We start from the raw sequence: 41430 nt of genomic DNA, 5'->3' as shown, positions 1-41430 counted from the left end.
TGTTACATTGGCATTGTTAATGACTTGATCATAACCCATGCTTGCTAATTCTGGACTGTTAGCTTCTGCTGTAAGTTCTAAAACAGATTCTACTGCGTTTTCGTTTGCATGCTCTGCCCATGCAAGCTCTTCTTCGTAGCGGGTTTCAAAAGCTGATTGTAATTGTTCGACTGATTTTTTTTCTGCTAAAAAGTACGCTTCTTTGCCTGATGTTTTCATCAAAGCCTGTGTTGTAATGATGCCAGCTATTAGGATAACGGCAACAGCCACAATTATAGGTATCATTTTGGTCGATCTTTTTTTGGTCTCATTTCGTTGAGTAGTACCTTCCATTCATTGTCCCTCCTTGAGAAAATAAAGCTTTTCCTTTACTATTAAACTTATATCTATATCTGCAAATTGCTGTTAGTAGTGTGCAAATTTTATAGATTATTTATGGAACGTACAAAATGCAGACTATAACACAAATAATAAATTACCATGGTGAGTGACATTAATCTATAGCTTCGACATTAATAGACAAAAAGATGGTAGGAAAGCGCTAAGCAATTTCAAGCGCCATTTTTCTGTCATATGGAAAATTAAATAGAAAGACCTAATAACAGAAAGGCGGGGGAGAAGTGGCAAAAGCAGAGAATTACCAACATGGTTACAAAAAGTATTTATCGAAAGCGAAGGAATATTTTCAAAACAAAGAGAAGTCTGGAGAACTTTTAAGTGAAGCAACAATAAAAGCGGACAGCAAACAAGGCAGACTGGAACAAACATGGGACAAGCTCCAGCTTCTGTTTGAAGTATTTCAGGCATGGATTAAAGGTGAATATAAAGAAATTCCGAAAGGCTCGATCATTACAATTATTGCTACAATTATCTATTTTGTCGCTCCAATCGATATGGTACCGGATTTCATTCTTGGTTTAGGGTTTTTTGATGATGCGGCAGTAATTGGTTTTGCGATCAAACAGATTTCCAAGGATCTGGAAAAATTTAAAGAATGGAAGATGACCAGGTCAAATGATGTGGATAAAATAGAGTGAAGAAGATTAGAAAACCACCCATCTGCCAAGCGGATTGGGTGGTTTTTGACAGGAAGATTATACAGATTGAATAAAATCCCTGATGAATGGTAAAGCAGCTCCCTTGGGAACACCTTGTTTAGGGGAGCGACTGATTTGAATGAAGGGATGCTTACTTGGAAAGGCGGATCTGTCGGCAACTTTTTTATGCAATATATCTAAGTCAGCATCAGTCAGGTAAGAAGACAGATGCCCACCTAAGATAAACTTACGGTTAATAACAAGTTTAATATTATTAATCGAATACGCTAAGTGATCCAAAAACAGGTTCCATCTCTGTTCATTTTCGTTTTTCCCCTCATGTAATCCATTAAAAAACGCTTCTATTGTTTCATTTTCGTTTAGCAACGCACTGACTGAACAGTATGTTTCCATACAGCCATTCTTTCCGCAATAACAAGCTGGACCATTCGAATGAAGCGTCATATGCTCCATTGTTCCGCTATGTCCTTCTTCGCCCATCTCGATTTGATTGTTAATAATGATCGCACCACCAAGGTGGGTCCCTATTGATAAATAGACGGCATCACCAATCTCTTCTCTCATCCACAGTTCTGTCGTTGCAGCACATTTAGCATCATGCATAAATTTACAAGGATAACGAAGGTATTGGGAAATAGCCTCGATTTTCAATCCGGTACAATCCAGTATTTTGCCGTAAGTAATGGTCTTTCCATCAGATGAGGTAAGTGCTTGTACTGCCAGCCCGATCCCAAGCACTTGCTCTGGCATAATGTGTGCTTCTTTAACAAAAGCTTCCACTTCTATACTCAATGATTGAAAGTACTTGTCTTTTGTCGAAAATGCAAGGGGAATTTCCTTTTTACAGATGACATCACCTAATAAATTGATCGCCAGCAGATTAACTATATTCTTCTGAATTGCTATTCCTAAACTAACACGCGCATTTTCATTTATGGCATATGCAGTTGCGCGTCTTCCGACAGAGGACTGAAACTGGCCGCTTTTCTTAATTAGTTGTTCCTTTTCTAAACGGACAAGATTTTGAGTGATTGTTGGTAAACTCAATTGGAGCTTGCTGGCAATATCCTGTTTGGAAGCTTTTCCATTCTGATAAATTAATTGAAAAATAGCAGAATAGTTACTTTTCTTTATATCTTTTAATGTAATGTTACTATCCATAATAAATACCTCATTATATGAAAAAGTTTTATAAAATATTTTTACTTAATATAACATATAAACCGCTATCATTACAATGTTCTTGGAGGAAGAGGCGACGCTAAGGAAAAAATTAAATGTTGACGTTTGCAACAAAACGTTTTATTATATAAATACATTTTATAAAAACATTTTACAAAACTAATTAATAAAAGTGAGGGATAGAGATGGGGATCATGGAAAGAATGCGATTGGATGGAAAAAAGATATTAGTAACCGGCGGGGCAAGAGGGATTGGAAAAAGTGTAGCTACAGCTTTTGCAGAAGCTGGTGCAGATCTTGCGATTGTTGATCTTGATATAGAAGAAGCGAAAAAAACAGCAGCAGAAATTGCGACGGAAAATGGAACAAAGGCAATCGCAATCAAAGCAGATGTTACCAACCCGCAAGATGTGGACGCGATGATCGAAACATTCCTTAATGAATATGACCGTCTAGATGTTGCCCTGTGTAATGCAGGTATCTGTATTAATGCACCTGCAGAAGAAATGACATATGAGCAATGGAAAAAAGTATTGGATATTAACTTGTCCGGGGTTTTTCTAACTGCTCAGGCTGCAGGGAAAGTGATGCTGAAACAAGGCGGTGGATCAATCATTAATACCGCTTCAATGTCAGCGCATATTGTGAATTATCCACAACCTCAGTGTTCTTATAATGCATCTAAAGCAGGTGTGATCCAATTAACGAAATCATTAGCTGTGGAATGGGCGACAAGAAATGTTCGTGTTAATTCGATCAGCCCAGGCTATATGGGGACAGAGTTAACATTAAATTCACCTGATTTAAAGCCATTGATTGAACAGTGGAGTGATATGACACCTGTCAAAAGAATTGGGAAGCCTGAAGAATTACAGTCAATTTGTGTTTATCTGGCAGGAGATACAAGCAGTTTTACAACTGGAGCTGATTTTGTCATTGATGGTGGATTTACAAGTATATAAAAACAAGCTTTAGAATAAATGCGGGACTTCATTATTCGGGAAGTCCTGCATAATCATCAAGTTGAAAGAGGATGTGAGATGATGGGGAAATGGAGAACGAGAATAGGTTATGGAGTAGGGGACTTAGGATGTAATCTTGTATTTAGTACAATGTCATCTTATTTACTGTTTTTCTATACAGATGTTTTTGGCATTACAGCAGCGGTTGCGGGGACTTTAATGCTCGTAACAAAGGTAGTCGATGCATTCACAGATACAGGGATGGGATTGCTTGTTGACCGGACGAAGACACGCTGGGGACAGGGCAGGCCATATTTTATTATTGGCGCTATTCCGTTCTTTCTATTTACTATATTGACATTCATTGTTCCTGATTTTGATATGACAGGCAAAGTTATTTGGGCATATGTTACTTATTGTTTATTATGTACAGCGTATACTGTTGTGAATATCCCTTTAAATACGATTGTTCCAAGGTTAACTTCAGATAATCACGAACGAAATGTACTTGTATCATCGCGGATGATTTGTGCATTAATTGGAACCGCTTTAGTAATGTCTATTACAATGCCGATGGTAAATTTCTTTGGGCAAGGTGATACACAAAAAGGTTTCTTAATTACGATGGGGATATATGGGTTTGTTGCGATGTTAATCTTTGTGTTTACTTTTATGAACACGAAAGAGGTAATTCCACCATCAGTAAGTCCAGGAAAGTCTTCACTGAAGCAAGATCTAAAAGGATTAACAGATCAGACCATTATTTTCTTTGTTATCAACTTTCTGTACTTTGCACTGTTTGTCACCCGAAACACAACCGTAATCTATTATTTCACGTACAATCTTGAACGTACAGATTGGCTCACCTTTGTTGGATTGTTTGGTATTCTTTCCGGTTTGCCTATATTATTCATTTTACCTTGGCTGCAAAAAAATATGTCCAAAAAGAATGTGTTAATGTTAAGTGCGGCAATTTACATTGTTGGAGATTTAATGATCTACTTCGGCAAAACTTCACCAGCATTATTAATTGCGGGACTTGCCATTACTGGTCTTGGAATCTATGGGATTTTCGGGAGTACTTTTGCTATTCAGCCAGATGTTATCGATTATTCTGAGTATAAGAAGAAGAAAAGTATTGCAGGTATGATTGCAGCATTCCAAGGCTTTGCTGTAAAGGGAAGTATGGGACTTGCCAGCGCATTTATCGGAATGTTATTGAATATTGGCGGATATGTTCCTAACGTGGAACAGACGGCAACTGCTCTCGGATATATTGAGTTTAGCTTTATCTGGCTGCCGATTATCATCTGCTTACTCCTGATGGTAACGATGTCATTTTATAAACTCGACAAAAAGCGCAAGGAAATGGATATTGAACTTGCTAACAGGCGTTCAGGTGAACAAGCAAGTGTTGTGAATATGTGATATTATATTGCAATTTAGTAAAATGATAAATAAGGATTTATTGGAAAAGTGAAAGGCTCCCATGATAGGGAGCCTTTTTTGATTATAGGAGAGCAATACGAACGTAATTCCCTTTCCGATGCTTATTTTTTCACCCAATATTGGCTGCCATCTGCTTTTCGATCAAGCAAACCATATTCAATTAAATATCTTCGAATCAGAACATAATCATGATAGAAAGCCTCAAGTTCATTGTTCAATTCTTTTTCTGTATATAAATATTCAGCTGTAAGCTTGTTTGCAATGCTGCGAAGGACGATGAGCCGCTGTTTCTCTTTTGGCGGGAATTTTGTTAACTTTTCATCTTGGATAAATTTATCCAGGATTTGCTCTTGCTCTTCTATTGTAATGTTGTACCTGTCATCAATCATTGTTGCTGTCTTATGGACGGGAACAAAGGCAGGTGCATATTCATCCTTTTCTTTTAATAATTCCATTATCGCTAAGAAGGTTTTGGCCTGGCGTTCTTTTTCTTTTAAAGTAAACCGGTGGTGCCGTATAGTGGATGTGCTTCCAATGTTTAACTCATCCTGAATTTCTTTATCACTTTTCCCTTTATAAAACAATTGCAGCAAATTTTTTTGATGTTCTGTCAAGCCAGTGAGTTTTCGATCCATCTTAATTAAATAATCGAAAACGGACTGATGCGTTTGTTCAATATGAATACGCAAAAACCTCTCCGCTTCATAATACTTTCCCTCAAAGGGATAAACCATTCCTTTTTCTGTTTGTTCACCGCATAATAAGCATGTGAAATGTTGCTCGCTCTTCATATAACCCTGCTTTAATTCTTCTGTTGAAGCATTCCAGAATTCATTTGATAAATCCATTTACAACCACCTCTTTAATTTAAACTAAACATAAATATGTTTGTTTTTATATAAACATATTATAATTATGTTTATAAAAAGTCAAGTGTGTACTAATTAGATCTTTGTTTATGCTTGGCATACATGAAATTTGTTAAATTGAACCATAATAGGATAAACCAAAAATGAGTGGGGTTGTGAAATGAGCAGAAAGCAGCGTCTCCCGTTTAAACGAAATACGGAAAGTAATATACAGGATGAGCGAAAATATCCAGCAATAACAAACAGGGTTGCAGAAAACAAAGCCACCTTACAAGAGGTGTTTCATAATAGTACCGATATTAAGTTCAGAGAATTTCAAATTCCGCTTCAAAATGTAACAGGTGCCTTTCTATGTTATATGGAAGGGATGGTAAGCGAAGACAGCATTAATTTGAACATAATGGAACCATTATTAGAAGCATCACAACATCTTGATAATTCAAGTGATGAAGTGATGACTTTTATTAAAAATAGAATTGTTCAAATATCAGATCTTAGTGAAGTGACGACAACCGAAGAAATGGTAAATGGGATAATGGTCGGGAAAACGGCTGTTATAGTAGAAGGTTCAAACAAAATTCTACTTATTAACACAATAAGATATGATGCAAGAGCTGTAGAAGAACCTGATACAGAATCAACTGTGAGAGGGCCGAGAGAAGGATTTACCGAAGTGCTAAAAACAAATACTTCATTAATAAGGCGCAGAGTGAAAAACCCTAACCTTGTTTTTGAAGATATGGAAATCGGTAAATTGACAAAAACGATTGTCAGAATCGGCTATATTGAAGGAATTGCGAAAGAAGAAGTTGTTAAGGAAGTGAAAAAAAGATTAAAATCTATCGAAACAGATTCCATTCTGGGATCTGGTTATATTGAACAATTTATCGAAGACGGTAAGAACTCTCCTTTTCCTACAGTCGGAAATAGTGAAAAATCAGATAAAGTAGCAGCTAAAATCCTGGAAGGAAGGGTAGCAATTATATGTGATGGTACACCTTTTGTATTAACTGTACCCTTTTTATTTATCGAGGCATTTCAAGTACCGGAGGATTATTATAGTAAATATTTTATTACTTCATTTATTCGGTTAATTCGAGTTTTAGCCCTTTTTCTAACTGTTTTAACTCCAGCTTTGTTCGTTGCAGCAGCAACATTCCATCAAGAGATGGTACCAACTTTGCTGCTGACAACAATGGCGGCAGCGGAAGAGAAGGTACCTTTTCCTGTATTAATAGAAGCGTTGTTGATGATCGTTGTATTTCAATTGCTGAGAGAAGCCGGGGTGCGAATGCCTCGGCCAATTGGTTCGGCGATCAGTATTGTTGGTGCGCTTGTTATTGGAGAAGCAACAGTTCAGGCTGGTTTAGTAGGGGCACCGATGGTTATCGTAGTTGCAATTACTGCGATAACAGGGTTTATCATTCCGGTTCTTAATAATCCCATTATATTAGTGAGATACTTTTTGTTATTTTTAGCAGGGTCATTAGGCCTTTATGGATTATTGATGGGGATACTTGTTGTTATTGCTCATGTATGTTCATTACGCTCTTTTGGTGTACCTTATTTAACACCAATCGCTCCTGTTGTGCTAAGTGAGTGGAGAGATTTCCCTCTACGGCTGCCAATCAAATTTATGAAGAAAAAACCTCATTCCACTGTAGAAACAAATAAAGGGGATGTGTCTAAGTGAACAAAACCATATGCTCTGTTCCTGCTAAAATTATGAGAAACGTCGTTCTACTTTTGACTCTACTTTTCCTGACAGGGTGCTGGGACCGTCAAGAGCTCACGGAAATGGGGATTGTTACTGGCATCGCGCTGGATATGAATAAAGAGACAGGAGAATATATTTTGACATCCCAGTTTCTTCGGCCAGCATCTCAAAGTACGGTTGCACCTACACCCAATGAACCGTTTATCCTTATTTCTGCAACAGGGAAAACCATTCCGGAATTAATGCAGAAAACCAATCGTAATGTGGATCGGAATGGCTTTTATCCTCACAACAAAGTGATCATTATGAGTGAGGAGGTTGCGAAGAGTGGAGTACTGCACCTGTTTGAAAACTTTCAGAGAGAACAGAATATTCGCAGTTACGCATGGTTAGCGGTGGCGAAGGGGACATCTGCGAGAAGCTTATTAGAGAAACATAAAACTAGCATTTCCTCTATACCTGCGAGTTTTTTAAATAACCTTTTTATGGATGCAAATGCTGATGCTGTATCAAGTAATTTACTGAATTTTTATAAAAAAGCACTTAAAAAAGGTGAAAGTCCTGTTATTGCTGTATTAAGTATTGATGAAGGTGTAGAAATGACGCCGCAAACAACGAAGCTGTCAGGTGGTGCAGTGTTTGATGGAGATCGGTTAGCAGGCTTCCTTAATGAAAGGGAAACGATGGCCTACAATTGGGTGAAAACGAAGATTAGAAACGAAACATTGGGCAGTTATGACTTTTTAAGTGAAGATGGATCCATTGTGGCTTTAGCACTCATTGATAAGAATGCCAAGATTAATCCGAATGTCAGCAAAGGCTCATTAGACTCTTTTTCGATAGAAGTAAACCTGCTGACTGAATTATCAGAACATCAACCGATGAAAGAATTCAATGAAAATGCTGATATCATCCATTATTTGGATAATATCGAAAAGCAGGCAGAAAAAAAGATGAAAGCAGATATCCGGCATCTGACAGAAACAGCTCAAAAGGAATTGGAATCAGATATTTTAGGGTTTGGGGACAGGCTTTACAAAAGGTACCCAAGTGTATGGAACAAAGTAAAAGATAACTGGAGGGCACATTTCAAGGATCTTGAAATTGAGGTAGAAGTAAATGTGAAGATAAAGAACTCAGGATTAATTAAGGGCACCTTATTACCAGAAAGTATGTAGTTATTTGAATAGACCTTTTATAAGATAAAATAACGTCAGAAAACATAGTATGAATATGTATAACACTCCACCTATCATGAGTAAGGTTAAAAGAGGATCAATTTTTAAAACATCCAGAATCATTCTACTTTTCCTTTCTTTTTGCCCAATTTTTTACCGCAATTAAAATAACTAAAAAGACAGGGATGAGGGAATATATCAAAATATTGTATATTCCCTCATCAATTCCTTTCCACCTTTGATCATTAAGACTTTCAAATCGCATTAATGATAAGACAGGCAAAAGTAAGCCAGCTACAACGATAATCCAGTTGGGCTTTTGTTTATTGAGCAGCCAGGTAATAGCTAAGCAAAATCCATAAAAATGAATAGCCGTTTTGAAAAATCCCCCAATAAACATAATAAAGACACCAATACTATCAAGATTGGTAAAAATCATCCCGATATGAATCGATAACAATGTCTCCAATAACGGGATTTCTGTATGGGAGGCAAGCTTTGGTCCCAAAACTGCCAGGATAACAAGTAATGAGGTGAGAAGCAACAGTGTTGAAAAGCTTACCGCAATATAAGTTGTTCTGCGAATTGAATTCGGGTCTTTAACAAAATGCCAAAATGTAAGAAATACGATCATTTCACCGAATGGGAAACTGAGCACATTTGGGACTTCTTTTAGAACGGGAGTAATTCCATTACCTAAAATTGGCTGTAAATTATTCCACTCAAATTCTCCAGTTAATAAATTGAGAAAATATATGGCTATAAGAACAAGAATAAAAAAAGGGAAGACAATCTCAATCGATCGAGTCAACACTTCTATCCCAAGGATTAGAATATAAATAATAACAATAATAAATACATAAAGAATAAACGATAGTGGTGTATGAGGCAGTGCGGTCATATTAATTAATGCACCGAATTCATAGAAATTGTGCATTGTCTGATTTAAAAAGTACAGGCCAAATAATAATAGTAAAGGTTTAGCCAAAGCTTTTCCTAGTGTGTCATCTAGAATAAATGCGAAATTTTTGTGTGGGTAATATTTAGGAATCTGTGTATATGCCCAAATTAATAGTAGACTGCAAAGATAGGCGCATAAAACAACAACCCAGGCATTTTGTTTTGCCCCGATGCCCAAAGCGAAAAGAGTTGTGCTGCCTACTTCAAATATAACAATTAATGCAAACAACTGAATATTGGTAATATGGTTCATAATTGTTTACAAACCCCTCGTATGGAAAAAGATAAGATTACAGTTCATTGTTTCCAAAATAACTAGGAATTATAAGGTATTGATAAAAAAGATTAACACAGAGGGGTTAGTGACAAAAATAGGGTAGAGAGGATTATGCAATTATAGAGTTTTTGGCAAAAGTGAAAAAACGACCTGAAATAATTCAGGCCGCTGGTTGATATTACTGAATATATTTGTTTGTTTTTAAATACTGGATAATAGTTGAAACAGCTTCCTCAACTGAATTTTCTTCTGTGTCGATCGTCAATTCCGGGTTTACTGGTTCTTCATATGGTGCATCGATACCTGTAAATCCTTTGATTTCTCCTGATCGTGCCTTTTGATAAAGTCCTTTTGGGTCTCTTTTTTCACAGCCATCCAGACTGCATTTAACAAAGATTTCAACAAAATCTCCTTCTGGCAATAATGCACGCACATTATCGCGATCCTCCTGATATGGAGAAATAAAAGCAGTTAATGTGATTAACCCGGCATCACTCATTAGTTTGGCTACTTCACCGATTCTGCGGATATTCTCTGTTCGGTCTTCCGGACTAAAGCCCAGATTATTATTTAAGCCATGTCTAATGTTGTCGCCATCTAAACGATAGGTGCGAATACCTTGTTCAAAGAGTGCTTTTTCAAGTGCTACTGTTACTGTTGATTTACCAGATCCTGATAATCCAGTAAACCATAAAACGGGACTTTGATGTTTATTCAACTGCAAACGGTCTTGTTTTGATACGGCAGATTCATGCCATACGATATTCGTTGCGTTTGTCATGCTTCTGATCCCCTCTTTAATCCTTTAATTAAGATTTCCGCTACTTCAGGGCGGGAGAATTGACGTGGTAATGGCTCTCCATTACGCAACTTCTCTCGCACTTTCGTTCCACTGAGATGAACATGTTCCGATCTATCATGCGGGCATGTTTTTTGTGTTGCCATGTTTTCGCATTTTGTGCAGTAAAAAGCATGCTCGAACTTGAATATTTGAATACCTAATTCATCTTCGAATTGGGAGATGAATTCCTGTGCTTCATATGTGCCATAGAAATCACCAACACCAGCATGATCACGGCCGACAATAAAGTGTGTACAACCGTAATTTTTTCGCACAATCGCATGCAGTACTGCTTCGCGAGGTCCTGCATAACGCATTGCCGCAGGATAAATAACTAAACGAGTACGGTTCTCTGGATAATAATGTTTCAAGATTGCCTGATAACTTTCCATCCGAATATCTGCAGGGATATCGTCTGATTTTGTTTCCCCAACTAATGGATTCAGCAATAATCCATCAACAGATTCCAGTGCGATTTTTTGGATGTACTCATGTGCACGGTGAACAGGATTTCTTGTTTGGAACCCGACAACTGTTTTCCAGCCAAGATCTGCGAATAGTTTACGCGTCTCACTAGGATCTAAATAGAAATCTTCAAAACCTTCGTGCTCAGGACGGTTCACTAACTGGATTGGCCCAGCTAAATAAATGTCACCTTTTTCATAGAGCTTTTTTACACCAGGGTGAGAATCATCTGTCGTTCCATAAACTGACTGTGCTTCTTTTTGCTTGTCATAATGGTATTTCTCCTGTAAGTCAAGAATTCCATAAAGAATGCCATCTTCGCCATATAATGCAACAGAATTACCGATTTCCAGTTTATCCGCTTCTTCTCCTGTTACAGCAAGAGTGATCGGAATGCTCCAAACTGTGCCATCAGCAAGATGTACATTGTCTACAACACTTAAATAATCTTTTTCACCAAGGAATCCGGTTAGTGGGCTGAAGCCACCAATCGCGATTAATTCCAGGTCAGAAACTCCCCATTTATTAATGGTAAGAGCTGGATAGTTTTCTGCTGCCTTGATCGCATTGTCACGTTCGGAACCAGTTAGTTCCCGGTTTATTAACTCACCACCGTGAGCTTTTATTGTTTCCCGTTGCTTTTCGATAACTGTTGACATTATAAAACTCCTTTCGTTTCTCTGTGGAAATTCTGTCCATCATAAACTGCATCGACATACCCTTTTCTAACAACGAAGTCACCAAAATATTCTTCTTCTTCTTTTTCTTCAGCATAGGTATGGAAAATGTCTTTCAATGTTGCAAGTATTTCTTGTTCTCCAATGTTTTCGCGATACAACTGATTTAGTCTGTCACCAATAAAGCTGCCACCTAAGTAAAGGTTATACTTGCCAGGCGCTTTACCGATAAAGGCTATTTCAGCAAGACCAGGACGGGCGCATCCATTAGGGCATCCTGTCATCCGGATCACGATCTCTTGTTCCTGCAGTCCTTCTGCTGCTAACAGACCTTCAATTTTATCAATTAATGTTGGTAAATAACGTTCTGATTCTGCCATGGCAAGACCGCATGTTGGCAATGCCACACAGGCGATCGAATTTCTTCTTAAGCCAGAATAATGTTTGCCGTCTGTTAATCCATAAGCATCAATGACTTCCTGAATTCTTTTTTTCTTTTGTGCTGTTACATTTGCGATCACGAGATTCTGGTTTGGCGTAAGGCGGAAGTCCCCTGTATGAATATTGGCAATTTCCCGTAAAGCTGTCATCAGTTTATATTCATCAGTATCTTTGACACGGCCATTCTCCACAAATAAGGTAAAGTGCCATCTGTTATTTCCTTTAATCCAGCCATATCTGTCACCATTATGATCAAAGTGATAGTCTTTTGCTTCTTCTAATGCAAATCCAAGGCGGTTTGCTATCTCTTCTTTGAACCAGTCTAAACCGTAACGATCAATCGTGTATTTAAATCTGGCATTTTTTCTTTCAGAGCGGTTTCCGTAATCGCGTTGGATCGTAACTACTTTTTCGGCAACTTGAATGACATCTTCTTTTTTGCAGTATCCAGCTATTTTCCCGAGTTGCGGGTACGTATTGGTGTTTCCGTGTGTGGAGCCCATACCGCCGCCAACGACAACGTTGAAACCTTTTACCTCATTATCATCAATTATAGCGATAAAACCTAAGTCCTGTGAAAATACATCAATATCATTCGATGGAGGTGCTGCAATTCCAATTTTAAATTTTCTCGGCAAGTATGTTTTGCCGTAAATTGGTTCTTCCTCTTCTTTGGAATCGATAATTTTTTCTCTGTCTAACCATATTTCATGATAAGCGCCCGTTTTTGGTGACAAGTGATCACTGATTTTTTGCGCCCAGTCTTGAATTTCCTGATGAACTTCAGATTGGTAAGGGTTTGGATTACACATGACATTACGGTTCACATCACCACACGCCGCTATGGTTGTCATCAATTCGTCATTAATTGTTTTTATCGTGTCTTTTAGATTCCATTTCAAAATCCCGTGCAGTTGGAATGCTTGCCTTGTTGTCAATTTAATCGTATTGTCACCATATCTTTGGGACAGGTCATCAACTGCTAACCATTGCTTAGGTGTGGCCACACCGCCAGGGATGGCCACTCGAAGCATAAAGGAATAGGCTGGTTCGAGTTTTTGCTTACGGCGTTCGTCGCGGATATCACGGTCATCCTGCTGATAGCTGCCATGGAATTTTAGTAATTTCGTGTCATCATCTGAGATAGCTGCCGTTATCGGGTCATTTAATCCTTCAACAATAGATCCACGTAGAAATCTGCTGTCTTCTTTCAACTTTTCAATTGGGTCAAGTTTCTTTTGATCATTTCCTGCCATGAATATCCCCCTAATTAATATACGTCTCTCTGATAACGTTTTTCTGATTTTAACTGGTTAATGTATGCCTCAGCATCTTCCAGGCTGACATTTTTCTGTTCTGAAACAATTTGAAGGAGTGTCTGATGAACATCCTTTGCCATTCTTTTTTCGTCACCACAGACGAATATGTGGGCACCGCGTTCCAGCCAGTCAAATACCTCTTTTGCATTTTCTAATAAACGATTTTGCACATAAATTTTCTCAGCGGTGTCACGTGAAAATGCTACATCCATCTTGGACAGATAGCCTTTCTTTAACCAATTTTGCCAATCTACCTGATAAAGGAAGTCTGAACGGAAATGCTGGTCACCAAAGAATAACCATGTGTCTCCTTTTAAATCCAATTCTTCCCGTTCTTCAATATAGCCTCTAAATGGAGCGACACCAGTTCCTGGACCGATCATAATAACAGGCGTTGATTCATCAAATGGAAATTTGAAGTTAGGATTACGGTGTACATAGACATCCAATACATCACCTGGGTTGATTCGATCTGCTATTTCTCCAGAGCATACGCCTGCACGGTCTCTGCCGCAGCTGTTGTATCGAACGGTTGCAACTGTTAAATGAACCTCATCAGGGTTTGCCTGGTAACTGCTCGAAATAGAATACTGCCGAGCTGGTATTTTGCGCAGCCATTGCATCATCGTCGTCGGATCCAGATCCTTTGGTGGATAATCACTGATCAGATCAAGTAAATCGCGACCATCAATGTACTGCTTTACTTTATCAGAATCAGACAATAGTTTTGCTAACTCATCGTTGTTAAAGAAGTTTGCAGCTTTATCCAGCAATCCTTTTGTCAATCTGGTAATCTCAAAAATAGATGTTAATGCTTCCTGAATCGAACGAATTTCCCCTTGTTTGTTAATAGGGACTGTTTGCTCTGGACTCCAATCCAGTTTTTCTATGACTTGTTTTACGAGACCTGGATCATTTTTTGGATAGATTGCCAGACAGTCACCTGGCTCATAGCTGAAGTTTGATCCATCAAGTGACAATTCAATATGACGTGTTTCTTTATTAGACCCTTTTCCGCTAAGGCTGATATTATCCAGAACCTCGGCTGAGAATGGGTTGCTTTTTGAGTATATCGGCTGTTCTGCAGGTGTTGGTGCAGTAACATCAGCAGGCTGCTGGCTTTCTTGCTTTTCGTCCAATTTAGTAAGAACACCAGTAATCCATTCTTCTGCTAATTCATCATAATCAACATCACAATCTACCCTTGGATAGATTCGCGTTGCCCCTAATTCTTCTAAGCGGTTGTCAAAGTCTTTCCCTGTTTGACAGAAATGCTCATAAGATTCATCACCTAATGAAAGAACAGAGAATTGAACATTGTCTAGTTTTGGTGCCTTTCTTCCTAATAAAAATTCATGGAACTGAATCGCATTATCTGGCGGGTCACCTTCACCATGAGTTGCTGTAATGATAAATAAGTCTTCTACTTCTTTAATTTTCTTTGGTTTAAATTCATCCATAGAAGAAACTGTGACATTAAAATCTTTTGCTTTTAACTTCTCTGTTAAGCCTTCCGCAAGTGCCTGGCTGTTTCCAGTTTCGGAACCATAAAGAATGGTAATCGTTCTGGTTGGCTGTGGTGCAGCAGCAGCGGCTGCATGTGCCGCTGGCTGTCCTGGTGCTGGTTGTGCTTCCGCTGTCTGGGAAGCTGCCAGATAACCTGCAAGCCAGTTCTTTTGCGCGTTCGTCAATGTTGGTAACAACTGATTTAGTATTTCCGTTTGTTTTTCGTCAAAAGGACTATTGACAACTTGTAATGTCAATAAACTCACCCCTAAAAGTATAATTTGGATAAACGATCCATTTACATAATTAAACCGATTGATTTACTTTGATATAGTCAGAAAAAAAGCACCATTGTTTTATGTGGTGTGTAATCCGCATTCTGTTTTGTTAAAGTTAGTCCATCTTCCTGAACGTTCATCCCCGCCTTGTTCTACAGGATTTGTACATGGGATGCAGCCGATACTTGGATAGTTTTGGTCATGTAATGGATTATATGGTAAATCATTTGAACGAATATAATTCCAGACATCATCATGTGTCCAATAAATTAAAGGACAAACCTTCACAGATTTAAATCTGTTGTCTTTATTGAAGAACTGTGTGTTTGCACGGCTAGGTGATTGTTCCCGTCTTAAACCTGAAATCCATGCGGTTGCACCAGATAACACTTCTTCTAAAGGTTTAATTTTCCTTATATAGCAGCATTGATCAGGGTTTCTTCTCCATAATGCTGACCCGTGTTGTTCTGACTGTTCTTCTAACGTTAATTCTGGACGCTTCATCTCAATTTGCAGCTGTGGGTATTTTTCCTTCACTCGATCAATTAGATCGTAGGTTTCCTGAAAGTGCAAATCTGTATCTAGAAAAACCAGTTTTGCGTCAGGCTTTACTTTGGAGATTAAATCAATTAGTACCATGCTTTCTGCACCGAAGCTGCAAGCATAGACTAAGGAATCACCATAGGACTGAAAGGCGCTGGCAATAATATCATGGGCACCTTTGGTTACATCCGCTTGATCTGGTATGAATGTATTCCACTGACTCTCTTGATAATGTTCATACGTTATCAATTCTTCTGTCATGTACAAACATCCTCCTTTTATTGTAATCCAAGTATTATAGTAAAAGATAACTATACTTATAGAAAAATAAAAAACTTCTTATCTGGTTTAGATAAGAAGTTTGATTGACATCATTACTTCTTATCTTTCGGGTACATTTAGTTTATGCTGTCCCGCAGGATTTGGCACAGTGTTCAAGAACCTGTTGCCGAGGATTCACCGGGCCTGCCCCTCCACCTCTCTAGATAAGAATTGCTTTTATTAACAATTAATGTAATAGTATAACTGTTCTTATATAATGTCAATAGATACTCTTGAAAAAAAATCAAGAATTAATAATAATCAGATAATTACCATATTTAGGTAAAGAATAACTTTCTATTTTAATATTTCTTAAATGCTTGCAAGTGTCTCTTTGGACAGATTCACTCCTGAAGCTTTTACATTTTCTTCAATTTGTTCCGGCTTACTTGCTCCAATTAACGCGCTGGCTACATTTTGCTGGCGCAAGATCCATGCAATAGCAAGCTGGGCTAGAGAGAGATTATTATCAGCAGCAATCCCTTTTAATGCTTCTGTTTTCTCTAAGTTAGATTCAGTAAGAAGACGGGACAGGTCCATATTCTCTTGTGCTGCCCGGCTATTTTCTGGTATCGCTTCCCCTTTTTTGTATTTTCCTGTAAGGACACCTTGAGCAAGTGGTGAGAAGACTACTTGTCCAATCCCGTGCTTTTCACTGACCGGGATCACTTCCTCTTCAATATAACGATGAAGCATACTGTAGTTTGGCTGGTTAACAACAATCCGGTCCAACAGTTTTTTGTCAGCAAGATGAACAGCCTCTGTCATCTGTTCGGCAGTCCATTCACTTACACCGATATATAACACCTTTCCTTGTCTGATAAGATCATCCAATGCACGCAATGTTTCTTCAAGAGGAGTGTCCTGGTGATATCTGTGGCAATAATAAATATCGATATAATCAAGACCAAGTCGTTGTAAGCTGGCATTGCATTGCTCTACAATATGCTTTCTTGATAACCCCTGGTCATTTGGGCCATCTCCCATTTTTCCGAAAACTTTTGTTGCGAGAACATAAGAATCCCGTGCATATTTTCTTAACGATTTACCGACGATTTTCTCGGCTTCCCCGCGCATATATACATTTGCTGTATCGAAGAAGTTAATCCCTGAATCGTATGCTTTGTCAATGGCTGCTTCTGCCTTTTGCTCTTCCACATATCCGCCATATGTCAGCCAGCTGCCTAAACTGATTTCACTTACTTTTAATCCAGTATTACCTAAGCGTCTGTATTGCATTTTACCCGCTCCCTTTACTAGTTTTTTAGAAAGAATAAGTAGAATGAATGTCTTCGTTAAGCGTTTTCAACATTATACAAGAAATATTAACAAGAAGCGAATATGTTGATTACAGGTGCATTTTCTTAATCAAACTTATGGTATATTAATGGAGAAAGGGGTGAACAGATGCGAGGCATTTTCTGGGTTCGGTTATTGCTATGGTTACTGGTATGGGCTGGTGGGTTAATCGTCGAGATGGATGGCGGAATAGACCTGACTTATCTATTTGCGATGACAGCGGTTTTCTTTTCGCTGATTTTCATTTCTTCCCTTATAAATGGAGAGAGTATTACCATCTGGCTGTGTTTGCTTATTATCGTAACTCTCGTATTCTTGTTTCCGTTGAATGGGGCGATAAATCCGTTTGTCTGGCTCATGTTTCTTTTCTTAATGGCAGCGATTGTTCATAGTATGAGAGGGAAGAAGCTTTATATTTTGCTAACTTGTCTTATTTTATCTCTTTTCTTCCTGCATATAGAGTTTCTTACTTCTTTGAATATTTTTCTGCTTCTTTTAGTAGCTGTCTCGATCGTTACAGGGAGTTATTTCTACAAGCAAAATGTGGCAGACGTATCGGAATTAGAGGAACGATATCAAGCATTAATACATACTTACCGTAAATTAAAACGTGATACGATTTCAAATGATGAACATGTAAGACAGCAGGAAAGAATTCTGATCGGCAGGGAAATCCACGATCGTGTCGGCCATACTTTAACGAATCTGTTAATGCAAATTGAAATACTGAGATTACAAGAGGACAGGGAAGAGTGGTATCAACTGAAAAGTCTGGCACAAGAAAGTTTATCGGAAACACGTAAAGCAGTAAAAGCGCTAAAAGAAGATTCTGTTGCCGGGATTGGTGCTGTGATTCAGCTTATCCGTAAATTGGAAGCAGAACAGTATATTTCGATAACTTTTTCTATGCGCCAAAATGCACTGTCAGTATCATTGAGTCCAGAACAAGCAAGTGTTGTCTACAGAGCTATTCAGGAATCTTTGACGAACGTAATGCGACACAGTGCCGGGAAAGAAGCGACAATAACGCTGGAAGCTCCTGGATCAGTCCATTTCCGCTTTGAAGTAATGAATCCGGCTGATAAGGAAATAGAAATCAAGGAAGGCTTTGGCTTAAAGGCGATGAGGGAGCGGCTTCGTCAAATTGATGGGCAATTAGAAGTCCAGTCATATAGTAACCAATTTGTTGTTCGTGGCATGTTTCCATTGAAGGAGGGACTTGATTGATTGATATTTTGTTAGCAGAAGATCAGGCAATTGTAAGACAAGGAATTAAAATGATGCTGGAAACTGATCCTGATTTTCGTGTAACAGGTGAGGCAAGGAACGGTCGGGAAGCCATCCAATTACGGGAAGTTAACTATTATGATCTCGCCATCTTAGATATCAGAATGCCGGAATTGGACGGATTGGAAGCTGCCAGACAGTTATTAAGACGGTTTCCGGAAATGAAAGTGCTCATCCTTACAACCTTTAATGATGAGGAATATGCGATTCAGGCACTGAAACACGGTGTCAATGGTTATCTGCTGAAAGATGCAGAAGCAAGCCAGCTAATCCATGCCATTAAAGACTGCTTAAATGGAGGGCTGCAACTTCCAGGTGAAGTGGCCAGGAAAGTCGTACCGCATTTGCTTGAGAAAAAAGAGCCAGTTAAACATGAGGGTATGATTCCATTAACAAAAAGGGAGACAGATATTTTATGTTTGCTAGGTGAGGGGAGAAGCAATAAAGAGATCGCCGAGATGCTTGCTTTATCTGTTGGTACGGTGAAAAACCATAATAGCCAGCTGCTTGATAAGCTGAATTTAAGGGACAGAACCCAGCTGGCGATCTATGCAATAAAAAATGGCTATGTATAAAATGACTCCAGTAATGGTTTCGGTAAAAAGTAATGACGGAGGGCAGTGTTCGCACTGTCCTTTTTCGCTTAAACTGTAATTATCTTAACATCCTGAAGGAGGGTGAATCCTTTGTTGGAAACAGAGGCATTGCGTAAAGTTTTTAAAAAGCAGGTAGCAGTTGATGATGTCAATTTGTATCTTAAGCAAGGGGAATCGGTTGGTTTGCTTGGTCCAAATGGTGCAGGTAAGTCGACGTTTATTTCCATGATTGCAACATTGACAAAGCCAACATCAGGCATCGTAACATGGAATGGGAAGAATGTGATCAAAAATCCGAACATTATCCGCCCAACACTTGGTATGGTGCCGCAGGAAATTGCTTTATATAAAGAATTATCCGCATATGAGAATGTCAAATTTTTCGGGAAGATTTACCGGTTACATGGGAAAAAACTTGAACAGCGTGTACAGGAAGTAATCGAACTAGTTGGCTTAAAGGATCGGCAAAAGGAGCTTGTAAATAATTATTCTGGAGGGATGCAGAGACGAATCAATATCGCTGTGGCATTGCTGCATGAGCCAGAAATCATTATTATGGATGAACCAACTGTCGGGATTGATCCGCAATCGCGAAACTATATCTTGGAAATGGTGAAGAAACTGAATGAAGAGAAAGGCATGACAGTTCTTTATACCTCACATTATATGGAGGAAGTGGAAAGGCTTTGTGACAGGATCTATATTATGGATCATGGCAAGGTTATTGCGACAGGGACAAAAGATGAGCTGACAGGAATTTTATCAAGTGAGGAAACGATCAATCTCGAATTAGAGCAGCAATCGAAGGTGTTTGAGGAAGCGCTGAGAGAACAGTCAACTGTCTTAAAAGTGACAGAGTGGGAGAAAGGATTACGACTGATTGTACCAAAAAACAGTCGTGAACTGGCGGGAATTTTTCATTTAGCGGAACAGTATCAGGCGGCCATCACAAGTGTGAATATTCAAGTGCCGTCATTAGAGGATGTTTTCTTGCATTTGACCGGAAGAAGATTGAGAGATTAGGAGGTGTGAATCATGTTTAATTTCTGGGAAAAAGATATGAAATTACTTTGGCGTGATCGCACAGAACTTCTCGTCATTTTCCTTATGCCATTTATATTAATCATCATCTTGGGCTTTGCTTTAGGCAGTGTAATGAGTGGAGAGATGACCTTTGATATGACTGTGGCGCTAGTCGAGAAAGATAACCCGGCAGAAGCTGCCTCATCATTTGTCAAACAGCTGGAAGAACAGCCGCTTCCGGAACAAGCTATTACGGGATTAACTCAAGCCGCAGAACAATTACAGCCAAATCAAATTTTACAGCAATTATTAGAGGAAGAATTAGATTTTGTGACAGTAAAGCAAATGGATGCTGAGCAGGCAGAGGCGCAATTAGCAGCACAAGAAATTGATGTTATTATTACCATTCCGGAAAACTTTACTTCAGACTTTTTACAAGCTTCTTTACTAAATGGATCTGAAAAAAGTACGATACACATAGTCAAGGGAGAGCATTCTCATCTGGAGGGAGACATTCTGCAAAATATTATCGGGCAATTTACTGCTACGATGAACTTGGAGACTGCCATTGCTAAAGCTGCCGGTCCAAATATGTCAGCAGATGTGGAAGTTGATATAGAAAGTATCGCAAAAGAAGAAACGATTACGAATCGAGAGCCAATCAGTTCGATGGAATATTATACGATTGGTATGGCTGTCATGTTTGCCTTTTTTGTTGCTTCGACAATGGCTGGAAAGGCTTATACAGAGCACTCACAGCTTGTATTAAACAGAATTATTTTATCAGGGAGACATCCACTGTATTTTCTGTTAGGTAAACTGTTGGCAGTTATTTTAATGACAATTATTCAAATGTTGCTTTTATTCGGTCTTTCATCACTTCTTATGCAATCATTTCAACCATTTACATGGGAAATTTCATTAACCATTTTGGCAATAACGGTGTTTTACGCAGTGGCAGTTGGTGCAATTGGGAGTTTGCTTATTGCGATTACGATCAGGTTCAATTCTAATTCTGTTGCTGGTTCGTTTTCAGGCGGCGTTGTCAGTGTAATGGAATTGCTCGGAGGGAGCTTTACACCAATTACCACATTTCCTGATATCATTCAGACAATAGGCAGCTGGACTCCGAACGGTATGACGCTCCGTGCCTATATGCTGGCAAATCAAGGCATGCCTCTAGCAGATATTTTGCCATATATGTACCGTTTAATTATTATTGCAGTGGTGATCTTTGCGATTAGTTTGATGATATTTCCAACAAGGAGGGCTGCTTCATGATTAATATATTCACATTACAATGGCAGCGGCTGAGAAGAAAACCGTTTATGGTATTAGCGATGATAGCCATGACAGTTGTCTTCATTATCTTTATTGGAGGTGCAACCAATCAGTCAGAAGTTTCTATTCCGACGAGTTTTTCAGATGAATTCCCTGCTGAAGACAAGGCAGCACTAATCGAAGAACTAAATGAATTAGAGGGATTTAACTTTATTGAAACAACCTATCATAAAGCAAGAGAAAATATAGCATTAGGGATAGCAAGTTTCGGAGTCAGACTGTCAGAAGAGGATTACCGTTTTATTATCGGAACAGAAAATCCGAATCAAGCAATTGTAGAGCAATATATCAGTTCAATATACTGGGAAAATTTGAGGATCGACCAAGCTGTTGAACAGTCTGGCGATGAACAGACACGCCAATCAATTGAGACTTCCCTGGAACGACCGCTGATAGAAGTGGATAGTCAGATTGGTGAATCAGAAGGTGATGTATTTATCTTTAATAATCAGCTGCAGGCATTATTTGGAATGACTTTATTTTTCGCTATATATACGATAGTCTTCAGTCTCGGAGAGGTAGCGGAAGAAAAACAAAGAGGCAGCTGGGATCGCCTTGTCTTATCACCTGTCCGTAAATGGCAAGTTTACTTAGGATATCTAAGCTATGCCTTCGTGATCGGTCTTGTCCAAATTTTCGCTGTATTTGCAATGTTCCAGTTTTTCTTCGGCTTCGATATCGGTGGGAAATGGCTGGAAGTTCTCTTAATCTGTGTTGTTTATACTTTCGCAATCGTTTCACTGGGAATGCTGATTATCGGGTTAGTCAACCGTTCCTCTCAATTAAATGCAATAGTTCCCATCATTGCTGTTAGTATGGCGATGCTTGGCGGAGCCTACTGGCCGATTGAAATTGTCAGTAATAAAGTGGTCTTAGCATTTTCACAGGTTATACCAGTAACGCATGCAATGGAGGCATTGAAATCCATTACTATTTATGGAGAAAATTTAACAGATATCACCCAGCCATTGTCGATCCTGCTGTTAATGGGAGTACTTTGTATGGGAATCGGTATCAATTTAATGGAAAGAAGATGAGTAAAAAGTCCAGCGTCCTCGCTGGGCTTTTTTATTTGGTAGGAAGGGGGATTTAGGAGGGAGAGAAGAGTGAGTCGGAAGAAAGAGGAGGAAGCTGCAAATAAAGAGGTAAGTCGCAAGAAGAGAGCAGGAAGTCGCAAGAAGAGAGCGTGAGTCGCAAGAAGGAAGCGGTAAGTCGCAAGAAGAGAGCAGGAATCGCAAGAAGAGAGCAGGAAGTCGCAAGAAGAGAGCGTGAGTCGCAAGAAGAAAGCAGGAAGTCGCAAGAAAAGAGCGGCAAGTCGCAAGAAAAGAGCGGCAAGTCGCAAGAAGAGAGCGCGAGTCGCAAGAAGAAAGCGTGAGTCGCAAGAAGAGAGCAGGAAGTCGCAAGAAGAGAGCAGGAAGTCGCAAGAAGAGAGTGGTAAGTCGCAAGAAGAGAGCGGTAAGTCGCAAGAAGAGAGCGTGAGTCGCAAGAAAAGAGCGGCAAGTCGCAAGAAGAGAGCGTGAGTCGCAAGAAGAGCGCAGGAAGTCGCAAGAAGAGCGCAGGAAGTCGCAAGAAGAGCGCAGGAAGTCGCAAGAAGAGAGCAGGAAGTCGCAAGAAGAAAGCAGGAAGTCGCAAGAACAGAGCGCGAGTCGCAAGAAGAAAGCAGGAAGTCGCAAGAAAAGAGCAGGAAGTCGCAAGAAGAGAGCCCAACTCGCAAGAAGCCGGGCCCAATCTTCATCAGAATAATCAAGTTTTGTTCTTAAATATTCTTGCTCCAAGAAAGAATGCTGCAATAATAAATAACAAAATGGCGCAAATCAATGCTGTAAGGGCTATGGATTGGTATTCTCCAGAGTTTTTAACATAGATTCCGATATAAGCCCAGACGAATACCAGAACATAAAAAGTATCTTTTTCTCGAAATAAGAATAATAATGCGATCAATGAACCGATTAGAATCATCACAATTGTCCAGATTATGCTGACAGATTCTTCAGCAATCAATTCGACATAAACAAGGTAATAGCTGATATTTGCGATAGTAGCAACACTTATCCAGCCTAAGTAGACCGAAAATGGCAGGATCTCAAGCCATATTGCATTTGCTTTTTTTCCATTTACATAAAGAGTGATTAATGTCAGAAGAAGACCGATCATCACAAGATTGCTAATGAAAAACAGCTGATAATGCCATGTTAAGATCCAGGCAATGTTCAAAATACAACTGAGCCAGAAAAATCCGCTGCATGCTTTATAGACAGGTGCTTCTCTTCTGCTTTTGGGTAACTGAGCAAGCACCCAAATTGCAAGTAAGAAGTAAATGAATCCCCAGATACTAAAGACATAACCAGCTGGTATAAAAGGTACATTTAATTGATTTGAAATTTCTCCAGTTGTCATACCGTTTATTGGCAGGATGTTTGCTAAGGCATTAACAGTGACAACAAGTGCTAAAGCTATCAGATTGGTCCAGAATATTCTCATTCTTTCTTAAAAGCCTCCTTTTGTATGTTTTAATGAATTCTTCTTAATTTATATTTTAAAAATGATAATTAATGTTATCGGAAGTATACCCTGTTTGATCAGATACCTAACAAAATTATGGTATGATGGCACAGAAAAGGGGGCGTAATGCGATGGAGGATCACGCTTTTCTGTTTTATAAAAAATGGATCGAGAAAGATTATGAAAATCTGAAAGAAACGCCAAGTGCCGCAAATCTTGTTCAATTTCAGACGAGGCACAAGTATCTGTTCATGGCATTGCAGCCGGCTATACAGAAACAAATTGGCAGGATGATTGCTGGCTGGAATTCCGACTCATTAAACCAGATGGATGAACGAATCACTAATATGCTAGCAGAGAAGCCTTCCAGGGGATCTGTTGCTAACTCACTTATGCATATGTTCGGATATTTCCGCAATGAATTAGCCGAAAGACAAAAAAGAGAATTCTTAGATAGTGTAGAAAAGTATCGTTCAGGGCTACTAGAAATAGAGTTAATTTTAAAGCAGTTAAAAGAGTGGGCGGAAAGTTATGACGAAGATTACCTGAACAGACAGAGTATTTTCTCAATATTGGATACTTAATCATGCTATACTAGTTCTATAAAATTACATTATTGAAAGAGTGATTCCATTGTCATGTACAAATTGTGTGATCGGTGATATGCAAATTGAGTTAAAAGTCGGTACAAGTGAAGATAGTAAACTATTTGATTTGTTAAAAAGTCACATAAGAAGACATCTGGATATTCAGATGGATCAGGACAAGATCTGGATTAATGAAGAAATTCTAAAAGATGTGTATGCATTTTGCTTTGATCATATCGACAGTGAAAAAGTAATGTATCGTGTCTCAGGCCAGGATTGGAAAACAATAGATCTGGCAGAACAATTATTTGGCTCAGACTGGATAGATGAAGTGATAAAGAAACGGCAAGTGGTGTCTTTTTATCAGCCAATTGTGACAAGGGAAAAGAAAATATATGCATATGAATTGCTGGCGCGCTTTATGGACGAGAATGGCAAAATGATTTTTCCGAATGAGATATTTTCAGCTGCAAGGAACCGTGGCAGGCTGTATGCTTTAGACAAGGTTTGCCGCTTAACAGCAGTGAAGCATGCGGCGAAAATAAAAGGTGCCAAGGCATTCATTAACTTTATCCCTACATCCATTTATTCACCAGAACATTGTCTGGAATCAACCACTATGTTAGCAGAACAGCTGAACTTAGCAAAAGATTCATTAGTTTTTGAGGTAGTGGAAACAGATAAAGTAGATGATATCGAACATTTGAAAGATGTATTAAAATATTATCATCACAAAGGCTTCGCTTATGCCCTTGATGATGTAGGTGAAGGGTACAGTACGGTAGACATGCTGCACGAGCTTGCTCCTAAGTATATGAAGCTTGATATGAAATATGTTCAAGGTGTGGCAGAAAGTGTGGAGAAACAACAGAAAGCAACCATACTGCTAAACAAAGCTTTAGAAATTGGTTCCATTCCATTAGCAGAAGGGGTAGAGACAGAAAAAGATTTTATCTGGTTAAAGGAAAAGGGTTTTCAGTTGTTTCAAGGTTATCTGTTCGGGAAACCTGAAAAAGAGCCTTGTGAATCTATACTTTAATTAAAATGGCGATGGTTTGAGTCTTGCATATATCATACTCTTTTTCCAACAAAAAAAACCGCAATCCATGTTGCGGGTCAGCGGTCGCCTGATATCGCTGTGATAGCAGGTATTATATTATTACAAGTTATCAATGATACTCCACAATCTAAGGCATATTGAACTGCTTGACAAGTATCTGGACAATAGCACCATACGTGAAGTTCCTTATCTTTAAATTCATCCACTTTCTCTTTTGTCAACAGGTCCATGCTGAAGGCGATTGACCACATTTTGGAATAGGTACCGTTTTCGCCATCTGTAAAATTAGACATCTTTTCGGCAGGAAATCCTTGTGTTTTCAGATGGTATTTATCATAAATATAGCTGATAATGTCAGCATCAAAGCATGTAAATACACACTTGGATAAGTATCCGTAACCTGAAAGAATCGACACGGCTTTGTCCATCACTTCTTTGGCGATCGGGCTCTTTTTTATTTCTACATTAAGCAATGTATCTGGGTAGTCTTTTAATAATTCACAAAGCTCTTCTAATGTGGGAATCTTTAACCCTTCATATTCATTCCCCAGCCAGCTCCCGGCATCTAGTTGCTTTAGTTCTCTAAGTGTGAGATCTGTAATTGGACCTGTACCATTTGTAGTCCGGTCCAATGTCTCATCATGTAAAATCATAACAACTTTATCTCTAGACAGGCGAAGGTCAAACTCGATCATATTCACACCTTTTTCAAGTGACTCCTTAAATGCCAGTAAGGTATTCTCTGGATACATACTGGAAAATCCTCTGTGAGCTGCTACTGTCACCCTATTGCGTTGTTCGAATGAGTTAATCATTCATTCTCCCCCTTTGAAATGTATGCAGTTTTTTTGAGATAACTCAACATTAATAAATTTTTATTTTCATTTCGTTAACTGTTTGTAAAATGTTGATAAAATTTATTGCTGCATACGAAAAAAAGACCCCATAATCATGGGATCTTTTTTAATGGGAATTGGATAATCAGGATATTTAAAAGAAGATGTAAGTCATCTAACTAATTAAATAACACCTTGTGCTACCATTGCATCTGCTACTTTTAAGAAGCCGGCAATGTTTGCACCGACAACTAAGTTTCCAGGGTGGCCGTATTCTTCAGAAGCAGACACGCTGTTTTTGTAAATGTTTTGCATAATTTCCTGAAGTTTCGCATCAACTTCTTCAAATTTCCAGGAAAGACGGGCACTGTTCTGCGCCATTTCAAGTGCTGACACAGCTACACCACCAGCATTGGCAGCTTTTGCAGGTCCGAATAATACTTTATTTTCTAAGAAAACATCGATTGCTTCAAGTGTTGAAGGCATGTTCGCACCTTCACCAATTGCTTTCACACCATTCGATACTAATGTTTTGGCAGCATCTTCGTTTAGTTCGTTCTGTGTAGCACAAGGAAGAGCGATATCACAAGGGATATTCCAGATACCTTCGAATCCTGCAGTATATTCTGCTTCAGGATGTTCATTTACATATTCCTTGATACGTTTTCTTTCTACTTCTTTTAAACGTTTTACTGTTTCTAAATTAATACCATCTTTGTCATATACATAGCCGCTGGAATCACTGCATGCAACAACTTTTGCACCAAGTTCAGTAGCTTTTTGGATAGCATAGGTAGATACGTTACCAGAACCTGAAACAACAACTGTTTTTCCTTTAAAGCTGTCGCCTCGGTCTTTTAACATTTCCTGCACGAAGTAAACCGTACCATAACCAGTTGCCTCAGTACGTGCTAAGCTTCCGCCAAAGTTAAGTCCTTTACCAGTAAGAACTCCCGCTTCGTTACCGCCGCGCATTTTCTTGTATTGTCCGAATAAGTAACCAATTTCTCTTCCGCCTACACCGATGTCACCTGCTGGAACGTCAGTGTCTGGACCGATATGTTTACCAAGCTCACTCATGAAGCTTTGGCAGAATCGCATAATTTCGCCATCTGATTTCCCTTTAGGATCAAAATCAGAACCACCTTTACCGCCGCCGATTGGCTGGCCTGTTAAAGAGTTTTTGAAGATTTGCTCAAAACCTAGGAATTTGATGATACTTGCATTAACAGACGGGTGGAAACGAAGACCGCCTTTGTATGGTCCAATTGCACTGTTAAATTGAACACGGAAACCACGGTTTACCTGAACTTTTCCTTCATCGTCTACCCATGGTACGCGGAAGGAGATGATTCTTTCCGGCTCTGACATTCTTTCTAAGATCCCTTGTTCCATATATACTGGATGCTTTTCAAAGACGGGAACTAAAGAGTCGAAAATTTCTTTTACAGCCTGATGAAATTCACTTTCATTTGGGTTACGTTTTTTGACTGTTTCATAAACGTCATTAACATAATTTTGTGCGACTTGATTTGCATTTGTCATATCTTATTTGTTCTCTCCTTATTTCTATATATATTTATTAAGCATATGCGTGACACCAGAATGAATCTATCTTATTTTGCCTGTACAAACATTCATTTATTCTTTCATAGAAATCAGATAATTGTAAAGGTAACCAATCTTGTTTTCTAAATTGTATGAATATTTGTAGATAAACCAAGTTTATTATATCAATTTGGTATAAACAATGCTGATGCGAGATTGAACCGATGCCGATTTGAGATATGTTTTATGAGAAAGTAGAAAAAAACCTCGGCAGTTGTTTACGCTTGCCGAGGTAATTCGATCATTTCTTCCACTTTTTTATCTGAAGGTACAAATGACAGAACGATCATGCCAATCACAAATAGTACGATTAAGCTTAAGATACCTGCATTAGATTTCCCTGTCAGCTGGGCTGTTACACCAAGTAAAAGTGGCCCTGTTATTGAGGCGAACTTACCGAAAATGTTATAAAAACCGAAAAATTCATTCGCATTCTCTTTAGGGATTAGTTTGGCGAAATAAGATCTGCTTAATGCCTGAATACCACCTTGTGATGATGCGACAAGCATTGCTAAAATCCAAAAGTCCACAGCAGTCTCCAGAAAATAACCAAAAACACAGACAACAATATAAACGGAGGACCCAACAAAAATCATGGCTTTGGCTGAAAACCGGTCAGCTAACCTTCCGTATATTACAGCAAATGGTGCAGCGACAATCTGGGTGACTAACAGCACGACAAGCATGACAGTAGAATCTAACCCAACATCTGAGCCATATGCTGTTGACATGGAAATTATCGTTCCAACTCCATCGATATAAAAGAAATAGGCAATCAGGAAGATGGAGAGATATTTATATTGTTTAATGTTTCTAATCGTCTGAAAGAGCCTGCGGAAACTTTGCTTAACTGGACGTGGTTCTCTTGGGATGGAATATATTTGCTGAACATTTTTAATGACCGGAAAGGCGAAGACTCCCCACCAGATACATGTGATGAGAAATGCTATGCGGCTTGCCATCACACTTGAGATTGGCAAAATCTCCTGTTGAGCTAAAAGAATTACTGAAATACTTAAGATAAATGGAATAGTGCTTCCTATGTAACCAAGCCCAAAACCTCTTGCTGATACTTTATTCATTCGCTGATCATCTGTTACATCAACTAAAAATGCATCATAAAAGACATTGGCACCTGTTGAGCCTAATGAAGCAAGCGTATAGAAAATAAGCAGCAGCAGCCATTCTCCTTCAGGCACAAAAACAAGGGCAGCAGTTGAAAAAATCCCCAATCCCATAAAGCTTAAGAAGAATCGTTTTTTAAACCCCTGGTAATCTGCAATTGTACCCAAAATGGGCCCTATCATTGCTAAAATAAATGTAAAGATGGCAATCGTATAGCCTAAATATGCGGTAGAATCATGATTCTCTACACCTGCACCGGAGGCCTGTGCCTTAAAATATATCGGAAAAATCGCTGTTGTAATAATAACTGAAAATGCAGAGCTTCCCCAGTCATACATCATCCAGCTTCTCTCTTGCTTAGTAAAAGCTTTCATATCTCAATTCACCAACCTTTTTCTCTATTTTACTAGATGGAAGATAATAGATCTCGGTAAATTTGTAAAATTAATATAAAATTTACTTTCGGTTTCAAATTAATTGAAATCGGGTACATTATAACCAACAAAAACTATGGAAGGAAGATGCTATATGGCTAAGTATATCCAGGCATTTTTTAGAACAGAAGATGAAGCAGAATCGGTAAGAGTAGAGCTGGCAAAAGTAAATGCGAGTGAAGTTCGAGTAGATCACTTACCAGAGAGAAGCGGTAATTTATTTTTGGCACCCCTTACGTATACGGGAAGCAATGCAAGCAGTGTAGGTTCTGGAGGTTATATACCAGCATTCTCAATTAATGACAGTGATGATGTGGACAATTCCCCGAGAGACTATACCATTGAATTTCAAGTTGCAGAGAAAGACTATGGGGAAGCACTGCAAATCATTAAAGAAAGCGACGGATATGTAGATAAAGATACACTTGATCTTTAATTAAGTTTAATAAAAAGAAGGAAGCTTTGTTCATGGGCTTCCTTCGCCTTAAGCAAGGCAATATATTTTTTGTTGACAAACATGTATATACAAGATACAATGAAAACGTAATCAATTATCTTGTATATACATGTTAATCTTGTAAGGAGGAATGATGATGGGCAAGTATACAGAACCAGCTGAACAGCTGTTGGAGAAGATTGGCGGCAGTGATAATATATCCGTTGTTACCCATTGTGCTACAAGAATGCGCTTTGTGTTAAATGATAATGATGCAGCTGATGTGAAAGCGATTGAAGAAATTGGACTTGTAAAAGGAACATTCACATCAGGCGGTCAGTTTCAAGTAATTATTGGTAATGAAGTGGCATCTTTTTATAATGAGTTTACAAAGATAGCGGGTGTTGGTGACAGTTCAAAAGATGATGCGAAACAGGCAGCGAAACAAAATATGAACTTCTTACAGCGAATGGTTTCCCATCTTGCAGAAATTTTTACACCTATTATTCCCGCATTAGTTGTTGGTGGTCTTATTTTAGGTTTTCGTAATGTAATTGGTGGAATTGATGTTGATCAGGCTCAAGATGGTATGCAAACATTTGCTGACAACTCTCAATTTCTTCAAGGTTTATATGATTTTCTCTGGTTAATTGGAGAAGCGATATTCCAATTCCTTCCTGTAGCGATCACATGGGCTATTTCCAGGAAAATGGGGACAACTCAAGTGCTGGGGATTGTCCTTGGTATTACATTAGTTTCCCCGCAATTATTAAATGCTTATAACGTAGCAGGAGCTGAATCGATTCCATTTTGGGACTTTGGATTTGCACAAATTGATATGATTGGTTACCAGGCACAAGTAATTCCTGCAATTTTAGCGGGCTTTGTATTGGCTTATTTAGAGATCTGGTTACGTAAAGTTATTCCAAGCGTTGTATCGATGATTTTTGTTCCGTTTTTTGCACTTATACCTGCAGTGTTAATAGCACACGTTGTTTTAGGCCCAATAGGGTGGGAAATCGGTTCATGGATTTCTAATGTTGTTTATTCTGGATTAACTTCAGGATTTGGCTGGTTATTTGCAGCACTATACGGTTTTGCTTATGCTCCGTTAGTTATTACAGGGCTTCACCATATGACAAATGCGATTGACCTGCAGTTAATGAGTGATTTTGATGGTACGATTTTATGGCCGATGATTGCTTTATCCAACATTGCACAAGGGTCAGCTGTAGTTGCGATGATTTACCTGAATCGTAAAGATAAGCAAGAACAGCAAGTATCCGTGCCTGCAGCCATTTCTTGTTATCTTGGTGTAACAGAACCGGCACTATATGGTATTAACCTGAAATATCTTTTCCCATTTTTCGCAGGGATTACAGGTTCAGCAATAGCTGCTGTTATTTCTGTCGGTACAGGAGTTACGGCTAACTCTATAGGTGTAGGGGGCATTCCTGGCGTCTTATCCATTCAAGTTGCCCACATTTTAATGTTCTGTGTGGCAATGGTAGTGGCAATTGTTGTTCCGTTTATTTTGACAGTGATTTTAGCTAAGACGAAAATTGGTAAAGATGCATACGAAAGACTTGGAAAAAGGTAATGTAAACAAAATAGGGAGAGGGGATAAGTGATTCCTCTCTCTTTCCGCTATATATAAAGGAAGGGTGTTTTATGTTGAATGAAAAATGGTGGCAAAAGTCAGTTGTATATCAAATATACCCAAAGAGTTTCCGTGATACAACAGGGAATGGAGTAGGAGATATACAAGGAATCATTGAGAAATTGGACTACTTGAATAAATTGGGTGTTGATGTTATCTGGCTCACTCCTATTTATGCCTCACCGCAAAATGATAATGGCTATGATATTTCCAACTATTTTTCGATTCATCCCGAATACGGAACAATGGAAGATTTCGAGAGATTATTAAAAGAAGCACACGACCGTGGGATCAAACTGATAATGGATATTGTCGTAAACCATACATCGACAGAGCACGAATGGTTCAGGAAATCCCAATCATCTTCTCAAAATCCGTATCGTGATTTCTATATATGGAAAGATGGAGAAAATGACGGCCCGCCAACAAACTGGCAGTCAAAATTTGGAGGTTCTGCCTGGCAATTGGACAAAGAAACCAATCAATATTACCTTCACTTGTTTGATGTAACCCAAGCAGATTTAAACTGGGAAAATGAAAAAGTCCGTGATGAAGTCTATCAGATGATGAATTTCTGGCTGGATAAAGGGGTTGACGGCTTTCGTCTGGATGTTATCAATCTTATTTCGAAGGATCAGCGTTTTCCGGATGATGATGGATCCGTTCCGCCTGGAGATGGCCGCAAGTTTTATACAGATGGACCAAGAGTACATGAATTCCTGCATGAAATGAACCAGAACGTTTTCAAAGGGCGCCAAACCATGACAGTTGGTGAGATGTCATCAACAACTTTAGAAGATTGTATTCAATACTCTAATCCGAACAAAGAAGAATTGGATATGACATTTAATTTTCATCATTTAAAAGTGGACTACCCTAATGGTGAAAAGTGGACAAAAGCAGATTTTGACTTTATAGAACTAAAGCAGATCCTGTCAAAATGGCAAGTTGGTATGCAACAGGGTGGTGGCTGGAATGCGCTGTTCTGGTGTAACCATGATCAGCCAAGGGTTGTTTCAAGGTTTGGTGATGACGAAAACTATCACAATGAATCAGCCAAAATGTTAGCAACAACGATCCACTTCATGCAGGGGACACCATATATTTATCAAGGGGAAGAAATCGGAATGACGAATCCCGGATTTGATACGATTGAGAAATACCGAGATGTAGAGTCATTTAATATCTACAATATAAAAAAGGCGGAAGGAATACCAGAAGAAGAGATACTGGAGATCCTGAAAGAAAAATCAAGAGATAATGCCAGAACGCCGATGCAGTGGGATGATAAAGAAAATGCCGGCTTTACAACTGGCACGCCATGGATTGATCCAGCACCTAATTATCCATCCATTAATGCAGAAAAAGCTGTTTCCAAACGTGATTCGATCTTTTATTATTATCAACAGCTCATTAAATTAAGGAAAGAATATCAAGTAATCACAGATGGAACGTATCAGCTGCTACTGCCTGATCACCTTGCAATTTTTGCTTATATAAGAGAAAATGATCAAGAATGGATGCTTGTTGTCAATAACTTTTATGACAAGAAGGTTCCGTTTCAATTACCGGAAGATATAGACACATTTGACGGTTCAGGGGAAGTAATTTTATCCAATTATCCTGAAGCGACAGAAAAAGTGAATAAAGAGCTTCTGCCGTATGAGTCATTTGTCTATTATCAAAAGAAATAAATGAGGACTAGCAGTATGCAGAATAAGTACATGATTATTTATCATGAAATGGTGAATCAAATTGATCGTGGCGAATATAAACCAAAACATTTTTTGCCATCTGAAAATGAATTAACAGTAAAATATAATACTTCGCGTGAAACAATCCGCAAGGCACTGACATTACTGGCCCAAAATGGTTATATCCAAAAGATTAGAGGAAAAGGATCGATGGTGATTGACAGGAATAAATTCGATTTCCCTGTATCAGGTCTTGTAAGTTTCAAAGAAGTTGCAGAGAAAATTGGTCAGAAGCCTGAAACCATTGTCCACACATGTAAATTAACGGAGGCGCCTCCATATATAAGGAAACAATTGAAGATAAAACAATCAGAACAGGTATGGGAAATCAGTCGTACCAGATCATTTTCTGGAAGCAGAATTATCCTTGATAAAGACTATCTGGTGGAAAAATATATTCCGCATATGAATAAGGAAATAGCGCAAGATTCACTTTTTGCTTATATTGAAGGAGAACTCGGTCTGACGATCAGTTTTGCCAAGAAAGAGATTGTTGTGGAAGAGCCGACAGAAGAGGACCGTATATTGTTAGATTTAGAGGGATTTCATAACATTGTGGTGATTAAAAACTATGTGTATTTAGATGACGCAAGCTTATTTCAATATACAGAATCACGACATCGACCAGACAAATTCCGCTTTGTTGACTTTGCGCGAAGAAGTCAATAGAGGTGGAGGTATAACAAAAATAGTTAGTCTATAAACCGAACAATAAATACACAAGTTTGTCATTCACTAATGTACTAATGAAGATAGTGCTAACTTGCCGCTGGGGAAAAATACTCGCTTTCCATGGGCACGGCTTCAACTAACTTGGTAAAGAAGGTCACTTTACCAAGTGGATTTTCAGCTCGTGCTGTTCCCATAGGAGTCTCGCATTTTTCCCCAGCTTTTCATGGTTCTCTAGACTAATAAGCAGAACGAATATCATCATGTAAAGACAGCATCACTTAAGGCAAGTTTAGGCACGATCATTTATTCCGTATAAAGTCTCTCTATAAAAGCAGGATACCTGGCATTAGGTAGATGGTGATAGATCCTGTATTCAGGGAGAAAATAATCCGGCTAGATTCAATCTATCCGGATTTCAGTATGGAAAAACGCACATCTGCTGAAGGTCTAGCGAATGTGCGTTTTTCTTATATAATATGGAGGTGTCTGTCTTCATTCAGCTTGAATTGACTCTGTTGTTATATACATCTTATGCACAGATTGTGGATATATAGTGAATTTTTTTTACCAGAAGAAAAACGGAAGAAAAGCAATTGTTGCGATGGCGCCTAAAGCAATTCCGATACCTAATCCTCTGCCATAACCGCCATATGGGCCATATCCATAATAACCAATCCCATATCCGCCAACTCTATTTCCATCTATTGAATTCAAAAATACGTTATTGCGGTTCACTCGTTGGATAACGCCCCTGTGCACTTGCCCGTTTCTTGTCACAATTTTTACTGGACGGCCGATATTCTGGCAACAAAAATCATAATGTCTTGACATAACAGTAAATACCCCTCTCTAACTCATTTGAGTGATACTATACATTATGCAAGAAAGACAGAATCGAATGGACAGATAGTCCGAGTCACATTCATCAATTTAAAAAGTCTATAGCTTTTATAATCTCTTCATTATCGGCATATAAAATTTGTTTAGCAGAAATTTTGTTCGTTTTGATATATTGCTGAAGAATATAATAGCCCATATGGTACCCGAGGTTTTGTGGTATACCATGTTTATCTCCATACATGAGTAAATCATGTTTTGGTTCATAGCGTGTAATATTTATATTTGCTGCAATCCATTTGGTGAAATATTTTCTTGCTGTATCTTCAGGATACTGTTCGATCCACTTGCTTCCAGAATCCTCACCGATGATGGTTCGTACAAGGTGTTCTGCGATTCCTTCAAGGATAATGGCATCTAACAAAGTATACGATTCTTCTGGCTTCCGAAAGTAATTCAGACGGCAGGTATGACTGTATTCATGAAGAAATACAGCAGCGGCCTGTTTTCTCGTTGCTTGATGACTCAGAAAAAGAAACAGTTGTTTTGGAAAGCTTAAACCAGCACAGCCGGAGAATCTTTCCGTTAATTCTTTACTGTGATGATTGGATGGAAAGATAAATATCTTGGCAGCAGGACCATCCCAGGCTTTTCGGTATTTCTGGTAAAGTTTTTCAATCAATTGGTGGTAATCTTTTTTTAGCCAGCTTGTTATCATATCCTGTTCGTTATTTGCGGGATGAAATAGCCCGTGACGGAGCAGGTGATCTTGTATGGCTTGTGCATTCGTCTGATGAAAATATTTTGCCAATGGTTTGCATAGAATGTTTTGATGTTGTTTCCATTTGTTATTCAACAGTACTGTCTTGCTGTCAAGATATTCTTCTAACCATTTATCTGTTGGTTGTATGGTCATTCAGTATCCACAGCCTTAGAAGCAAGAAATAAGCATGCTTGTAATGAGTTGCCGTATTGTTTATTTACGTGGTAATGTGTCTCGATCGTTTTTAACATGGTATCTGTCCATTGAATATTCTGATTTGCAGGAAGGCTATCCACATTATTCTTGTGAACCTGCTTTAAAGTAACATCTGTAAACCCGTTTTCTAACAAAAGCTTAAGCCATTCAAAACGAGTGAATAATTGCGGAATTTCGTAAAAGTTTTGAATGATGTCTTTGTCCAGCTGATCTAATTGAGGATCTGCTGTCATTTCTAGTAATACAACCGTGCCATTATCACATAGAACTCGTGAGATTTCGCTCATGCTTTTGTTAGCATTGGTAAAGGTTAATACAGATTCACAGACAATTAGATGAAACTGGTCGTCCTCAAATGGTAAATTTTCAGCACTTGCTTCAACTATATCAATTGTGGATATTTTTTCTGTCATCATTCTTGCTTTTTTCGTCATTTGTGGATGGATGTCTACCCCTGTTATGTCAGCATCTGTTTTATTATTAATCGCTAACAGTGTTTGACCAATTCCACAGCCTATTTCTAATATTTTTCCGAAATTGGTTACAGGAAGCAGTTCCATCCATAAAGAAGTGGCTGCTTTCCCGCCAGGATGTGCATAGCTCATGCCTAATTGAGCTAATAATTTCTGGTAACTTGTCACAACACTAACCGTCCTTTCGTGCCCTGATACGATCACTAATGATCATTAGAGTCAACCCTCTCGCAAATCATAGTCTCTCTTTATATTTGGATAGAATTGTAGTAATATTAAGGATAATTGTTATAAATGCTTGTGAACATTCTCTATAAGTTAGTGTATACACAATGTTTAAAGAAGGTGAATGGATTGGAACAGAAAGAGATAGAATTGCTGAAGTTATTAGAGAAGAATGGAAGACTTGATACAGAAACGATTGGTAAAATGATTGATGAAACACCTGAAAAAGTAGAAGAAATGATCGCGAAATTAGAGAAGGAACACGCGATTTTAGGGTATTCAACATTGGTAGACTGGTCTAGTGTTTATGAATATGAAGGTGTTGCCGCATTGATTGATGTGAAAGTAACACCAGTTAGAGGAGTAGGATTTGACAAAATCGCTTCAAGAATTTACCGCTTCCCTGAAGTAAAGGCAGTTTACTTAATGTCAGGGGCTTATGATCTAAGTGTTTCTGTTGAAGGGAAAACAATGATGGAAGTTAGCAGATTTGTATCTGAAAAATTATCCACATTAGACACAGTGATTTCCACAACGACACACTTCATCTTGAAAAAATATAAGCATGACGGCATTATTTTTGAAGACGATGATGATGATAAACGAATGATGGTGACGCCATGAGTTCAAAATACTTAGCAAAACAAGTGCAGGATTTAAAGCCATCTGGAATCAGAAAATTTTTTGATTTAGCTTCTAAGATGGAAAATGTTGTTTCATTAGGTGTAGGGGAGCCTGACTTTGTGACACCGTGGAATGTGATTGAGGCAAGTTATCACTCATTGGAACAAGGTTATACTGCTTATACAGCTAATGCAGGATTGTTAGAATTGCGTGAAGCAATAACCGATTATTTGGATGAATATTTTTCTGTTTCCTACAATGCAGAAGACCAGGTTTTAGTAACCGTTGGAGCAAGTCAGGCGATCGATATTGCACTCAGGGCCCTCCTTAACCCTGGTGATGAAGTAATTATTGTAGAACCATGCTTTGTTGCATACAGTTCTGCAGTAATATTGGCAGGAGGTGTACCGGTTACTGTCAGTGCCACAAGCGACAATGCGTTTAAAGTAACGGCAGAACAAATTGAAGCAGCAGTAACAGACAAAACAAAAGCGATTGTGCTCTGCAGTCCGAATAATCCAACAGGTGCGGTGTTAAATGCACAAGAATTATCAGAAATTTCTGAAGTCCTTTGCAAACATGATATCATTGCAATATCTGATGAGATTTATGCGGAATTATCTTACGATGAGAAAGCAACAAGCTTAGCAGAAGTAAAAGGAATGAAAGAAAGAACCATTCTTATCTCAGGCTTCTCTAAATCTTTCGCAATGACAGGCTGGCGCCTAGGATATGCGGCAGGTCCAACTGAAATTATTCAGGCAATGACAAAGATTCATCAATATACCATTATGTGTGCGCCGACAATGGCGCAGCACGGAGCTTTGGAAGCATTACGCAATGGCAGAGACAGTGTGAATGATATGACAACAAGCTACCGTCAGCGCCGTAACTTTGTTGTCAAAGCATTAAATGAAATGGGCTTAAGCTGTCACTTGCCTGGTGGTGCATTCTATGTTTTCCCTTCGATTAAAGCTACTGGCATGACGTCAGAGGAATTTGCAGAAAAGCTGCTGGAAGAAGAACAAGTGGCTGTTGTACCTGGAAATGTGTTTGGTGAAAGCGGGGAAGGGTATATCCGCTGTTCCTATGCAACTTCCATTAAGCAATTAGACGAAGCGATGAAACGAATGAGCCGTTTTGTAGAAAAACATATCCAATAAAGAAGAAACCAGTCGTCTGAAACTAGACTGCTGGTTTTTTCTATGGAAGGAAAGCGAGTCTTGTTAGGATAAGTTCAATTGATAAATAAAGGAAAATAATACTTGTAAGTACAAGTTGGATTGTTTATAATATTCATATCGAGATTAGAAAGGATGTAGGGGATGGAGATTAAGCGCATTCATGACACAGAAATAAAGATAAACAATGGGGAAGATCTGGAATTACCTAAACAGGTATTCGTTGATTTAAATGAAAATATTACAGCACCATTCGATGTAGAATGGGACTTGCCTTCAGAGGAAGCACTCAAAAGCAATGGTACGATTGAGATAGAAGGTTCAATTAAACATCAAAACTATCCAAAGCCGTTTATTGAGCAGCGAGCTGATCCATATTTATATAAACATACAGATGGATATTTTTATTTTACAGGCTCTTATCCTCTGTATGACAGAATCGTGTTACGCCGTGCCAGAACAATTGAGGAATTACCTCAGGCAGAAGAAAAGGTAATCTGGTGGAAACATGAATCAGGTATTATGTCTGAGCATATTTGGGCTCCGGAGATTCATTTTATTGATGGCAAATGGTATTTTCATTTTGCTGCAGGAGAAAAGGATGATGTCTGGGAAATACGGCCGTATGTTTTGGAATGTGAGGCAGAGAATCCGCTGGAAGGAGAATGGGTGGAAAAAGGACAGATAAATACAGAATTCCAAAGCTTTTCATTAGATGCAACTACCTTCGAACACAATGGTAAGCGTTATCTGGTCTGGGCGCAAAAAGTTGATAATATTTCCAATTTGTATATTGCCGAAATGGAAAACCCCTGGACAATTAAGAAACAAGTATTTTTATCAAAGCCTGAGTATGACTGGGAAACGATTGGGTTTGATGTAAATGAAGGACCTGCAATGATCAAGGATGATAAGCGAATTTTTATTGCTTTCTCTGCGAGCGCAACAGATGAAAACTATGCAGTAGGATTATTATATGCAGACATAGACAGTGACTTATTAGATCCAGAATCATGGAAAAAAACAGAGAGTCCTGTTATGGTATCAAATGATGAAAACGGTGAGTATGGTCCAGGACATAACAGCTTTTGTCTTGATGAAAATGGTTATGAACTAATCATCTATCATGCTCGTCCATATAAAGGATTTAATACGGAAAATCCATTGTATGATCATAACCGTCATGCCAGAATTCAACGGTTATTCTGGACGAAGGAAGGAATGCCATACTTTGGGGAGCCTGGGTATGTGCTGGACTTTTCCAATCATAAAGCAAAAGCAAATATAACTGTTATATAATTATCAAGGTATTTTGAAATAACATCAACTTAATACTTTAAAACGGTGAAACGGTGAATTTATTACCTTTCACCTATTTTTGTTTGCATTCATATTTTAGATGAATAGTAAAGGAGACTCAATCTGAAAATAGCGGAAATGCTCGTAAAGGGGAGAATCAGGAAGAAAATCATCGTATTTTTAGTAAGATGGCTATATTTAGAAAATTGATCAATTGAGGTGATTGGAATAACATAGTTATTATTGATAATTTTTGGAAGGGAAGTATACAATGAGAAAGTTCTTTATCCTCATTATTGCTGTTATATTAATGTTAACTGCAGCTTGCAGTACCAGAGAGGAAGATAGTGTATCGAGTAATCAGGATACAAACGAACAGGTGGAAGAGAAAGATCAAACAGAGGAATACATAGAAAGTCAATTCAGCTATTATGAGCTGGAAAATGCGAAACGCCCGCTGACTGAACTGGAAAAAGAACTTCTTCGCAAACCTGGTGAATATGGTGGGGACAATTATGATGAAATGGCGGTGCAGGAAGAAATTGATCAATTACCAGATGAATTGACAGCAGAGCAATATTTACATGAATTAGTTTATTTGCTCGGAGAAGATTATCATAAAGAAATAAATACCTTTGTAAATTTTGATACAGAAATAAATGTAGAAATTGCCCGGCCTGATGAAACAGTCAATACACCAGAACTAAAAACGGCGCATTATGCCATATTAATAGATGCAAGTGCCAGTATGCATGAGAAAATAGATGGTAAGAAGAAATGGGAGTCAGCAGCAGAGGCTGTTGCCAACTTTGCGGAAGCTCTGCCTGGCAATGCTACGTTATCTGTAAGGGTTTATGGCCATAAAGGATCAAGTAATTATGAAGATAAAGAGCTTTCCTGCAGCAGTACAGAGAACATATACAATGGGAGTTATGATGCGGACTTACTCGAATCATCCTTAGCTGAGATTTATCCTTCAGGTTTCACGCCAATAGCTCTCGCGCTGGAATCAAGCAAGGGTGATATACCTGAAACAGCAGAAGAAGCGGTTGTCTATGTTGTTAGTGACGGGATGGAGACATGTGATGGTGACCCGGCACAAATGGCACAAGAACTGGTAGATGAAGACATACAGACAGTTGTTAATATTATTGGCTTTGATGTCGATGATGAAGGAGAACAGTTGTTAACAGAAGTTGCTGATGCAGGAAACGGAGAATTTGTTTATGTTGACTCTGATCGTGAATTAAAGCGGTATATGCGTGAACAGTATGAAGAAATTCAACGTGCCTGGAGTGATTGGAAGGATGAGGGGAAAGAAAGAGCTTACGAATTAAAAGAAGAAAAGAAACAATTGGCGTATGATACGAAAGAGCAAATGAAAGAAAAAGCCGATCGTGAAAAGGAAAGACTAAAGAAAGCACAGCAATATTTAGAGGACAAATATGAAGATTATGACCATCCATCGCGAAAGGTGTATAGCCTTGTATTAAATTATTCAAATGAAAGATGGGGATATGCTGTTGATACAGGCAATGACCTGTGGGGT

37 protein-coding genes, 1 pseudogene and 1 riboswitch are annotated in these 41430 nt (G+C 38.6%); of the genes and pseudogenes, 21 read left to right on the top strand and 17 right to left on the bottom strand.

The window, feature by feature from the left end; all coding sequences use genetic code 11:
• Positions 1 to 333, bottom strand: a pseudogene (locus F9U64_RS09085) (hypothetical protein); the annotation flags it as partial.
• 287 nt (positions 334 to 620) lie between these two features.
• On the opposite strand from F9U64_RS09085, the gene F9U64_RS09080 reads away from it, so the two are divergent.
• Positions 621 to 1037, top strand: a complete 417-nt coding sequence (locus tag F9U64_RS09080; RefSeq protein WP_153402693.1) for a YkvA family protein — start codon at positions 621 to 623, stop codon at positions 1035 to 1037.
• A 57-nt stretch (positions 1038 to 1094) separates the two neighbouring features.
• Here F9U64_RS09080 and F9U64_RS09075 read toward each other — a convergent pair whose 3' ends face one another.
• On the bottom strand, positions 1095 to 2219 hold the full coding sequence (locus tag F9U64_RS09075) for an ROK family transcriptional regulator (RefSeq protein WP_153402692.1): 1125 nt from the start codon (positions 2217 to 2219) through the stop codon (positions 1095 to 1097).
• 206 nt (positions 2220 to 2425) lie between these two features.
• Here F9U64_RS09075 and F9U64_RS09070 point away from each other — a divergent pair, with 206 nt between their 5' ends.
• Together F9U64_RS09070 and F9U64_RS09065 are read left to right on the top strand one after the other, a co-directional pair.
• Entirely contained in the window at positions 2426 to 3202 is a 777-nt protein-coding gene (locus tag F9U64_RS09070) for an SDR family oxidoreductase (protein WP_153402691.1), read from the top strand.
• Between the two features lie 81 nt (positions 3203 to 3283).
• Positions 3284 to 4630, top strand: a complete 1347-nt coding sequence (locus tag F9U64_RS09065) for an MFS transporter (protein WP_153402690.1) — start codon at positions 3284 to 3286, stop codon at positions 4628 to 4630.
• Positions 4631 to 4752: 122 nt separating this feature from the next.
• Here F9U64_RS09065 and F9U64_RS09060 read toward each other — a convergent pair whose 3' ends face one another.
• Positions 4753 to 5499, bottom strand: a complete 747-nt coding sequence (locus F9U64_RS09060) for a DUF2087 domain-containing protein (RefSeq protein WP_153402689.1) — start codon at positions 5497 to 5499, stop codon at positions 4753 to 4755.
• Between the two features lie 181 nt (positions 5500 to 5680).
• On the opposite strand from F9U64_RS09060, the gene F9U64_RS09055 reads away from it, so the two are divergent.
• Together F9U64_RS09055 and F9U64_RS09050 are read left to right on the top strand one after the other, a co-directional pair.
• A complete protein-coding gene (locus tag F9U64_RS09055) occupies positions 5681 to 7213 on the top strand; it encodes a spore germination protein (RefSeq protein ID WP_153402688.1) in 1533 nt (510 codons plus the stop codon).
• Positions 7210 to 8415: a Ger(x)C family spore germination protein gene (locus F9U64_RS09050; protein WP_153402687.1), complete on the top strand. Its 1206-nt coding sequence runs from the start codon at positions 7210 to 7212 to the stop codon at positions 8413 to 8415. Before F9U64_RS09055 ends, F9U64_RS09050 begins: the two co-directional genes overlap by 4 nt.
• Before the next feature lie 124 nt (positions 8416 to 8539).
• Here F9U64_RS09050 and F9U64_RS09045 read toward each other — a convergent pair whose 3' ends face one another.
• The 7 genes from F9U64_RS09045 to F9U64_RS09015 form a co-directional block, all read right to left on the bottom strand.
• A complete protein-coding gene (locus F9U64_RS09045) occupies positions 8540 to 9628 on the bottom strand; it encodes a GerAB/ArcD/ProY family transporter (protein ID WP_153402686.1) in 1089 nt (362 codons plus the stop codon).
• Between the two features lie 202 nt (positions 9629 to 9830).
• Entirely contained in the window at positions 9831 to 10433 is a 603-nt protein-coding gene (gene cysC, locus F9U64_RS09040; protein WP_153402685.1) for an adenylyl-sulfate kinase, read from the bottom strand.
• The gene (sat, locus tag F9U64_RS09035) at positions 10430 to 11617 is read right to left on the bottom strand and encodes a sulfate adenylyltransferase (protein WP_153402684.1); all 1188 of its coding nucleotides are present in this window, start codon (positions 11615 to 11617) and stop codon (positions 10430 to 10432) included. The genes cysC and sat overlap by 4 nt, the downstream gene beginning before the upstream one ends.
• Positions 11617 to 13332 (bottom strand): assimilatory sulfite reductase (NADPH) hemoprotein subunit, encoded by a 1716-nt coding sequence (gene cysI / locus F9U64_RS09030; protein WP_153402683.1) that lies wholly within the window; start codon positions 13330 to 13332, stop codon positions 11617 to 11619. Before cysI ends, sat begins: the two co-directional genes overlap by 1 nt.
• A 14-nt stretch (positions 13333 to 13346) precedes the next feature.
• Positions 13347 to 15158, bottom strand: a complete 1812-nt coding sequence (locus F9U64_RS09025; RefSeq protein WP_153402682.1) for an assimilatory sulfite reductase (NADPH) flavoprotein subunit — start codon at positions 15156 to 15158, stop codon at positions 13347 to 13349.
• Between the two features lie 99 nt (positions 15159 to 15257).
• Positions 15258 to 15983: a phosphoadenylyl-sulfate reductase gene (locus tag F9U64_RS09020; protein ID WP_153402681.1), complete on the bottom strand. Its 726-nt coding sequence runs from the start codon at positions 15981 to 15983 to the stop codon at positions 15258 to 15260.
• A 117-nt stretch (positions 15984 to 16100) separates the two neighbouring features.
• Positions 16101 to 16214, bottom strand: a riboswitch (SAM riboswitch).
• A gap of 141 nt (positions 16215 to 16355) precedes the next feature.
• A complete protein-coding gene (locus F9U64_RS09015) occupies positions 16356 to 17282 on the bottom strand; it encodes an aldo/keto reductase family protein (protein ID WP_153402680.1) in 927 nt (308 codons plus the stop codon).
• 168 nt (positions 17283 to 17450) lie between these two features.
• On the opposite strand from F9U64_RS09015, the gene F9U64_RS09010 reads away from it, so the two are divergent.
• The 6 genes from F9U64_RS09010 to F9U64_RS22615 all read left to right on the top strand — a co-directional run bounded on the left by F9U64_RS09010 (position 17451) and on the right by F9U64_RS22615 (position 23109).
• Positions 17451 to 18569 carry a sensor histidine kinase gene (locus F9U64_RS09010; protein WP_153402679.1) on the top strand — a complete coding sequence of 373 codons (1119 nt, stop codon included), beginning with the start codon at positions 17451 to 17453 and terminating at the stop codon, positions 18567 to 18569.
• Entirely contained in the window at positions 18566 to 19204 is a 639-nt protein-coding gene (locus F9U64_RS09005) for a response regulator transcription factor (RefSeq protein ID WP_153402678.1), read from the top strand. Before F9U64_RS09010 ends, F9U64_RS09005 begins: the two co-directional genes overlap by 4 nt.
• Positions 19205 to 19315: 111 nt before the next feature.
• Positions 19316 to 20248, top strand: a complete 933-nt coding sequence (locus F9U64_RS09000) for an ABC transporter ATP-binding protein (RefSeq protein WP_153402677.1) — start codon at positions 19316 to 19318, stop codon at positions 20246 to 20248.
• A 12-nt stretch (positions 20249 to 20260) separates the two neighbouring features.
• Complete coding sequence (locus F9U64_RS08995) at positions 20261 to 21529, top strand: ABC transporter permease (RefSeq protein ID WP_153402676.1); 1269 nt, start codon at positions 20261 to 20263, stop codon at positions 21527 to 21529.
• Positions 21526 to 22626 carry an ABC transporter permease gene (locus tag F9U64_RS08990; RefSeq protein ID WP_153402675.1) on the top strand — a complete coding sequence of 367 codons (1101 nt, stop codon included), beginning with the start codon at positions 21526 to 21528 and terminating at the stop codon, positions 22624 to 22626. The genes F9U64_RS08995 and F9U64_RS08990 overlap by 4 nt, the downstream gene beginning before the upstream one ends.
• Positions 22627 to 22857: 231 nt before the next feature.
• Positions 22858 to 23109: a hypothetical protein gene (locus tag F9U64_RS22615; RefSeq protein ID WP_194287317.1), complete on the top strand. Its 252-nt coding sequence runs from the start codon at positions 22858 to 22860 to the stop codon at positions 23107 to 23109.
• Between the two features lie 223 nt (positions 23110 to 23332).
• On the opposite strand, the gene F9U64_RS08980 is transcribed toward F9U64_RS22615, so the two are convergent.
• On the bottom strand, positions 23333 to 24070 hold the full coding sequence (locus F9U64_RS08980) for a tryptophan-rich sensory protein (RefSeq protein ID WP_153402673.1): 738 nt from the start codon (positions 24068 to 24070) through the stop codon (positions 23333 to 23335).
• A 152-nt stretch (positions 24071 to 24222) separates the two neighbouring features.
• On the opposite strand from F9U64_RS08980, the gene F9U64_RS08975 reads away from it, so the two are divergent.
• Entirely contained in the window at positions 24223 to 24675 is a 453-nt protein-coding gene (locus tag F9U64_RS08975; RefSeq protein WP_194287316.1) for a DUF1722 domain-containing protein, read from the top strand.
• A 49-nt stretch (positions 24676 to 24724) separates the two neighbouring features.
• Positions 24725 to 25717 carry an EAL domain-containing protein gene (locus F9U64_RS08970; RefSeq protein WP_153402671.1) on the top strand — a complete coding sequence of 331 codons (993 nt, stop codon included), beginning with the start codon at positions 24725 to 24727 and terminating at the stop codon, positions 25715 to 25717.
• Positions 25718 to 25794: 77 nt separating this feature from the next.
• On the opposite strand, the gene F9U64_RS08965 is transcribed toward F9U64_RS08970, so the two are convergent.
• From F9U64_RS08965 to F9U64_RS08955, 3 genes are all read right to left on the bottom strand, one after another.
• The gene (locus F9U64_RS08965) at positions 25795 to 26553 is read right to left on the bottom strand and encodes a glycerophosphodiester phosphodiesterase family protein (RefSeq protein ID WP_153402670.1); all 759 of its coding nucleotides are present in this window, start codon (positions 26551 to 26553) and stop codon (positions 25795 to 25797) included.
• A 204-nt stretch (positions 26554 to 26757) separates the two neighbouring features.
• Positions 26758 to 28119 (bottom strand): NADP-specific glutamate dehydrogenase, encoded by a 1362-nt coding sequence (gene gdhA, locus F9U64_RS08960; protein WP_153402669.1) that lies wholly within the window; start codon positions 28117 to 28119, stop codon positions 26758 to 26760.
• Between the two features lie 281 nt (positions 28120 to 28400).
• Positions 28401 to 29681 (bottom strand): MFS transporter, encoded by a 1281-nt coding sequence (locus F9U64_RS08955; RefSeq protein ID WP_153402668.1) that lies wholly within the window; start codon positions 29679 to 29681, stop codon positions 28401 to 28403.
• A 154-nt stretch (positions 29682 to 29835) separates the two neighbouring features.
• On the opposite strand from F9U64_RS08955, the gene F9U64_RS08950 reads away from it, so the two are divergent.
• The 4 genes from F9U64_RS08950 (at position 29836) to treR (ending at position 34260) form a co-directional block, all read left to right on the top strand.
• Positions 29836 to 30177 carry a hypothetical protein gene (locus tag F9U64_RS08950; protein ID WP_153402667.1) on the top strand — a complete coding sequence of 114 codons (342 nt, stop codon included), beginning with the start codon at positions 29836 to 29838 and terminating at the stop codon, positions 30175 to 30177.
• A gap of 157 nt (positions 30178 to 30334) precedes the next feature.
• The gene (gene treP / locus F9U64_RS08945) at positions 30335 to 31777 is read left to right on the top strand and encodes a PTS system trehalose-specific EIIBC component (protein WP_153402666.1); all 1443 of its coding nucleotides are present in this window, start codon (positions 30335 to 30337) and stop codon (positions 31775 to 31777) included.
• Between the two features lie 71 nt (positions 31778 to 31848).
• A complete protein-coding gene (gene treC / locus F9U64_RS08940) occupies positions 31849 to 33531 on the top strand; it encodes an alpha,alpha-phosphotrehalase (protein ID WP_228275641.1) in 1683 nt (560 codons plus the stop codon).
• Positions 33532 to 33546: 15 nt separating this feature from the next.
• Positions 33547 to 34260: a trehalose operon repressor gene (gene treR / locus F9U64_RS08935; protein ID WP_153402665.1), complete on the top strand. Its 714-nt coding sequence runs from the start codon at positions 33547 to 33549 to the stop codon at positions 34258 to 34260.
• Between the two features lie 567 nt (positions 34261 to 34827).
• Here treR and F9U64_RS08930 read toward each other — a convergent pair.
• The 3 genes from F9U64_RS08930 to F9U64_RS08920 form a co-directional block, all read right to left on the bottom strand.
• The gene (locus F9U64_RS08930; RefSeq protein ID WP_153402664.1) at positions 34828 to 35094 is read right to left on the bottom strand and encodes a hypothetical protein; all 267 of its coding nucleotides are present in this window, start codon (positions 35092 to 35094) and stop codon (positions 34828 to 34830) included.
• A gap of 94 nt (positions 35095 to 35188) precedes the next feature.
• Positions 35189 to 36016, bottom strand: a complete 828-nt coding sequence (locus F9U64_RS08925) for a DUF2268 domain-containing putative Zn-dependent protease (protein ID WP_153402663.1) — start codon at positions 36014 to 36016, stop codon at positions 35189 to 35191.
• Positions 36013 to 36720: a class I SAM-dependent methyltransferase gene (locus tag F9U64_RS08920; protein WP_153402662.1), complete on the bottom strand. Its 708-nt coding sequence runs from the start codon at positions 36718 to 36720 to the stop codon at positions 36013 to 36015. Before F9U64_RS08920 ends, F9U64_RS08925 begins: the two co-directional genes overlap by 4 nt.
• A gap of 186 nt (positions 36721 to 36906) precedes the next feature.
• Between F9U64_RS08920 and F9U64_RS08915 the strand changes: the two genes are divergently transcribed.
• The 4 genes from F9U64_RS08915 to F9U64_RS08900 form a co-directional block, all read left to right on the top strand.
• Positions 36907 to 37401 carry an Lrp/AsnC family transcriptional regulator gene (locus F9U64_RS08915; protein WP_153402661.1) on the top strand — a complete coding sequence of 165 codons (495 nt, stop codon included), beginning with the start codon at positions 36907 to 36909 and terminating at the stop codon, positions 37399 to 37401.
• A complete protein-coding gene (locus F9U64_RS08910; RefSeq protein WP_153402660.1) occupies positions 37398 to 38564 on the top strand; it encodes an aminotransferase in 1167 nt (388 codons plus the stop codon). Before F9U64_RS08915 ends, F9U64_RS08910 begins: the two co-directional genes overlap by 4 nt.
• A 162-nt stretch (positions 38565 to 38726) precedes the next feature.
• Positions 38727 to 39881, top strand: a complete 1155-nt coding sequence (locus F9U64_RS08905; protein ID WP_153402659.1) for a family 43 glycosylhydrolase — start codon at positions 38727 to 38729, stop codon at positions 39879 to 39881.
• A 271-nt stretch (positions 39882 to 40152) separates the two neighbouring features.
• Positions 40153 to 41430, top strand: a 1278-nt coding sequence (locus tag F9U64_RS08900; RefSeq protein WP_228275640.1) for a VWA domain-containing protein, incomplete at its 3' end; no start/stop codon positions are given.

The sequence above is a fragment of the Gracilibacillus oryzae genome, from assembly GCF_009498735.1.
Taxonomy (GTDB): Bacteria; Bacillota; Bacilli; order Bacillales; family Amphibacillaceae; genus Gracilibacillus; species Gracilibacillus oryzae.
This window is presented reverse-complemented; position numbering and strand designations above follow the sequence as displayed.

What these genes read in the sequence shown, in the direction of transcription:
- F9U64_RS09075 (WP_153402692.1), bottom strand. Translation starts at nt 2,219, where the DNA reads ATGGATAGTAACATTACATTAAAAGATATAAAGAAAAGTAACTATTCT.
- cysC (WP_153402685.1), bottom strand. Translation starts at nt 10,433, where the DNA reads ATGACAAACGCAACGAATATCGTATGGCATGAATCTGCCGTATCAAAA.
- F9U64_RS08965 (WP_153402670.1), bottom strand. Translation starts at nt 26,553, where the DNA reads ATGATTAACTCATTCGAACAACGCAATAGGGTGACAGTAGCAGCTCAC.
- F9U64_RS09070 (WP_153402691.1), top strand. Translation starts at nt 2,426, where the DNA reads ATGGGGATCATGGAAAGAATGCGATTGGATGGAAAAAAGATATTAGTA.
- F9U64_RS08925 (WP_153402663.1), bottom strand. Translation starts at nt 36,016, where the DNA reads ATGACCATACAACCAACAGATAAATGGTTAGAAGAATATCTTGACAGC.
- F9U64_RS08950 (WP_153402667.1), top strand. Translation starts at nt 29,836, where the DNA reads ATGGCTAAGTATATCCAGGCATTTTTTAGAACAGAAGATGAAGCAGAA.
- F9U64_RS08905 (WP_153402659.1), top strand. Translation starts at nt 38,727, where the DNA reads ATGGAGATTAAGCGCATTCATGACACAGAAATAAAGATAAACAATGGG.
- treC (WP_228275641.1), top strand. Translation starts at nt 31,849, where the DNA reads ATGTTGAATGAAAAATGGTGGCAAAAGTCAGTTGTATATCAAATATAC.
- F9U64_RS08990 (WP_153402675.1), top strand. Translation starts at nt 21,526, where the DNA reads ATGATTAATATATTCACATTACAATGGCAGCGGCTGAGAAGAAAACCG.
- F9U64_RS08975 (WP_194287316.1), top strand. Translation starts at nt 24,223, where the DNA reads ATGGAGGATCACGCTTTTCTGTTTTATAAAAAATGGATCGAGAAAGAT.
- F9U64_RS08930 (WP_153402664.1), bottom strand. Translation starts at nt 35,094, where the DNA reads ATGTCAAGACATTATGATTTTTGTTGCCAGAATATCGGCCGTCCAGTA.
- cysI (WP_153402683.1), bottom strand. Translation starts at nt 13,332, where the DNA reads ATGGCAGGAAATGATCAAAAGAAACTTGACCCAATTGAAAAGTTGAAA.
- sat (WP_153402684.1), bottom strand. Translation starts at nt 11,617, where the DNA reads ATGTCAACAGTTATCGAAAAGCAACGGGAAACAATAAAAGCTCACGGT.
- gdhA (WP_153402669.1), bottom strand. Translation starts at nt 28,119, where the DNA reads ATGACAAATGCAAATCAAGTCGCACAAAATTATGTTAATGACGTTTAT.
- F9U64_RS08910 (WP_153402660.1), top strand. Translation starts at nt 37,398, where the DNA reads ATGAGTTCAAAATACTTAGCAAAACAAGTGCAGGATTTAAAGCCATCT.
- F9U64_RS08955 (WP_153402668.1), bottom strand. Translation starts at nt 29,681, where the DNA reads ATGAAAGCTTTTACTAAGCAAGAGAGAAGCTGGATGATGTATGACTGG.
- treR (WP_153402665.1), top strand. Translation starts at nt 33,547, where the DNA reads ATGCAGAATAAGTACATGATTATTTATCATGAAATGGTGAATCAAATT.
- F9U64_RS08995 (WP_153402676.1), top strand. Translation starts at nt 20,261, where the DNA reads ATGTTTAATTTCTGGGAAAAAGATATGAAATTACTTTGGCGTGATCGC.
- F9U64_RS09015 (WP_153402680.1), bottom strand. Translation starts at nt 17,282, where the DNA reads ATGCAATACAGACGCTTAGGTAATACTGGATTAAAAGTAAGTGAAATC.
- F9U64_RS09010 (WP_153402679.1), top strand. Translation starts at nt 17,451, where the DNA reads ATGCGAGGCATTTTCTGGGTTCGGTTATTGCTATGGTTACTGGTATGG.
- F9U64_RS08980 (WP_153402673.1), bottom strand. Translation starts at nt 24,070, where the DNA reads ATGAGAATATTCTGGACCAATCTGATAGCTTTAGCACTTGTTGTCACT.
- F9U64_RS09045 (WP_153402686.1), bottom strand. Translation starts at nt 9,628, where the DNA reads ATGAACCATATTACCAATATTCAGTTGTTTGCATTAATTGTTATATTT.
- F9U64_RS09055 (WP_153402688.1), top strand. Translation starts at nt 5,681, where the DNA reads ATGAGCAGAAAGCAGCGTCTCCCGTTTAAACGAAATACGGAAAGTAAT.
- F9U64_RS09065 (WP_153402690.1), top strand. Translation starts at nt 3,284, where the DNA reads ATGGGGAAATGGAGAACGAGAATAGGTTATGGAGTAGGGGACTTAGGA.
- F9U64_RS09020 (WP_153402681.1), bottom strand. Translation starts at nt 15,983, where the DNA reads ATGACAGAAGAATTGATAACGTATGAACATTATCAAGAGAGTCAGTGG.
- F9U64_RS09060 (WP_153402689.1), bottom strand. Translation starts at nt 5,499, where the DNA reads ATGGATTTATCAAATGAATTCTGGAATGCTTCAACAGAAGAATTAAAG.
- treP (WP_153402666.1), top strand. Translation starts at nt 30,335, where the DNA reads ATGGGCAAGTATACAGAACCAGCTGAACAGCTGTTGGAGAAGATTGGC.